This window comes from Amycolatopsis sp. NPDC049159 (genome assembly GCF_040648295.1).
GTDB lineage: Bacteria > Actinomycetota > Actinomycetes > Mycobacteriales > Pseudonocardiaceae > Amycolatopsis > Amycolatopsis pretoriensis_A.
Window position 1 is genome coordinate 1 of sequence record NZ_JBEZDL010000044.1, and the last position, 53,560, is coordinate 53,560.

The following is a 53,560-nucleotide window of genomic DNA, read 5'->3' on the forward strand; positions in this document are numbered from 1 at the left end:
GACCACGCGGGGTGTCTCTTCATGAATTCGATCTGAACCGTTACGGTTTGCTGATGGGACGTCCTATTCGCACCCGGAGGCAGGCGACGCTGGCGCCGGACCCCCGTGTGGTCGAGTTGGCGAAGTCGACGGCGAGGTTGGTGCGGTGTCCATTCCGGACGGTCACAACAGCTTGCGCTGCAGCACGTCCGCGAGCACCGTCTCGACCATCATCACCAGTTCGTGCTCGTCCGGCAGCGTTCCCCGGCGGCCCGCGAACAGCAGGTGACCGCCGCCGATCAACGACAGCGACAGCGAATCCACGTCGGCGTCCGCCGCGACGCGGCCCAGTTCGCGCTCGCCGGTCAGGTAGTCCGCGAGCATCGTGCGTGCCTCCGCCAGGATCGGCAGGCCGTCACCCGGACGGCGTAACCGCGCCCGCAGCTCGTCGCGGAAGAAGACCAGGCTGACGAGCGCCACCGAAACCGGGTCGAACAGTTCCGTCAGCGCGGCCGTGACGTTTTCCGCGACCGTCCGCGTCCCCGCGGCGGCGCGCAGCAGCACCGCCTGGTCCCGGAGCCGGGCGATGCGTTCGCGCACCAGCTCCGCCAGGAAGTCGTCGAAATCGGCGAAGTAGCGGTGCAGCACCCCTTTGGCGACATCGGCCTCGGCCGTCACCGCGCGGCTGGTCAGCGCGTTCGCGCCGGCGCGCAGCAGTACCCGTTCGGCGGCGGCGAACAGCTGCTGTCGAACGTCGCGCAGGTGGACCCCGGTCGGCATGACCCCATTCTCCGGTACGCCGCCGGCGAACGCTCGTGGCGCGAGTGGGCGGGTGCCCATTAGAGTGGGCGCATGCCCACTCAACCCCATCGCGAACGCCGGATGGCCGAGTCCTTCGGGACCGACGCCGAACGCTACGACCGCGCCCGCCCGCCCTACCCCGAAGAACTCGTGACGGCGGTCCGTGCCGCCGGCCCGGGGCCGGACATCCTCGACGTCGGCTGCGGCACCGGTATCGAGGCCCGGCAGTTCGCCGCCGCCGGGTGCCGGGTGCTCGGCGTCGACCCCGACGCCCGGATGGCCGCCTTCGCGCGAAGCAAGGGGACCGACGTCGAAGTCGCGACCTTCGAGGACTGGGACCCGGCCGGCCGCACCTTCGACGCCGTCGTCGCGGGACAGGCCTGGCACTGGGTCGACCCGGTTACCGGCCCAGCCAAGGCGGCGCGCGTGCTGCGTCCCGGCGGGCTGCTCGCCGTGTTCGCCCACGTCTTCCAGCCGCCCGCCGCGGTCGCGGACGCGCTCGCCGAGGCGTACCGGCGGGTGCTGCCGGACGCGCCGTTCGCGGGGGAGTCGCGCAGCGCCGCGCAGCTGTACGAAGTCATGTTCACCGGGTTCGCCGACGGCATCCGGGCCTCGGGTGCGTTCGGTGCTCCGGAGCTTCGGCGGTTCACCTGGGAAAAGCGCTACACGCGCGAGGAATGGCTCGATTTCCTCCCGACGACCGGTGGCCTGACGCGACTGGAGCCGGCCGCGCTCGCGGAGGTGCTGGGCATCGTCGGCGCGGCCATCGACCGCCCCTTCGTGCTGCCGTACACGACGCTGGCGGTGTTCGCGGCGAAGTCTTGACAAAAAAAGTTGTCGGTGAGAACTTGGTGGAGAGCACGACGACCCGCCACCGACCCACGGAGTCCCCATGTCCTTCCAGGCCTACCTCGACAACGCCGAGAAGCAGACCGGCATCACCCCGCGCGCCTTCCTCGGCCTGGCGGCGGGCAAGAACCTCACGAAGCACGCCGAAGTCATCGCCTGGCTGAAGGCAGACCATGGCCTGGGCCACGGCCACGCGACGGCGATCGCCCGGCTCGTCACCAAGGGGCCGGAGTTCGTGGCCGCGCACCACACCGACGGCGTGCTCCACCTCGACGGCTTGGCCGCCCGGGCGTGATCCCCGGGCGGCCGCCGCCGTTCACCCGATCGGGCCGAGGTAGGTGCCGCCGGAGACGTCGAGGGTGCGGCCGGTGACCCAGCGGCCGTCCGGCCCGGTCAGGAACCCGACCACGCCGGCGACGTCTTCGGGCTCGCCGATCCGGCCGAGCGCGGTCATCGCGGTGAGACCGGCCGCCGCCTCCGGGATCGCCAGCAGCGGCTCGGTCAGGTCGGTCCGGATCGGCCCGGGCGCGACCGTGTTGACCGTGATCCCGCGGTGGCCGAGCTCGTTCGCCAGCGTCGGGGCGAGCGCCTCGACGGCGGCTTTCGTGACGGTGTAGGCGATCTGGCTCCGCACCGCGATCCGCGACGCCATCGAACCGACGGTGACGACCCGCCCGCCGTCGTTGAGCAGCGGCAGCAGCCGCCGGATCAGCAGCATCGGCGTCTTGACGTTGACCGCGAGGAGCCGGTCCAGCTCCGCCTCGGTCAGCTCCTCGAGCGTGCTGTGCGAGCCGATGCCGGCGTTGTTCACCAGGATGTCCAGCCCGCCGAACGCCTCGGCGACCGCGTCCGCCAGCCGGTCCACGGCGCCGTCCTCGCCGAACCGGGCGAACACGGGGAAGGCGCGGCCGCCGGCTTCCTCGATCAGCGCGACGGTCTCCTCCGCCGCGACCTCGTTGCCGCCGTGGTGCACGGCGACGACGGCCCCGTCCGCGGCCAGCCGCCGGGCGATCGCGCGGCCGATCCCGCGCGAAGCCCCGGTCACCAAAGCGTTCTTCGTCATGTCCGGCTCCTCCGGTCGGTCCGGGCCGTGGGTGACCCGGTGCTGACCGGCAGGTTCGCGCCCGCCGCTGACCGGACGCGCACCGCGCGCGAACCGGACGGCGGGCGGCCGGTCAGCGGCTCACCGCGGCGGCGGGTTCGGGGCTCGCCGGGGCCGTGGCGGCGGGGGAGCGCTTGGGCAGGAACGCGGCGACGGCCAGCGCGATCAGCGCCGCGGCCGAGCCCATCGCCAGCACCAGCCGGAACCCGTTCTGCGACGGCAGGCTCACCGGCCCGAAGTCGATCGTCAGCCGCGCGAGCACCAGCCCGGCCGTCGCGCTCGACACCGACGTCCCGATCGAGCGCATCAGCGTGTTGAGGCTGTTCGCCGCCGCGGTCTCCGAAACCGGCACCGCGCCCATCACCAGCGCCGGCATGGCGCCGTAGGCCAGCCCGATGCCCGCGCCGATGGTGCTCGACACGACCACGAGCTGCCAGGTCGTGCTCATCAGCCCGATGCCCAGCGCGTACCCGGCCGCGACGACCACGGCACCGAGCATCAGCGTCGTCTTCGGGCCGCGCGTGCGGGAAATGCGCGCCGACACCGGAGCCAGCGCCATCATCACCAGCCCCGACGGCGCCATCACCAGGCCCACCACCAGCATCGACTTGCCGAGCCCGTAGCCGGTCGCCGCGGGCAGCTGCAGCAGCTGGGGCAGGACCAGGGACATCGCGAACATCGCGAAGCCGAACACCGCCGAGGCGATGTTGGTCAGCAGCACCTGGCGCCGCGCGGTCGTGCGCAGATCGACCAGCGGCTGCGCGGTCCGCAGTTCCCAGCGGCCCCACAGCAGCAGGACGACGACCGCCACCGCGAGCAGGCCCAGCGTCGCCGGGCTGTCCCAGCCCCAGTCGGCGCCCTTCGAAATCGCCAGCAGCAGGGAGATGAGCGCGATCGAGAGCCCGGCCGCGCCCGGCACGTCGAAGCGGCCGCCGGTGCGGACCGGGGACTCGGGCACCAGCGCGACGACCAGGCCGACCACCACGAGACCGAGCCCGGCCGAGGTCCAGAACAGCACGTGCCAGTCGGCGTTTTCGGCCAGCAGCGCCGCGGCGGGCAGGCCGAGCGCACCGCCGACGCCGAGCGACGCGCTCATCAGCGCCGTGGCGGAGCCGAGCCGTTCGGCGGGCAGTTCGTCGCGCATGATGCTGATCCCGAGCGGGATCACGCCGGCCGCGAGGCCCTGCAGCGCCCGCCCGGCGACCATCGGCGCGAGGCTGTCGGACAGCGCGCCGATCGTGGAGCCGGCCACGAGCGCGCCGAGGCTGAGCAGCAGCATCCGCCGCTTGCCGTACATGTCGCCGAGCCTGCCGACCGTCGGCGTCGCCACCGCGCCCGCGAGCAGCGTGGCGGTGATCGCCCAGGTGGCGTCGGCGGCGGACGCGTGCAGCAGCCCGGGCAGCGCCGGGATCAGCGGGATGACCAGCGTCTGCATCAGCGAGACGACGATGCCCGCGAAGGCGAGGACCCCGACGACGAGGTTCGCGCGTGACGGCGCCTCGGCGACAGGGGTGGATGGGTCGGGCACGGGTCCTCCGTCGGGATGTCCGAATTAAATCAGTCGCTTGACTTAGCGTAGCAGTCTTCGGTTGACTGATCACGAACTGACGGCGACCGCGAGGAACGATGACGAGCACCGCCGAAATCCCCGGGTTCCCGATGACCCGCGCCCCGGGCTGCCCCTTCGACCCGCCGCCGGCGGCCCGGGAGCTGCAGGCGGAAGCGCCGCTCGCGCGCGTCCGGCTGTGGGACGGCAGCACGCCGTGGCTGGTGACCCGTTACGCCGACCAGCGCGCGCTGCTGGCGGATCCCCGCGTCAGCGCCGACGTCACGCGGCCCGGCTACCCGAGCCCGGCACCGCTGCCGAAGGGCGGCACCGGCATCAGCTTCATCCTGATGGACAACCCCGAGCACGCGCGGCTGCGCAAGATGGTGACCGCGCCGTTCACGATCCGCCGCACCGCCGCCATGCGCCCGGCGGTGCAGAAGATCGTCGACGACCGGATCGACGCCCTGCTGGCCGGACCGAAGCCGGTCGACCTCGTCGAGGCGTTCGCGCTGCCGGTGCCGTCACTGGTGATCTGCGAGCTGCTCGGCGTTCCCTACGCCGACCACGATTTCTTCCAGGACAGCAGCAAGGTCATCATCCGGCGCGACGCCGAGCCGGAGGAGCGCGCGGCCGGGCACCAGGCGCTGGTGGGCTACCTCGACCGGCTGATGGGGGAGAAGCTCGAACGGCCCGCCGGCGACCTGCTCTCGGGGCTCGCGGCCCGCGTGCACGCCGGCGAGCTGTCCCGCGTCGAAGCGGCGCAGATGGGCGTGCTGCTGCTGATCGCCGGCCACGAGACGACGGCGAACATGATCGCGCTCGGGACGCTCGCCCTGCTGGAGCACCCGGACCAGCTGGCGCTGCTGCGTGAGAGCGACGACCCGGCGCTGGTGGCGTCGGCGGTCGAAGAACTGTTGCGGTACCTGAACATCACGCACAACGGCCGCCGCCGCGTCGCGCTGGAGGACATCGAGATCGCCGGGGTGACCGTCCGCGCGGGCGAGGGCCTGATCATGGCCAACGACATCGCCAACCGCGACCCGGCGGTGTTCCCGGACGGCGATCGCCTCGACCTGAGCCGCGACTCGCACCGGCACGTCGCGTTCGGCTTCGGCGTCCACCAGTGCCTCGGCCAGCCGCTGGCCCGGCTCGAGCTCCAGGTCGTCTACCGCACGCTGTACCGGCGGATCCCGACGCTCGCGCTGGCGACCGGCGTCGAGCGGATCCCGTTCAAGCACGACGGATCCGTGTACGGCGTGTACGAGCTGCCGGTCACCTGGTGAAGCGCGTCAGACGCTCCGCAGCACCGACACGACCACGCCCAGGATCGCCGCCCGGTCGCCGTCGATGACGTCGTAGGCGGGGTTGCGGGGCTCGAGGAAGACGTGCCCGTTGCGGCGGCGGTAGACCTTGACCGTCGCCTCCTCGTCGATCATCGCGGCGACGATCTGCCCCGAGTGGGCCTCGTTCTGCTGCTTGACCACGACGATGTCGCCGTCGCAGATGGCGGCGTCGATCATCGAGTCGCCCCGGACGCGCAGGCCGAAGACGGTGCCCCGCCCGGTGAGGTCGCGCGGCAGCTTGAGGACGTCGTCGACGTGCTCGACCGCGGAGATCGGCGTACCGGCGGCGATGTCGCCGACGACGGGCACGGGGACCGAGTCGCTGTCCTCGCGCGCTTCGCCGCCCTGCAGGAACGCGCGCACGTCCATCGGGCGTGACACGCCTGCGCCGCGGCGCAGGAAACCCTTGTCCTCCAGGCTCGCCAGGTGCTTCGACACCGACGACGTCGAGAGCAGGCCGACGGCCTCGCCGATCTCGCGGGTGCTGGGGGAGTAGCCGTACCGGACCACCCAGTCCCGGATCGCCACGAGGATCTTCTGCTGCCGGTCCGGCAGGGCCGAGGCGTCGAGGTGCTCGAAGGTGTCGTCGTAGGTGGTCACGGGCGTGATCCTAGAGGTTCGTGTCCCTCCGTCACCGACCGGTCCGCCCCGGCGGGTCCCGCTGACCGGAACAACGGGTGACAGTTGGCGCCTTACCAACATTAACCGGGACTTCGTCATCTGTTGACCCGCGCATCGAACCGACGTATGGTCTAGACCACAATTTTCCTTCGCTCGTAACCGTTCCCGACGCGGGCGGGTCCCCCACGGGACCCGGACCGCGACTTCGCCGTACGCGGCGGCCGGGAGGCGAGCCTGTCCCCGAAGGAGCTGGTATGAACCGCAAACTGACCGCGGCCGCGGCGGGAGCACTCCTGGCGCCGGTCCTGGTGGTGGTGAGCCCCGCCGGCATCGCGAGCGCGCACGGCTACGTGAACTCCCCGGCGAGCCGGCAGGCACAGTGCGCCCAGGGCACGGTGTCGTGCGGCGAAATCAAGTACGAGCCCCAGAGCGTGGAGGGCCCGAAGGGCCTGCGGTCCTGCAACGGCGGCAACGCGCAGTTCGCCGAGCTCAACGACAACAGCAAGGGCTGGCGCGCGTCCCCGGTCGGCACGACGGCGACGTTCACGTGGACGTTCACCGCCCGCCACCGCACGACGAACTACGAGTACTACATCGGCGGGCAAAAGGTCGCGGACATCAGCGGCAACAACCAGCAGCCGCCGGCAACCCTTTCGCACCAGGTGAACCTGTCCGGCCACACCGGACGCCAGACGGTGCTGGCGGTGTGGAACATCGCGGACACGTCGAACGCGTTCTACTCCTGCATCGACCTGCAGGTGGGCTGACCACCACCCGCCCGGGAGCGCGCGGCTCCCGGGCGGGTGGTTTTCCACGGGTGGCCGCTCGCGCGCTCAGGCGGTCGTTCGGCGGGACTGGGCGGTGGTGGACGTCCTTGACGCCGCACTGCTCGTGAGCGACCACCTGCGGGCCGTCGTCATCGCGGCCGACGTGGACTTCGATCGCCGGTTCCCGAGCGTCAGTTCTTCCCCGAGGTCCGGTACTCCAGGATCCCGTCGACCCCGCGCAGGAAGGTCTCGCAGATCGGGGCCGGGTCGGTCAGGCAGCCGGCCGCCATCGCGCCGTCGCGGAGCAGCACGAAATGGCGGGCCGCCGGCTCCGGGGCCGTCTCGCCCGTGGCCGCCAGCAACTCGGTCACCGTCTCCAGGAACCACGTGCGGTGGGTCAGGACCGCCTGGTGGACCGGGTGGGCCGGGTCGGGGTACTCCGCCGCCGCGTTGAGGAACGCGCAGCCGCGGAAGCCGGGGGAGCGGATGCCGTCCGCGATCGACGTCGCCACCGCGCGGACGATGGCCGCCGGAGGGCCGCCCGCTTCACGGGCGGCCGCCACCTGGGCGCGGATGGCCTGGTCGGCCTCGGTCAGGTAGGCGACCAGCAGGTCGTCCTTGCTGGGGAAGTGCCGGTACAGCGTGGCGCGCGTGACGCCCGCGTCGGCGATCACCCGGTCGATGCCGACCGAGTGGAGGCCCTCGGTGTAGAACAGCCGGCTCGCCGAGGAAAGCAGCCTGGCTCGGGCTTCGGACAACGGGACCTCCTGCCTCGCGGGTACTGCACCCAGATTAGCAGATAGAACGGTCGGTCTTGACGGAGGCGGCGAGCTGCTGCCATAGTCATGAGATAGAACGATCTGTCTACCTGACTTCTGGAGCTCCGCATGACCACTCGCACCGTTCCGGCCGCCGGCATCGCGCCGTCCCTGCGGCGGCTCTACTTCGCCCGGTTCGCGTTCGCCCTCGTCTGGGCCGGCCTGCTGTTCGCGACGGCGTCGAGCCTCGGCCCGGTCAGCGTCGCGCTGCTGGTGCTGTACCCGCTGTTCGACGTCGTCGCCGCCGTGGTCGACGCCCGCACGTCGGGGGCGGGCCAACCGGTGCCGGCGCTGTACGTCAACGTCGCGATCAGCCTGCTCGCCGCCGCCGGGCTGGCGTTCGCCGTCTCGTCCGGCATCCCGGGCGTCCTGCGCGTGTGGGGCAGCTGGGCGATCGTGGCCGGCGCCGTCCAGCTCGCCGTCGGCATCGCCCGCCGTGCAATGGGCGGGCAGTGGCCGATGATCCTCAGCGGCGGGATCTCCGTCCTGGCCGGGACTTCGTTCATCCTGCAGGCCACAAAGGACGGTGCCTCGCTGACGACGCTGGCCGGCTACGCGACGCTGGGCGGCGTCTTCTTCCTCGTCTCCGCTCTGCGGCTGGGTCGCGCGCCGAAGAACTAGCGCCGCGCGGCACTGCCTGAACCCGGCGGGGCCCGGCAGGCTAGTTTGCTCGGGTGAGTCTCCTCGATGACGTCGCCGAGCGCGACGGCTGGCGCTGCTGGGTGTGCGACGAGCCGGTCGATCCCGGCATGTCGGTGAACGATCCGCGGGGGCCCAGCGTCGACAGCCGGACCGCCGACCGGAAGGCCAAGGTGCCCGAGCGGCTCGCGCACCGGGGGTGCAACACGCGCAAGGGTGCGGTCAAGGTGGTCATCGCCTGGCCGGATCGCCTGCACGTGGCCGAACCCGCGCCGCTGATCACCGTGGCCGGGCGGCTGGAACGCAAGGGTGGCCGCGAGATGGTGGCCCGGTGCCCGACCGAGCAGGACGCCCGGGAGGCGGCCGGCTGGCTGGTGGACCGGTTCTCTCGCCTGGTGCCCGGGCTGCCGGTGACCGCCGACGTCCAGCCGGGCGGCGGCCAGTACCTCGTCATCCTGGTCGCCGGCCGCCGCTGATCCTCAGCCGTAGGCCTCGAAGCGGGCGAGCTGGGCGGCCGGCCACCCGGTGTTGCCGGTGCAGGTCACGCGCAGGAAGCGGCGGGTGCCGCCGGGAACGGCGATCGTGACGCTGTTGCCCCGCGCCGGGTCGAACACGTACGCCGTCGCGGGGACGAGCGTCTCGAACGCGGTGCCGTCGCCGGAGCCGGACACGGTCAGCGTCTGCGTCCGCGTGCCCCACGCGCTCGACGGCGGGACCGCCAGCACGATCCGCGTGACCGCCACCGCCGCGCCGAGGTCGGCCTGGAGCCACTGGGGGAACGCGTTGTTCGCGCTTTCCCAGTAGCTGTCCGGGTTCCCGTCGACGGCGTTGCCCGGGCCGTAGCTCTGGGTGTGGCTGCTTTCGCTCGTGGCGCGGCCGCGGGCGAGGTCGCCCGGGCCGCCGGTGGTGAGCGTGGGCCGGGTCGGGCGGACGGCGCTGAGCGGGAGCTGGCCCTTGAGCATGCGGCCGCCGTCGGCGGTCAGCCGCAAGTAGTAGTCCGACGAGCACGCCGTCCCGTCTTCGTCCAGGGCGAGCAGGCCGGCCGGGGACATCGACGCGTTTTCGGCGGTCTTCGCGATCTGGTTGCCTTCGCCGTACTCGTCGAACATCGAGATGTAGACGGCTTGCGCACCGGCGCGCACCACGTTGTAGAACTGGCGCCACATGAAATCGCCGTGGGCGCGCTGCCGCCCCGAAACGTCACCGGGCAGCACGCACGGCTGGTAGTCGATGCCGTGGGCGGCGCAGTCGGCCAGGTCCGGCACGGTCAGGTTCTCATACGCCCGGTCCGAGCCCGCCGCGTCGCCGATCGCGCCGACCATCCACGGCGAGAGCATGTCGAACGCGCGGTAAACGTCGCCGAAGCCGGGCCGCGACCCGCCGTCGCTCGTCCGCCACTCCCGCGGCACGCCGCCGATGACGTAACACCCCTGCGCCTTGAACCAGCGCACGACGTCGAGGCACGTGCTCGCGTCCCACGGGTGGTTGGCGTCGTCGTAGCCGAAACCCCAGACGCAGACGACCGGCTTCCCGTTCTGGCGCGCGTAGGCGGGTGACGCCGTGTGCGCGGACATCTTGGCGGTCCAGTCGGTTTTCAGCTCCGGCTGCATGTTCGCCCAGCCGGTGACGTCGTACATGACGTAGAACTTCCGGCCGTGCGCCTCGGCGGCGGCGCGGACTTTCGCGGCCATCGCGTCGCGTGTGGCGCCTTCGCTGCTGTTGGGGTTGAAGCGCTGCAACGCGGCGGTGTCGCAGCCGTTCTGCTGCATCCAGAGGAAGTGCGTGTCGACGGTCTGCTGGTCGTAGGACGAGAAGAGCGTGGCCGGCGCGCCGTTGCCGAGGTTGCCGTACGCGGTCGGGTACGTGCGCGTGTACTCGCGCACGTCCGGCCAGGCCTTGATGACGTTGTTGCCCGGCGACGGCGGCTGTCCCCAGTTCTGGCTCCAGTGCCACCAGGCGCCGATCGGGGCGCCGTCGCCGGCGCAGGCGAACCAGCCCTGGTACCCGACGGTGATCTTGCCGACGACGTCACCGGGCGCACTGGCCGCGGCGGCCCCGGGTGCGCCGGCGAGGGACAGCGCACCCCAAGCGGCCGCGGCCGAACCGAGGAAAGTCCTGCGCGAGATCGCCATGCCAGTTCCTCTCGCCACGCTGCTCGAGTACACCTGCCGGTGCCCGGACTGTAGGCGTTAGGACAGTAAGTGGCAAGACTGGAACTGATTTCAGAAAGTTTCGCACCAAAGTGTGCAAGAAGACGCTTTCACTGACTGCCGGCCGGCTGCCACGGCGTGCCGTACGAGGCGGGCGCGGCCGCGCGCTTGGCGGCGGTGAGCCGGACGATGCCGAGAACCGCGTTGACGACGAGCGTCACGAGCAGGAACGGAACGGCGGTCAGCTGGACCACGCGGAACCCCAATGATTCGGCGAGCAGTTGCCCGATGACCGGCCCGAGCACCAGGGCGAGCACGGCGAGCGCGCCGGTCACCCCGGCGAGAACCCCGCGCCGTTCGCGCAGCTTCCGGATCAGCGCGACCGTCGCGCCGACGGCCGCGCCGGTGCCGAGTCCCGAAAGAGCGCGGCCGGCCGCCAGGAGCCCGGAGCCGTCGGCGAAGGCGGCGCACAGGACGCCGAGGAGCAGGAAGCAGGTCGCGGGAACGGCGACGGCGATGGGGAAGCGGGCGCCGAGCAGGAGGCCGGCGACCGCCGCGAGCGCCGCCCCGGCCAGGTAGGCGACCAGCCCGATCAGGAGCAGGCTCGAGTCGGACAGGTCGAGGGCGACCTGGACCTCCGACCTGCCGTCGAACCGGTAGATCGCGGTCAGCACGAACAACCCGATCAGCGCGGTGAGCGCGGGGCCGCACACCTGCCACCAGGCGGGCTCGGCGACCGGGCGGGTGACAGGCAGCGGCGGTGGCGTCACGTACATGCGGGGACCGTATAACGCCGAAGTCCCGCGCGTACGGCGATGTCCGAAGCCGGACGCGCTAAAGTGGATCGCGCCGGTGCGGGGGGTGGTCGACGTCGGAACGAGCCGGGCGAGCGCGGCTCCCGGCCCCGCCGGCCGGGCCGTCGACCTCGTCGCCTTGACCCGGCTGTCCACCGGTCCCGGCGCGGTCGGCGCGATCCTCGACTGGCTGGCGACGCGCACGGGCGGAACGGCGGCCCTGGTCGACGTCGACGGCAAAACCCTTGCGGCGCCGTCGAAGCACTCCGCTCCCGCGCCGACGGTCCTGGCCGCGGCCGCCACCGAGGTGGCCCGCCTGCACCGCCGCGGCACGTCGTCGGCGGTCCTCGACGGCGAACCGGACACGATCGACGTCGTCCGCGCCGGCGACGCCGCCGCGCGCGTGCCGTACCTGGTCGTCGCGAACCGGCCGGAGCGCCGGCCCGGCGTGGTGCTCGCCGATGCCGCCCGTATCCTCGGCCTGTGCTGGCGGGTGGCGGAAGCCGAACGGACCAGCGACCGCGTGGCGTCGGCGATGTCGCAGAGCCGCGAAGCCGTGCTGCACCTGCTGATGATCGGCAGCCTGGCCGCCGCGCAGCGGATCGCCGCGACCCTGGGCCCCCGGCTGCCGGGTGTGGCGCGCGTGTTCGTCGTCGAATGCCCGGCCGGGCGGCGCCACCAGATCGGCGACCAGATCGAACGCTTCGCGCGGGGACGGGCGTGGATCGTGCCCTGTCCCGTCCGGCCCCACCACCTGATCGCGCTCGTCCCGCCGGAGCGGGAGCACCGCCTGGACCTGCTGATCGCCGAGGGCGTCCCGGAAGCGCGGGTCGGCGCGAGCCAGGAGGTGCCGCTGCGCGAGACCGCGCTCGGCTACGAACAGGCGTTCCACGCGCTGGCGGTGGCCCGCGGCGTACCCGGCCGGTACGCCCGGTTCGACCGGCACACCGACCTGACGCCGTTCCTCGGCGGCCGCGGACCCGCGTGGGCGGCCGGGTTCCTGCGGCCGTGCCTGACCTACGTCCCGGCGCGGCGGGCCGACCCCGGCGCCGAGGAACTGCTGGCCACGTTGAACTCCTGGCTCACCTTCGACGGCGGCGCCGGCCGCCACCTCAAGATCCACCGCAACACGCTTGCCGCGCGCCTGCGCCTGCTCGGCGACCTGCTCGGCCTGGACCTCACCCGGCTCGCCGACCAGTCGGCCGCGTGGCTCGCCCTGCGCTTGCACGCCGGGGCGTCGCCGGACTCGCCGGCCGGCCCGCTCGACAGCCTGCTGGCGACCCCGGCCGCCGTCGTCTGGGCCCGCTCCCGGCTGCTGCCCCTCGACGCCGGACCCCCGGCCGGCGTCGAGACGCTGCGGGTGTGGCTACGCGCCGATGCCCGGCTGCCCGCGACCGCTGCGGCCCTCGGCATCTCGGCACCGGCCACGCGCAAGCGGCTGGCCAGGATCGAACGGGCCCTCGGCCGTTCCCTGCTGCACGCACCCAGCGCGAAGCACGAGCTGTGGCTGGCGCTGCGCGCCCTCGGCTCACTGTGAGCGGTAGTCACTGGTCACCGCGAAACCGTTGAGACCGTTCACTGTGCAGTCCGTGCCTCGCCCCGGCGGGTGGAGGCTGGCTAGTTTCGGAGCAGCCTGACCGGACGACCGACGGGGGAGACCATGCGGAACCGGAACGCCTGCGCGTCGATCGGCACCGCTCGGCGGGAACCGGCCGGATCTGTCCATTGAGGACGAAACCGGGCGCGACGATGATCACTCCGGATCCCGCGGCCGTCGCCGGTCGCGCATGATGACCGGACATGGTCGAGAACTTCCGTCTGCGCTCGGTCGCCGCGGCGGCTTACGGGCCCGCGGCCCTGTTCGGGCTGTCCGAAGGCGCGTTGCTGCCGGTCATCGCGCTGAGCGCCATCGAGCGCGGTGCCAGCACCCCGACGGCCGCGTTGATCGCCGCGATGCTCGGGGTCGGGTCGCTGGTCGCGAACATCCCCGCCGGGGTGCTGGCGACGCGGGTCGGTGAGCGCCGGTCGATGCTCCTGGCCGCGGCCGTGCTGGTCGCCGGGGTCCTGATCTGCCTGGTCGACCTGGGCCGCGGGCCGTGGTCGCTGCTGCTCTACGGCGCCGGCGTCGTGCTGATCGGGGCGGCCGCCGCGGTCTACGGCCTGGCCCGGCAGTCGTACCTGACCGAGGTCGTGCCGCCGCACCTGCGGGCCAGGGCGTTGTCCACGCTGGGCGGGAGCATGCGGATCGGCGTGTTCCTCGGGCCGTTCGCCGGGGCCGCGGCGATGCGGTTCGCCGGCCTGCCGGGCGCGTACTACGTGAGCCTGGCCGCGATCGCCGCGGCGGCCGCGCTGGTGCTGCGGGTGCCCGACCTGCCGGTCACCGGCCGCGACCAGGCGGCCGAGGTCACCACGCGCGGGATGCTGAAGCAGCGGTGGCGGGTGTACGCGACCCTGGGCACGGGAATCCTGCTGCTGTCGGCGATCCGCCAGACCCGCCAGACGGTCGTCCCGCTGTGGGCGGCCCACATCGGCCTGTCGCCGACGACCGGTTCGATCATCTACGGCATCGCCGGCGCGGTCGACGCGCTGACGTTCTACCCGGCGGGCAAGGTCATGGACCGCCACGGCCGCCGCTGGGTGGCGGTGCCGGCGACCCTCGTGCTCGGCACCTCCTTCCTCCTGGTGCCCCTGACCGACGGCGCGGCCCTGCTGACGGTGGCGGCGATGGTGATGGGCTTCGGCAACGGGATCGGCTCGGGCATCGTGATGACCCTCGGCGCCGACGTCTCCCCGCCGGTGGGGCGCCCGACGCACCTGGGCATCTGGAACGAACTGGCCGACATCGGCACCGGCGTCGGCCCCCTGGTCCTGTCGGCGGCCACCGCACTGGCCGGCCTCGGCGCCGGCATCGCGACCAGCGACCTGGTCGGCTTCGCGGCGGCCGCGGCGTTGTGGCGGTGGATCCCGAGACGGTCGTGACGCCGGAGCCCGGCCACCCCGGCGAAGGGTAGGCACCGCCGGGGCTGGTTCACCGGTGCGGCCGGGCGCCAGCCTGGGGTCATGAACGCGATTCCCGAAGAGATCACGCTGGGGGACGTCACCGTCACCCGCGTCGTCGAGTTCTCCGGCCCGGTCGGCCTGACGCCGGCGGAGTTCTTCCCGCACAGCAACGAAACGGACTGGGAGGAGAACCGGTCCTGGCTGGCCCCCGGTTTCTGGGACCCCGGAACCGGCCAGGTCGTCGCGGCGGTCCAGACGTGGCTGCTGCGCAGCGAAGGCCGAACCATCCTCGTCGACACCGGCGTCGGCAACCACAAGGAACGGCCCTACGCCGCGTTCTGGGGACACCGCGACACGCCCTTCCTCGACACGCTCGCGGCCGCCGGGGTGCGCCCGGAGGACGTCGACCTCGTGGTCAACACCCACCTGCACACCGACCACGTCGGCTGGAACACCCGGCTCGAGGACCGTGCCTGGGTGCCGACGTTCCCCCGCGCCCGCTACCTCCTGCCCCGGCGCGACTTCGAGTTCTGGAACCCGCTCAACGAGAACGAGTCCGTGTTCGGGCGGGGGAACCAGAACGTCTTCGAGGACAGCGTCGCGCCGGTGCACGAGGCCGGGCTCGTGGATTTGTGGGACGGCTCGTACCGGATCGACGGCAACCTCCGGCTCGAGCTCGCGCCCGGCCACACGCCGGGATCGTCGGTGCTGCGCCTGGAATCCGGGAGCGACCGGGCGTTGTTCGTCGGCGATCTGGTGCACACCCCGCAGCAGATCGTGGCGCCCGACGTCAACTCGTGCTTCTGCGAGGACGAGGTCCAGGCGCGCGCCACTCGGCACCAGCTGCTCGGCTCGGCGGCCGAAACCGGCGCGCTCGTGTTCCCGGCGCACCTGCCCGGGCCCGGCGGCGTGCAGGTCCGCCGGGACGGCTCCCGGTTCGCCATCACGGACTGGGCCGGCTTCGCGTGAGCGGCACCCGGCACCCGATCGCGCACCCGCCTCCGGGCGCGGTGCGGGGGACCCGTGACCGGTTCGGCGAGCGCTACCGGGCCATTCCGTACGCGGCCGCTCCCGCCGGCGGGCTCCGCTTCGCCGAACCCGTGCCGCACCCGGGCTGGTCCGGCGTCCGGGACGGCACGCGGCCGTCGCCGACCGCGCCCCAGCCGGTGCGGGACTTCGGCCGCCTCGACCTGAGCCCGTACTTCGGCCCCGGCTGGGTGCGCGGCGACGAGTACCTCACCGTGGACGTCCGCACCCCGGCCGCCGACGACGGCAAGCGGCCGGTGATGGTCTTCGTGCACGGCGGCGGGTTCGTCACCGGCTCCACGGCGGCGGCGCTCTACGACGGCCGGGCGTTCGCGCGGGACGGCGTCGTCCTGGTGACGATCAACTACCGCCTCGGGATCCCCGGCTTCCTCGTCCTGGACGGCGCGCCGGACAACCGCGGCCTGCTGGACGTCCTCGCCGCGCTGCGGTGGGTGCGCGACGCCATCGGGTCGTTCGGGGGCGATCCCGGCAACGTCACGGTGTTCGGGCAGTCGGCAGGGGCGACGCTCACCGCGGGGCTGCTGGCAGCACCGGCCGCGAAGGGGCTGTTCCGGCGGGCGATCATGCAGAGCGGCAGCGGGACGGGCGCGTTCACCCCGGAGCAGGCGCGGCGAGTCACGTCGGCGGCGGCCGCCGCGCTCGGGACCGAGCCGACGGCAGCGGCGTTCGCGGAAATCCCGGACGCCCGCTTGGTGGCGGCGATGCCCGCACTGTCCGGTGTGGACCTCCGGACCGCCACCGCGACCGACCCGCTCGCCGGGCTGAGCCCGTTCAGCCTGGTGCTGCCCGTGCAACCGGCCGACGCGCCGCTCGGCGGGGACGTCGATCTGCTCATCGGCACCACCACCGAGGAAGGGAACCTTTACCTGGTGCCGCAAGGGAAGTTCGAGAACTCCACGGACGCCGACGTGCTCGCCGTCGCGGCGGCGACCCGGGCCGATCCCGAGGCCGCGGTCGCCGCGCTCCGGGCGTCCCGGCCGGACGCGAGCCCGGGAGAGCTGCGCTCGGCACTGCTCGGCGACGCGCTGTTCGGCGCGGGTTCGGCCCGGCTGATCGCGGCACGCACCGGCCGGACCCACGTGTACTCGTTCGCCCACCGCTCGACGGCACTGGACGGGCGGCTCGGCGCGGCGCACACGGTGGAGCTGCCGTTCGTGTTCGACCTGGCCGGCGAACCGTGGCTGCACGGGGAAACCGGCCTGCTGGGCCCGGACCCGGCCCCGCCGGCCCTCGCGACGCGCATGCACGCCGCTTGGGTCGGCTTCGCCACCAGCGGGGACCCGGGCTGGGCACCTCGCACCCCGGAGCGGCCGGCGGTGGAGGTTTTCGGGGGCTGAGGGTGGGGCGTCGGGGCAGCGGATGGGCGCGATCAGGGTGGTTTCCGTGCTGGCCGCCACGCTATCTCGCAGCCCGGGCGCCCCTGGGAGCTGAGCGTCGTGGTCAGGGTTTCGTGGCGCGCTCGTGCAGCCAGCGGGTGAGCGCGATCAGGGTGGCTTGTGCGCTCGTCACCACGTCATCTCGCAGCCCGGGCGCCCCGCCCCTGGGAACTGAGCGCCGTGGTCAGGGTTTCGTGGCGTGCTCGTGCAGCCAGCGGCCGAGTGCGATCAGGGTGGTTTCCGCGCTGGCCGCCATGTCGTCCCGGAGTGCGGCCAGCTCGCCCGCGGTCGAGCCGAGCACGGGGTCCAGGCGCAGCAGCTGCCACTCCTGGGTCACGATCGAACCGGGGCCGTCGGCGGCGATGAGCCAGCGCCAGCGGACGATGCCGTCGTCGAGGCCGCCCACGACGAACGTGAACTCGGCCGGTGCGTCGGCCGTGCTGACCTGGGAGCGGGTGTCCCATTCGCGCTCGCCGCGGCGGTTGTGGCCGCCGAACCACGCGCCCGGGACCGGGCCGGCGCCGTCGTCGTAGCGGACCCGGGACGCGGTCGGGCTCCACAGCTCGATCTTGGCGACGTCGCTGACCAGGTCGTAGACGACCGGCGGCGGGGCGGGGACCCAGGCCCGTCTGGTGAAGGTGAACGTCGCCGGGTCGAGGGCGGGAACGGTGTCGGTGGTCATGGGCGGGGTCCTCCTGGACTCGGTGAGCTTGGCGCCAGGTTGTCCCGCGCCCCGCCACCGCGGCCAGCCCGGCCGTTTCCTACCCCCGGCAGGGTCAGGCTGGGCCGCGGCCGCCCCGGGCATACTCGGGGTCATGGTCGATCAGGGGCAGCTCGCCGAATACCTGCAGGCGTGCCGGGCGCGGCTGCACCCGGCGGATGTCGGCCTGCGCACCTACGGCGAGCGGCGCCGGGTGCCCGGCCTGCGCCGCGAAGAGGTCGCGAGCCTCGCCGGGGTGAGCGCGTCGTACTACGTGCGGCTCGAGCAGGGCCAGTCGGTGAACGCGTCCGACGAGGTGGTCGACGCGATCGCCCGGGCGCTGCGGCTGGACACCGACGAGCACGAGCACCTGCGCGTCCTGGCCCGGCCGCCGAGGCGCAGTGCGGCGAAGCGGCCGCCGGCCGAGCGCGTCGACGAGGTGACCACGCAGCTGCTGGCCGGGCTGGGCGACGTGCCGGCGATCCTGCTGGGCCGCCGCACCGACGTGCTGGCCTGGAACCGGCTCGGGCACGCCTTCTTCGCGGGCCACCTCGACTTCACGGCCCCCGGCCGCCCCGCCGACCGACCGAACATGGCCCGCCTGGTCTTCCTCGACGCGCACACCCGCGACCTCTATCCACAATGGACCGACAAGGCCCGCGCGGTGGTCGGCAACCTGCGCCTGACCGCGGGACGGCACCCCGACGACCGCCTGCTGAGCACCCTGATCGGCGAGCTGGTCACGGGCAGCGCCGGCTTCGCCTCGATGTGGGCCGACCACCGGGTCGTCTCCTGCGCCGCGACGAAGTACGCAATGCGCCACCCCCTCGTCGGCGACCTGACGGTGCACCAGCAGACCCTCGCGCTCGCCCACGCCCCCGAACAAACCCTCGTCGTGGTCACCGCCGAGCCGGGCTCGCCTTCCCAGGCCGCCCTGACCCTGCTGACGGCGGCGACCAGTTGAGCCCCGCTCAGCGCCAGGGCATGTGCTGCAGGCACCAGCTGTTGCCGTCCGGGTCGGCGAAGTAGGCGTAGAAAACGCCGCCCATGTCCTCGACCGGGCCGATCTCGACCCCCCGCCCGAGGAGCTCGGAACGGGCCTGCTCGATGTCGGCGACCACGAGGTGCAGCCCGCGCAGTGCGCCGGGGTCCATGGCGAGGGCCGCCACGCCTTCGGTGAGGGAGATCGAGCACGCCGAGCCGGGCGGGGTGAGCTGGACGATGCGGACGCCGTCGGCCGGGCGGACGTCGACGTCGAGGGTGAAGCCGAGCTGGTCGCGGTAGAAGGCGATGGCGCGGTCGGTGTCGCGGACCGGTACCGGGACGAGTTCGAGCAGGAACGCACCGGGCGGCACGGGCGGGTTCGACGCGGCCGGGGTGAGCGCGGCCGGGTCGGCGGGGACTTCGGTGACCGGGTCGTTCATCGGGGTTCTCATTTCTCTTGGGCGAGCAGGGTTTCGAGGCGGTCGTACGCTTCACCGGCGCCGCGCCGCATCGGGCTGCGCAGGGCCTGCTCGCGGACTTCCGGTGAGGAGTACTCCACGGTGACGGTCATGGCGGTGCGGCCGCCGGTCTCCGCCAGCTCGGTGGTGACGAGCGCGGCACCGTCGGTCCAGCCGCGGTGGACTTCGGTCTGCACGATGCGCACGGGCGGCACGACTTCGCGGAACACACCGGACATCGCCATCTCCGCGCCGTCCGGGCCGAGGGAGACGAACCGCCACGCTCCGCCGGCCCGCAGGTCCACTTCGCACTCGGTCAGCCGCCAGCCGTGGGCGCCGTGCCAGCGGCGCAGCAGGTCGGGCTGGGTGAGGGCGGCGAAGACCAGGGCCGGGGGAGCGGCGAAGGTCCGGGTCAGGACGAGGCCGGTCGCACCGGACCGGGCGACCGCCAAGCCGGGGGACGTCACGGTTCCCGCTGCTGCAGGTCGGTCAGCAGGTCGTCGAGCTGCCGGTAGCTCGCTTCCCAGTGGTCCCGGTAGGCGGCGAGCCAGTCCGTGGCCGTCTTGAGGGGAGCGGCCAGCAGGTGGCACGGCCGGCGCTGCGCGTCGCGGCCCCGCGTGACCAGCCCGGCCCGCTCGAGCACCCGCAGGTGTTTCGACACGGCGGGCTGCGACATCGCGAAGGGCACGGCCAGCTCGGTGACGGTGGCGTCCCCGGCCGCGAGCCGGGCGAGGATGGCCCGCCGGGTCGGGTCCGCGAGGGCCGCGAACGTTCGGTCGAGCGTGTCGCTGGGGGTCATTCCATAACCTTCCGGTTTTGTAACCAGATGGTTTTTATAGGCTGGTGGGAGGGTTGTCAAGCCCGCCGTGCGAGGATCTGCGGGGAACCCGGACCGGACGAAGGAGACCCTGACCTTGCCCTCGGTGCACGCTCTGTGGTCGCCGGGCCGCGGCCTGCTGCTCTGGGCGGAGCGGGACCGGGTCCCCGCCGGCACGTCGAGCCGGTCGGCGCGGATCGCCCTGGCCCACCCCTTCGCCGTCTCCAGCGCGAACCTGACCGCGTTGCACCCCGGCAAGCCCACCTCGGTGACGCTGCTGCTGCCGTCGCGGGCGAACCGGCCCCTGGCCTCCTCCGAAGCGGTTCCCCGGCGGGCACCCTCGTTGCGGCCCTGGTCGGTGCCCGCGCTGGTCGTCGACCCCGCCGAGCTGGACGACCTCGACGACGCGGCCTCGTACGGCGCTTCGGTCACCTACCTGCGGGCGGTCGCTCGCCTGGCCGCGGACCTGGTGGGGCGCGGGCGCGTGCTGCCGACGCTGGTCCGCCAGGGCGACGCGGCGGAGGCCCGGTGGCGCCCGGTGCTCCAGGGCGTGGACTCCGTCGCGTTCGACGCGCTGGTCGCGGCCATGCCGCCGGTCGGGCGCGCCGAGGAGATCGCGCCGCTCACCGGGGCCTCGCCCCGCGCGCTCGTCACCGACGCCCTCCACACGCTGGTCGACACGGCGGTCCGGGACCGGCTCGCGCGGGCGGAGCCGCCCGTCGACCTGCGCGGGGGTCGGGACGCGGCCGGGGTGTGGCTGGCCGCTCTGCAGGGCGGCGCCGCCCGCGTCGAGCTGCCGCTGGGCGAACTGGGGGTCCTGGCCGACGCCGTCGCGAAGTGGGACCAGGTCGCCGACACCGACGTCGTCGACGGCCGCGCGTGCTTCCGGCTGGCCGAAGTCGGCACCCTGCGGCGGCCGGCCGAGGACGATCCCGACGACCAGACCGGCGACAGCACCAAGTGGCAGCTGCAGTTCCTCCTGCGGGCGACGGCCGATCCGAGCCTGCTGCTGTCGGCGGGGCAGATCTGGTCGGGCGAGGCGCACGGGCTGGTCCGGGACCCGAAGGGGCTGTTCACCGCCGAGCTGGGCCGGGCCGCGCTGGTGGAACCGATGCTGGCGCCGGCGTTGCGCCGGACCCGCCCGGCCGAATACGACCTGACCGTCGAGGAAGCCGAGCGGTTCCTCACCTCGGGCGCGAACCGGCTGATCGAGGCCGGCTTCGAAGTGCAGCTCCCGGCCACCTGGGACGGCCGGCGCCGGCTCGGGCTTCGGCTGTCGGTCCGCAGCACGCCGTCCGAGCAGGTCGTCACGCGCAGCCGGGTGGGCCGCGACGAGCTGGCCGCGTTCCGCTGGACGATCGCGGTGGGCGACGACGAAATCGGCGAGGAAGAGCTGGCCCGGCTGGTCGCGGCGAAGACGCAGCTGGTGCGGTTGCGGGGCCGGTGGATCAGCGTCGACGCCGACCGGCTCCGCGCCGGGCTCGAGTTCCTGCGCCGCGACCGGCACCGCCTCGCCGCGCGCCCCACCGCGGCCGAGCTGCTGGAACTCGTCCACCTCGGGACCGAGACGCCGCTCCCGGTCACCGGCGTCAGCGCCGGCGGCTGGGTCGGGGACGTCCTGGCCGAGCGGGTCGACCAGCGCCTGCGGCCGGTCGGGCTGCCGCCGTCGTTCCGCGCCACCCTGCGCCCCTACCAGCAGCGGGGCGTCGCCTGGCTGGCGTTCATGGCGGCGCTGGGGCTCGGTGCGTGCCTGGCCGACGACATGGGCCTGGGCAAGACCGTCCAGACGCTGGCACTGGAAGCCGTCGAGCGGGCGGACGGCGAGCGCCGTCCGACGCTGGTGCTGTGCCCGATGTCGCTGGTCGGCATGTGGCAGCGGGAGGCGGAGAACTTCGCCCCCGGCCTGCGCGTCCTCGCCCACCACGGCAGCGCCCGCGCGCACGGGGACGATCTCGCCGGGCGGGTCGCCGCGGCCGACCTCGTCGTCACGACCTACGCAACGGCCGCCCGTGACGCCGGCGAGCTCGAGCAGTTCGCCTGGCGGCGGCTGGTGCTCGACGAAGCGCACGCCATCAAGAACGCCGACACCGCGACGGCCAAGGCGGTGCGGCGGTTCACCGCGGAGCACCGGCTCGCGCTGACCGGCACCCCGGTCGAGAACCGGCTGGCGGACCTGTGGTCGGTGCTGGACCTGCTCAACCCCGGGCTGCTCGGCACCAGGTTCGAGTTCCGCCGTCGGTTCGCGGCCCCGATCGAGCGCGGCGGGGACACCGCCGTGGCCGCCGAACTGCGCCGGCTCACGCAGCCGTACCTGCTGCGCCGGGTGAAGACGGACCCCGCGATCGTCCCCGAGCTCCCGGAAAAGCTCGAAATCCGGCAGGAATACCGGCTCACCCGCGAACAGGGCACGCTGTACCGCGCGATCGTCGACGAGATGATGACGAAGATCGCGAACAGCCAGGGCATCAAGCGCCGCGGCAACATCCTCGCCGCGATCACGAAGCTCAAGCAGGTCTGCAACCACCCCGCGCACCTGCTGCACGACGGTTCCCCGATCGGCCACCGCTCCGGCAAGGTCAGCCGCCTCGAAGAGATCCTGGGCGAAATCCTGGCGTCGGGCGACCGGGCGCTGTGCTTCACGCAGTACACCGAATTCGGCCACCTGCTCGTGCCCCACCTGTCGGACCGGCTCGGCACCGAAGTCGAGTTCCTGCACGGTGGCCTGGCCAAGGGGGCACGAGACGCGATCGTCGACCGCTTCCAGTCCGACGACGGCCCGCGGATTCTGCTGCTGTCGCTCAAAGCGGGTGGTTCGGGGCTCACGCTGACCGCCGCCAGCCAGGTCCTGCACCTGGACCGCTGGTGGAACCCGGCGGTGGAGAACCAGGCCACCGACCGGGCGTTCCGGATCGGGCAGGGACGCAACGTCCAGGTCCGGAAGTTCGTCTGCCCGGGCACCATCGAGGACCGCATCGACACCCTGATCACGAGGAAGCGCGCGCTCGCGGGAATGGTGGTGGGCGAAGGCGAAAGCTGGCTCACCGAGCTGTCCACCGACGCGCTGCGCGGCGTGCTCACGCTGGGGGAGGAGGCGATGGATGACTGACCCGCTCCCGTGGTGGCCGACCCGCTTCATCCGGGCGCTGACGGCGATCGGCGTCCTCATGCCCGCACCCGGCCAGGGTCGCGTCGTGTCCTTGTCGGTCGGCGCCGGGCGAGTCGACGCCGAGGTCGAAGACAGCGGTGCTCACCAGGTGCGGATCAGCCTGACGGCGTTCGGAAAATCGGACTGGGCGGCGATCACGCACGCCCTGGCGGCGAAGGCGTCGACCACGGTCCAACTCCTCAGCGGCGAGCTGCCCCGCGACGTCGAGCAGATCTGCAAAGCGCTCCGGCTGCCGTTGTTCCCGTCCTCGGCGCGGGAGGTGTCCCTGGACTGCACGTGCCCGGCCGCCGAAGTTCCGTGCGGCCACCTGAACGCCGTGTTCTCGGCGCTGGTGGCACGGGTCGCCGAGGACCCGTTCACCGTTCTCGCTTTGCGGGGCCGGAATCGCGAGAACCTGCTGGAGGAGCTGAAGAACCGGCTCATTTCCGCCGAGCCGCTCGATCCGGACGACGGTTCTCCGCCGCTGACGGAAGTGATGGACACGTTCTTCGACAGCGGTCAGGCTCCAGGGCTCGCCGGCGCAACTCCGTTGCCCGGCCCGCAAACGTCGTCCGACGCGCTGCTGAACCAGGCCCCGTCCTTCCCGATCACAGCGGGCGGCGAGGACGTGGCCGAGCTGCTCCGGCCGGTGTACCGGGCCCTCACCGGAGAGCCCGGCCCCCCGCCGTGAGCACTTCCACCGCGTCGAACACGCGGATGTGCCCGGGCGGCCGGGCGGCGCAGGTCAACGGCCGGTCGACGGTCACGAGCCGTTCGCGGAGCAGGACCGTGCACTCGGGCCGGGTCAGCGTCACGCGCCAGACGCCGTCGTCCTCACTGGCATACGCCACCGGGTTCAGGTCGTCCACGCCCGTCGCGCCGGTGGCTTTGCGCGCGTGGTGCTGGGCTGCTTGGACGACCGGGGGTACCGACGACCGCCCGCGCAGGGTGTCCGGGGCGAGCGTTCCCCGCGCGTAGCCGCGCACGAGGGAAACCGCTTCGGCCGGTCCGACGCCCCCGAACGTGAACCCGTGGGGCAGCAGCACGACGGCCGGGGCGAACCGGCACCCGCCGATGTGGCTGCACTCCCAGGTGCCTTCGGGGTCGGCCGCGGCCAGCGCCGCCGCGAGCGGGCGGCCGCGGACCGCGCAGCAGGTGTCGTGCTTGCCGTGCGCGCAGACCAGCGTCAGCGGCCGGGCCGACCGGTGCCCGGTCAGGTCTCCCACGGCGGCGAGGTCGGCGTCGCCGCGGTATTCGCCGGTCCGGATCTCCTCGTGGCCGGGGCGGGCGTCGACGCGGAACCACCGGCGCGGGTCGTCCCCGCGCGGGGTGCGGCGTCCCGGCCGCCGGATCAGCACGATCCGGCCGCGGGTCCGGCCCGCCCAGCGGGTGAGCGCCGCGAGCACGTCCGCGTCGAACACGGCGAGGGCGTTGCGTTCCCACGGCCCCGCGTGCTCGATCAGCAGCCACCGGTCCGCCGGGGGCGCCGTCCCTTCGCGGGCGTCGCCGTCGGCGTCGGCGAGGTCCGCGCAGCGCGGCGGTCCGGTGAGCGGGGCGCGGGTCATGGCGTGCAGGCTACGAGCACGCCTTCCCGCAGCAGCCGCCGGACGAGCACGAGCTGGTCCGCTTCGGACAGCTCCGGGAGCGCGCCGACGCGCCGGGGCTGCCCGTCGAGGACCGCGCGCAGGGCCGCGGCGGTGGTCGCCGGGAGCGTGATCCGGCGGTCGGCCAGCTCCAGCGCGACCCGCCCGTCCTCGGTGTCCTGCACGCGGTGGCGCAGGCCGTGCCGGCGGCGCACGGTGTCGCCGGGGGTGAGCTCGTGGGCGAACCGCGCGGCGGCGATCGGGCCGACGGGCTCCGGCCGCCCGCCCGGCCACACGCGGGCGCGGACGTGGCGGGCGACGTCGTCGGGCGTGACGCGGGTCAGCGCCTCGGCCAGCGCCGTCCGCACCGCGTCGAGGTCGGCGGTGAGATCGGCGGGCTCGGCGACGTCGACCCCCAGCGGCAGGGAGGTGCGCAGCCGCTCGTCGGAGGCGACGAGGGCGGCGAGCGCCTCGACCAGGGCGTACCGGGTGACCACGTGGACGCCGATGGTCAGGTGGGCGGAGACGTCGCCGAGGGCGGTGGCCGAGTGCAGCCAGCCGCGCGGGAGGTACAGGACGTCGCCGGGCTCGAGCACCCGGTCGATCGCCGGGGCGTCGTCGCGCGCGCGGGCGGCGACGGCTTCCGCCCGCTCCGCCCACGGCTGGCTGCGCAGCGGGGCTTCGTGGACGGGGGCGTGCACCCGCCAGTGCTTGCGGCCGGCCAGCTGCAGGACGAACACGTCGTGCACGTCGTAGTGCGCGGAAAAGCCCTGCGAGGACGGGGGAGTGATGTAGGCGTTGGCCTGGACCGGGTGGCCGAGTTCGCCGGTCAGGGAGACCGCGAGGTCCGCGACGGCCGGCCAGGTGCGGTGCAGGCCCTGCAGCACGATCGTGCTGCCGTCGCCGAAGAGGGCGGCCACCTGGTCGTCGCGGACCTGGTCACCGATCTCCGCGCCGACGCCGCCGCCACCGGTGAACGACCCGGAGTCGAGCACCGCGCCGTCGCGGGCGAGGCGCAGGAACGGCGTGCGCAGGCCGCGGCGCGAGAGCAGTTCGTCGACGCCGTCGAGGTCGAGCAGGTCGGGGAAACCGGTCGCCCCGGCTCCGGCCCGTACGAGCGGCTCGCGGCCCCAGTGCCGCGCCGCGAAGCCCTCGACGTCCGGCCCGACCAGCCGCCGCAGCGTGGGGCGAGCACCCGCCGGCACCGAGAACGCGGGGTCCCCGGTGCCGGCGACGGGCTCGCCGAGATCAGCGTGCGCCACTGTCCGCGCCGCCGTCGGCTCCGCCGTCGTGCTGGCCGGGCGTGCCTTCGCCCGCGCCGGAGTCGGCCGGGCCCTCGGCGCCGCCGTCGGCCCCGCCGTCGTGCTGGCCCGGGGTGCCTTCACCGGCACCGGAGTCGGCCGGGCCCTCGGGCCCGCCACCGGAAGTCGTGGAGATGTCGTCGTCGTTCAAGCTCACGTCGGTTCCTCTCGCTCGTCCCGGCCGGACGCCGGGGTGACCGGATACCCCGCCGGGCCGCCGGTCATGCACGCGACGTCCGATGTGGACTTCACCGGTGCCGTGGGCGTGAGCCGCGGATTAGCGGGTACCCGCGAGGATGACCTCCGTTTCGCGCACCTTCACCGTCGACCCCGCTCCGGACGTCGTCGTCCCGTACCTGGCCGACTTCGGCCACGCCGAGGCGTGGGACCCCGGCACGGAAAGCTGCACCCGCGAGGACACCGGCCCGGTCGGGGTGGGTTCCTCGTGGCACAACACCTCGAAGATCGCGGGGATCAGCACCGAGCTGACCTACACGCTGGAGCAGCTCACGGCCGACCGCGTCGTGCTGGTGGGGCGCAACGACACCGCGACGTCCACCGAGACGATCGAGGTCCGTCCCAGCGGGTCGGGCTCGAGCATCACCTACACCAACGAGCTGCAGTTCAAGGGAGCGGCCAAGCTGGCGGCACCGCTGGGCAAGGTGGTGTTCGAGAAGCTCGGCAACGACACCGAGCGCCGGCTCACCGAGGTCCTCAACGGCCTGGGACGCTAGCCGCCGAGAGCCCGGTCCAGGTTGATCGCCGAGCTGATCAGGGACAGGTGGGTGAACGCCTGCGGGAAGTTGCCCAGCTGGTCTCCGGTCAGGCCGATCTGCTCCGCGTAGAGGCCGACGTGGTTGGCGTAGGTGAACACCTTCTCCAGCGCCAGCCGCGCCTCCTCGACGCGGCCGCTGCGCGCGAGGGCCTCGACGTACCAGAAGGAGCAGATCGAGAACGTCCCTTCGTCGCCGTCCACGCCGTCGGGCGCCTGCTCCGGGTCGTAGCGGAACACCAGGCTGTCGACCACCAGCGTGCGCTCGATCGCCCGCAGCGTCGAAGTGAACCGCGGGTCCGTCGGCACGCAGAACTTCACCAGCGGCATCAGCAGCAGTGACGCGTCCGGCACGAACTCGCCGTACTGGCGCGAAAAGCTTTCGTCGGACGCGCTCCAGCCGCGCGTCTGGATCTGCTCGTGGATTTCGTCGCGGACGCTCGTCCAGCGCGCGAGGTCGGCGGGCAGGCCGCGGCGGCGGGCCACGCGGACCATGCGCTCGATCGCCACCCAGCACATCAGCCGGGAGAACGTGTGGTCCTGGCGGCCCGCGCGGGTCTCCCAGATGCCCTGGTCGGGCTGGTCCCAGTGGTCGAGCAGCCAGTCGAGCACCCGGGTCAGGTCGCGCCACGCCTCGTACGAGATCCCGGCGCCGTGCTTGTCGAACAGGTAGACCGAGTCGATCAGCTCGCCGTAGATGTCCAGCTGGAGCTGGGTGCCCGCCGCGTTGCCGATCCGGACCGGCGCCGAGCCGCGGTAGCCCTCCCAGTGGCCGAGCACCTCCTCCTCGCGCGCCGGTTCGCCGTCGATCGTGTACATCACCCGCAGCGGGCCGAGGTCGCCGTCGCCGCCGCCCTCGATGCGGCCGGTGAGCCAGCCGAAGAAGTCCTCGGCCTCGGTGGTGAAACCCAGGCGCAGCAACGCGTACAGCGAGAACGCGGCGTCCCGGATCCACACGTGCCGGTAGTCCCAGTTGCGCTCGCCACCCACCTGCTCCGGCAGCCCGCACGTCGGCGCGGCGATGATCGCGCCGGACGGCTCGTGCGTCAGCAGCTTCAGCAGCAGCGCCGACCGGTGCACCATCTCGCGCCAGCGGCCGGTGTAGGTGGACCGGCCGAGCCAGGACCGCCAGAACGCCGCGGTCGCGCGGAACAGCTCCTCGACCTCGTCGCCGAGCTCACCGTGTGGGCCAGCGGGCGCTTCGCCGTCCAGCACCTCCAGCACGAACAGCGCGGTCTCGCCGGGTCCGAGCTCGAACTCGCCGGTGACGCCGCCGTCGTCCGCGTTCAGCGGCACCGGCGTCCGCAGCCCGAGCCGCAGGCCGGCGCCCTCGAACAGCACGCCGTCGTCGGTGGATTCCGTCCGGTGCGCCGCCCGCGCGTAGTCGAACCGCGGCCGGACGTCGGTGGCGAGCCGGATGCGGCCGCGGACGTTGACGACCCGCCGCACCAGCCGCTGCCGGTGCCCGGGGTCGCGCGGGCGCAGGACCGGCATGAAGTCCTGCACCTCGACGATGCCGTCCTCGGTCAGGAAGCGGGTGATGAGGATGTTGGAGTCGGGGATGTAGAACTGGTGGCGGTTGGTCACCTCGCACACCGGGTGCAGGCCCCAGTGGCCGCCGTCGTCGGCGTCGAGCAGCGCGCCGAACACGCTCGGCGAATCGAACCGGGGCGCGCAGAACCAGTCGATCCGGCCGTCGGTGCCGACGACGGCGGCGGTGCGCAGGTCGCCGATCAGCCCGTGCTCGGCGATCGGCGGGTACCGCTCGCTCATCCGCCCGGCTTCCCGCCGAGCAGGCGGTCCGCGTCCGCCGGTCCCCACGAGCCCCGCGCGTACCGCTGGGTCGCGGGCGGCGCGTCGAGCAGGGGCGCGCACACCTCCCACAGCCGTTCGACCTCGTCGGCACCGGTGAACCACGACCGGTCGCCCTGCATGGCTTCGAGCAGCAGGCGCGCGTACGGCTCGCCTTCGTCCTCGTCGGTGAGGTCGACGTGCAGCGAGCCCGCGGCGACTTCGGCGCGGGTCTCCGCCATGGCCTTGCCGGTGCGCAGGAAGAACGGCACGCCACGCCAGCGGTCGTCGTCCACGAAGGCTTCCAGCGCGACGAACGTTTCGCGGTCGGAACCGGGGTCGACGTCGTCTTCTTCGCGGTAGCCCTCGTACTGGCCGAACACCGCCCGCCCGGGATCGAAGGGGCGCAGCGCGCGGAAGACGTCCAGCTTCTCCTGGCCCGGCGCCGCCGCGAGCACGCCCAGGACCTGGCAGAGGTGCGTGGGCACCATGTCCCGGAAGGTGCCGGTGGCCTCCATGAACGACCCGCGGCCCTCGATGCCGATCTCCTCGGGCACGTCGATCCGCACCGAGGAGGCGTCCGGGACGACGCCGGCCAGTTCACGCACGGCCGTCTTGCCCAGGAAGTGGTCGATCCGGAACACGCGGTCCTCGGGGAACACCCCGCGTACGGTCTCGTTCAGCTCCTTCGCCGACGCGAGGTCGTGGCCGAACGGCTTCTCCAGGATCAGCCGCGCGTCCTCGGCCAGGCCGGTGTCGCCGAACATCCGCACCATCGGGCCCATCGCGGCGGGCGGGACCGAGAGGTAGAGCAGCGTCCGGCTGCCGTCGCCGAGCTCAGCGCGGGCTTCCCGGACGGCCGCCGCGAGCTCGGCGCCGTCGTCGCTGTCGGAGACCACGAACGAAACGCGGTCTTCGAACCCGCTGATGGCGTCGCCGAGGCTCTCGCGGAACTCGTCGTCGCCGGGGGAGTGCCGCCCGGACCCGAGCACGCGGAAGCCGTCGGGCAGCAGGCCTTCCCGGTGCAGCCGGCCGAGGCCGGGGAACAGCATGCGCCGGGCCAGGTCCCCGGTGGCCCCGAAGACCACCAGGACGTGCGGCGGGACGGCGGACATGGCGCACCTCCGATCGAAGGGGTGGGCGACGTCGGCCGCCGCGGCGAAGACGATCTCGACCCTAGGCGCCGGGAAAACCGGCCGCACGCCGAGCGTCATGCGCCCGGGTGCTCCAGGTCGGAGACGGTGCAGCCGGCCAGCCGGTCGCCGGCGTCCCGGGCGTGCGCCGCGCACAGCCGGCCGGTGACGCCGTCTTCGTCGGTGACGACCGCGGTGGCCGGCTCCGTGCAGGGGGTGCGGAGCCGGTCGTAGTCCCATTCGCCGGCGCAGCCGGGGTGGGTGCACCAGGCGCGGTCCCCGCTCGCGCGCAGCGTGACGCCGTGGGCCGGGCAGACGCCCCACGGGACGTCGCACAGGCCGGGGTCGCGCGACACCCGGACCCGGGCCAGGTTTTCGGCCGTCCGGACGACTTCGTCGGTGTAGTCGCTCAGGTCGTGGGTCGCCTTCGCGATGGGCCGGGCGAGCCGCTGCAGGCTGCCGTCGGGCGCGGTCTCCAGCCGGGCGGCCACTTCCGCGGTCCGGGCCGCGAGCGCTTCCGCGTCGGCGGCCAGCGCCCGCAGCTCGGCCGGCAGGGGCTCGGGCGTGATCGGCTCAGGCATGCTCGTCCTCGGTCGTGCTGGTCGGTGAGCGGACTGCGCTGGTACCCCGTACCCGCTGTCCCCAACCATGGGTGCTCCGGCGGCGCACCGGGCGTCAGCGCCGGTCGTCCAGCCGAGGGGGCAGTGCCTGGCCGAACCCGGCGAACACCGGTTCCGGACCCGAGAGCGGCGGCCGGCCGCCGATGGTGGCGACCAGCTGCCAGTACCGCGTCACGCGCGGATCGTGGTGCAGGCCGGTCGTGTCGCCGTCGGCGCGCTGGGCCGCCTGTCAGGTCCATTTCCCGCGGGGGCGATTTCCGGTTCGCGCACCCGGATGTGCACCTCGAGGGCTGAGTCTCCTCTCGGCGGAGACTCAACCCGGGGGCAGCGCGTCAGTACCGGGGGAACCAGTACTGGTCCAGGTTTCCGGTGGCGTCCCACTGGATGATCGGCACATCGGGGTCGGGCAGCCCGCCCGAGACGGCGGCGTACTTGCCCGTGCCGAAGTTGTGCAGCAACCACCGCACGCCGGAACCCAGCTGGACGGGCACCGGGTCCCAGAACTGCCCCAGCTGACCGCCGCACGGCCAGATGATCAGCTGAACACCGCGTTGCGTGGTGTCGTGGGGGACCGCGAGACAGAACCGAGGATCTTTGGCGCTCCGGAATTCGGAGTAGATCTCGGCCCCGGAGTAGTCGACTTCCAGCCAGTACTGGTCGATGTTGCCGTTGCAGCCCCACTGGATGACGGGTGTCCCACCGGTCATGACGCCGCCGGACACGGCCATGCACTTGCCGGTCTTGGCGTTGACCCAGGTGAAGGCACCCGGAACAGCGGCGGATGCCGTCGCCGCGCCCCCGAGCACGGCGGAGGCCGCGAGGCCGGCGACCGCGACGATCGACGCGATCCGTCGCCGGGTGCTCGGCATTCTTCCCACGCGGGAAAGACGTCTTCCGTGGTTGTCCATGAATTGACTCCCCTTCGGTGCGGCGGTGCCGGTCCGGATGTGGTCATCCGCGGACACGCCCACTGCGGGGATGCGGTTGAACCCCGGACGACCGGTTCACTCGATTGGCCCCGGCCCGATCACGCCTTGACGGCGTCCGTCTGCAGGGTGAGGTAGACGGCGCGCACGGCGAGGGTGCGCTCGATTTCGTCGATGATCGGGGCGAAGAACTGCTTGCGGTGCTCGGTGTCGCTCATCGACGTGACGGCGAAGTACATGCTGCCGAACCCGGCGAGCAGGGTGGCGTTGCGCAGCAGGGCGACCGGGACGCCGGGCAGCAGCGGTGAGATCGCCGGTGTGGTGCCGATCCACTGCTCGGCCGCGGCGGGGGTCACGATGATCACGCCGAGGAGCACGAAGAAGGCGAACAGGGCGAGGCCGATGACCGCGGCCTGGACGAGCTGGCGGGTGGCGAGCATCAGCAGCAGGTTGCGCTTCTGACGTCCGTTGAGACTGACCGCGCGGACGGGGGCGTCGAGGGTGACGGCGGCGAGCGGGGTCCCGGCGCAGGCGGCGGTGAGCATGGGCGGGCTGAAGTCCTGTTCGACGCGGCCGATTTCCTCGCGGAGACGGGCGGCCGCGGCGAGGACGGTGACCGCGCCGAAGAGGGCGACGACCAGCGCGAGGCGCCACCAGGCGAGCTGGTTCATCAGCTGCCAGAGCTCGCCGGTGAAGAAGAGGAACAGGGTGACGAACAGCAGCACCGGCAGGGCCCGGCCGAGGACCTGGACGCTGTTGCGGAGATCGGTGACCGCCTGCTTGATGCCCTGGCGCAGGAGGGTGCCGAAGCCGTAGGTGGTGGCGACGTAGGTGGCCGCGAAGACGGCGGCGAAGAACACGAGGAACGCCAGAACGCCCAGCGCGCGGGCGCCGGGGAGGGTGATGGCGCCGTCGAAGGCGAGCTGCAGCAGCGGGACGGCGATCGGCATCGCGGCGTAGCCGATCAGGATGGCGATGGTCGTGGCGCGGGAGAAGCGGGGGAGGCGCCGGACGAACAGGGAGATCGTCACCCAGGCCGCGACGGTCACCGCGACGACGACACCGAGCAGAACCCACCGGCCGGAGCCCGCGGTCTTGAGCGGGACGAGCCAGGCGAGGCTGGCGAGGGTGACGAAGACGAGCGCGGGCAGCATCCGGGGCAGCACGTGCTCGGTGAAGCCGTACCCGGCGATCATCGTCGGGGTTCCGCGCCGGAGGAACCAGCGTTCGGTCCGCTGGACCCGTGCCTGGGGCGATGACGTCGGCATGGACAGATGATCCCCGGTGGCCCCGCCCGTCGCCCCGGTGCCCCGGCCCGCTAGCTCGAGAACACTTCCAGCTCTTCCGCCGTGAAGTAGTTTTGAAGGACGTCGCTGATCCGCACGAGGTACTTCCCGCGCTTTTCATCCAGGTGAACAACGGTGCCGACACTGCCGGTCATGGTGCGGCCGGTGATGCGGACCGTCTCGCCGATCTTGAAGTCATCCACAACAGGCGACCCTAGCCGGGCGGGCCGACCACGGCATTTTCTCGCCGTGGCGGAGAACGGGTGGAACACCTGCCGACCACCATCGGCACGGGGAAATCGCGGGCTCGGCATGCGCGTCCGGCATCGCGGGCGGCACCGGCGACCCCGTCGTCCCCGACGGCCTGCTTCCGTCGTACCGCTGCTTCCCCTCGGTCAAGAAGGAAGGCAGCTGGCCGCTCGGCATCGTCCCGCCCACCGAAGGAAGCCTGGACCGCGAGACCTGGACGCTGCCGACTTCGAGAACCTCCACGTGCGGGCGGGAAGCTCGGTGACGCCGTGACCTTGTACGACGACCCCGAGATCGCGCCTGGTCGAAGCACTGCTGAGCGACGTCGAGATCGAGGCGGTCCGGCTGCCCTGAGGACGGCTCGCGCCGGCCGCGGCCGGGTCGGTCCTGCGGACCCGGCCGCGGCGGCACGGTGGTGGATGACTATTTCTCCCGCAGCAGGTAGACGTTGCCGTCGCCGTCCGCGTCGCTGTTGAAGATCAGGTCCGTGTCGTTGATGAAGGCGCCGTGCGGGTGCACCGATTCCGAGGACGATGAGCTTCGGTGCTTGAACATCTTCACGGTGTCGACCTTGTCGGTGCCCGGCTTGATGTAATAGTAGTAGATGTACCGCGAATCGTCGGTCCCGCCGTCCCCTTCGATGATCGTCTGGGACGGGTTCATGGCGAAGTGGTTGCTGTAGTCCCGGATGTCGTAGCTGAAGAATCGCTCCTTGCGGATGTTGTAGGTCACCACCTGCTCCGGTGTGTCACCCTGCTTCCGCTGCGCGAAAGCGGCGTCCTTGCCGGTGGACTCCCAGAACGGGTGCACGCCGTGGTCTTCCGGCCCGGTCAGGAGTGTCCGCTTCTTCGTTCCGATGTCGACGAGCCCGATCTCGTTCTTGTCGAGCACGTGGTAGAGGAGGGTGTCCCCGTACACCGGGTTGATCAGCACGTGGTCGACGGTCCCGTCGATCTTCTTGATCGTTTCGAGTTGCCCCGTTTTCACGTCGATGGTGACGAGCGAGGAGCGTTTTTCGTCCTCGTCGTACAGGGACGACACGATCGTCTTCCCGTCCGACGTCAGTGCGACGATCCCCTTGACGTCGTACTTGTCCGGCACGGTGCGGATCTTCTTCTCCTGGTACGGGGCGCGCAGGCCGACGCTGGTGAACGTCCGGTCTTCGACGAAGAACGCCTGCTCGGTCGCGGGTGAGACGTTCGCGTGGTCGCCGTCGATGTGATCGGAATCGGTCAGCTGCACGAACTTGCCGTTGTCGAGCGACATGAGGTACAGGTTCTCGTGCCCGCCGTCCCGCTCCGACATGAACATGACGGAATTGAGCGAGGGTACGTACGGGTTCACGTCGAGGTACATCTTGTTGTCGAGCGATCTGGAAGTGGTGAGCTGGATCACCTCGTAATCGCTGTCAAGGGCCGAAAGGGTCTTCCATTCGGCTTCGAACCGCGTCCCCTTTCCGGCATCGGGCGCGCGTTCGTCTCCGAGAGCGACGCAGGGAAATCCGACCATGATCACCGACATGACAAACGCCAAAGACTTTTTCATTGGGAATAAACCCTTCCTGGGTCGGGTGCGAGAGGAGCACCGTTATCGACTATAGAAATCGTCGTCCCGCTTCACAATGGATCCAACCTCATCCTTTCGGGTGGAGCGGAAGGCCGGCGAACACGGCTGGACTAACGGAGCTCTTGGTAGAAAATTAAACGTGATGGGGTCATAACGGATTCCGATGGCCTCTTGCCGCACACCTTTGGTGGCTATAACGTCCGGTTATCCGGGCATTCACGGTGGTCTCCTGCCGACGTGTTCGGTTTTGCGCGGGGCCGGGGAAACCGGGTTCCGGCGCTGTCAGGAGTGGTCACGGGGAGCAGCACCGCGCCGTTCGAAGCCATCACCCGCCACCGGGAGGTCAGCCATGCATGACGTCGACGCGCTGCTGCGCGAATACGACCGCGCCCGCGCCTACACCGACCAGCTGTGGAAGGACCTCAGTCCGGACGAGATCACCTGGCGCCCGCACGAGAACTCCAGCGCGATCGGCTGGCACCTCGGGCACCAGGCGCACGTCGCGCACTTCATGGTCCGCAACCTCACCGCGGCCGAACCCAGCCCCGACCCCGAGCTGGACGGCCTCATGGACTCGGCGAACCCGGAGGAGTTCCGCGGCGCCCTGCCCACGGTCGAGCGGCTCACCGCGTTCCGCGAAACCGTCGCCGAGCGGGTGCACGCCCGCATGTCCGCCATCGCCGGCGGCCGGGTCGCCGCCCCGGGCCAGCTGGCGATCGTCGCGACGCACCTGCTGACCGCCTTGGTCAACCACGAGTACCAGCACGACCAGTGGATCGGCGAAGTCCGCGCGCAGGCCCTCGGGCACGCGCTGCCACCCGACCCCGACACCGGCCAGGTGTGCCGCCTGGACGGCTACCTGGTCCTCGCACCCCTCGGCTGACCGAGCCGGCATGACTGCACCACCGCGGAGTCCCGCTGACCCGGCGGCGCGGGCCGCGGTCGCTCGCCGAAGCGACACCGGCCGAGCTGCGGTCCGGCGTACCGGGCAAGTCGCAAGAGTCTGCGCAGTTCAACAAGGCAATGGAGGCGCCGGTGACAGGGCCCGATCGTGGCTGAGCGGTTGAGCGTCGAGGCGCTGCGGTACGCGCGGGCGGTCGCCGAGACCCAGTCGTTCAGCGCCGCGGCGCGTGCCTACGGTGTCAGCCAGCCGGCGTTGTCGAACGGGATCGCCAAGCTCGAGGAGCGGCTGGGCGGCAAGCTGTTCGACCGGTCCCCGCGCGGGGTGACGCGCACGGAGTTCGGGGCGCGGCTGCTGCCGCTCATCGACCAGGCGCTGGCCGGCCTGGACGCGGTGGCCGCCGAAGCGCGGCGGCTGACCGAGCCGGCCGCCGGGAAGATCCGCATGGGCGTCTCGCCGCTCATCGGCGGGCACCTCGTCGCCCGTGCCTTCAGCGCCGTGCGCGCGCTCCCCACGCCCCGGGATCTCGTGCTGCGCGAGGCCGGCATGGAGAACCTGCGCACCGGGCTGCTCACCGGTGACCTCGACATCATCCTGGTCCCGGCCGTCGCGCCGCTGCCGCGGTTCGAGCACCGCGTCGTCGAGGCCGAGCCGATCGTGGTGGTCGGCTCCGACGTCGACGACCGGCCGCTGGAACTGGGGGAGGCGGGCCGCGAAGAGTTCATCCTGGTCCCGGATTCGTGCGGCCTGACCACGTTCACCACGCAGCTGTTCCAGGAGCACGAACTGCCGTTGCGGGCCTACCCGGACGAAGCCGCGAGTTACCGGGTGCTGGAGGAATGGGCCGGACTCGGCCTGGGAGCGGCGATGCTGCCGCGATCGAAACTCACCTCGGCCGGGGTCCGGCACCGTCCGTTGCTCGCGGCCGGCCGTGCGGTCCGGATCTCCTACGAAGCCGTCTGGAGCGCCGGGACGTCGATGGGCGCGGACCTCGAGCTGCTCGCGGAACGGCTGTCCGTCGCCTGAGGCCTGCCTCGGCCGAAAGTACGAGGCGGGCTCGGCTCAACCGGTGCCGGGGCGCGGCGAGTCCTAACTTCCCGGTATGACTACCGAAACGGTGCGGGAGAACCCGCCGAGCACGATCATCGCCGCCTTCTTCGGCTTCCTGGTGTCCACGGTGTCCGCGATCGCCGGTGGGCTGCTCGTCCTGAGCGCGCGCGACGAAATCGCGGCGGCCTTGCGCCGGGCGAACCCGGCGATGCCGCAAGACCAGCTCGACCGGCTCACCCTGGTCGGGCAGGGCGTCCCGGTCGCGATCGCCGTGGTCATCGCGCTGGTCTACCTGTGGCTGTCGTTCAAGCTCAAGGCCGGCCGCAACTGGGCCCGCGTCACGCTGACCGTCTTCACCTTGCTGCAGGCCGCTTCGCTGCTCACCACCGAACCGTCGTGGGCGGGCTACCTGAGCTGCGGGGTGGCCGTCGTCGCGACCGTGCTCAGCTACCTGGCGCCGTCCAACCGCTACATCGCCGGGATCCGGCGCGCGGGCTGAACCGGATCGCGGGATCATGACGGCCATGCGCAGAGCGGGGGTCCGGGCCCGGCGCGGCATGCTCGGCACCGAGCTCGCGGCGCTGGCCGCGGCGCTCGTCGCCGACGTCGTGCTGGTGCTGCGCGTGCCCGGCGGAAGCAGTGGCTGGGCCGCGCCGCTGACCGGGGTCCTGGCTTCGACCGGGACGGCGATCCCGGTGCTGGCCGTGCTGCGGCGGCGCTTCCCCCGCCACGTCGGCGTGCTGGGGAGCATCGTCGCCGCGCTGTCGGCGATCAGCACGGTCGTGTCGCTCACCGCGCACACCCGGAGCCAGCCGCCGATCGCGGAGATCGTCGCCGCCGGGCTGCTCACGGCGTCGGCCGGCCGCACGCTCGAGCCGAGGCACGCGGCCGCGCTGGCGCCGGCACTCGGTGCGGTGATGATCGCCGCGCCGCTGCTGCGCTACGGCGCCGGCGAGCCGGAGACGCTGCTGGCGGTGGCCGCCGCCGCGTACTGGGGAGCGTGCGTCGGCGTCGGGCTGATCCTGCGGGCGGCGGACGCCAGGCAGCGGGACGCGCTGGACCGGGTGCGCGGCCAGGAACGCCTGCAACTGGCCAGGGAACTGCACGACCTGGTGTCCCACCACGTCAGCGGGATCGTCGTCCGCACGCAGGCCGCCCGCGCGATCGCCGAAGCGAACGCGGACGTCGGCGGGCACGCGGCGGTCTACCGCGAGATCGAGGAGGCCGGCGGTGCGGCGCTGGCCGCCGCGCGCCGGCTGGTCGGGATGTTGCGGGACACCCGGGACGTGACACCGCTTTCCGGCGCCGTGCTCGGCGACGCGGTGCGCGCGGCCGCCGGCTCCACGGCCCGCGTGGCCGTCGCCGAGGAACTGGACCAGCTGCCGGTGCCGTCCCAGGTGGCCACGACCGTCCACCGCGTCGTGACCGAAGCGCTGACCAACGCCCGCCGGCACGCGCCGGCCGCGACCGAGGTGGTCGTCTCCGTTCGCGTCGAGGCCGACGACCTCGTGCTCGAGGTGGTCAACGACGGGGTCCCCGCGACGCCCCGTTCCGCGCCCGGCGGGTTCGGCATCACCGGCATGACCGAGCGGCTGGCCATGCTCGGCGGCAGCCTGACCGCGGGGCCGTCAGCCGGTGGCCGGTGGCGCGTCGCGGCGCGGTTCCCGCTCGCCGGCGAGGATTCGCCGTTCGACGCCTTGCCGAGGGGCCTCTGATGACGATCCGCGTGCTCGTCGCCGACGACCAGGTGCTGGTGCGCACCGGCTTCCGGCTGGTGCTGGACGCCGCGCCGGACATCGAAGTGATCGCCGAAGCCGCCGACGGGGAAAGCGCGGTCCGGCTGGCGCGGCAACTGCGGCCGGACGTCACGCTGATGGACATCCGGATGCCCAAGGTGGACGGTCTGCGGGCCACCGAGCTGCTGGCCGGGCCGGCCGTCGCGCACCCGCTCCGCGTGGTGGTGGTGACGACCTACGACGCGGACGAGAACGTCTACGCCGCCCTGCTCGGCGGGGCCAGCGGGTTCCTGCTCAAGGACGCCGGTCCGCGGCTGCTGGTGGACGCGGTCCGCGCGGCGGCCCACGGCGAGGCGATGGTGTCGCCTTCGGTGACCGTGCGCCTGCTCGCCCGGTTCACCGAGCAGGCGCGGCAGCGCGCGCAGGGGACACCGGGCCTGCTGACCGACCGCGAGTCCGATGTGGTGCTCGCGGTCGCCCGCGGCCGGACCAACGCGGAGATCGCCGACGACCTCCGCGTCTCCCTCTCGACGGTCAAGACGCACCTGGCGAGCGTGCAGCGCAAGCTCGAACTCCGGAACCGCACGGAGATCGCCGTCTGGGCGTGGCAGCGCGGGTTGCTGGGGTGATCCACCACTTGACCGGTGTGCGAAACTCGCCGAGTGTGCGGTCAGCGCGGTGACCATCCCGGCCGGACGGCGAGAAGTGCCGGAGGGGCTGAGGATGGCGGGCCGCAGGGTGGTGCAGGTGGTGCTGGACCAAGCGCTCGCCATGGGCTTGGGGATGCTCGCCGCGCTCGCGGCCGGCCTCGTCGTCATTCCCTTGCTGCGGTGGGGGTTGGTACCGCCGAAAACGATCCTGTGGGCCCCGGCGATCACGTTCTTCGCCGTCGATTACGCGTGTGACGCCGCGATCCACATCTGGGTCCCGCTGCGCCGCGGCGGCGTCACCCCGGGCATGCTGGTGATGGGGCTGCGGGTCGAAACCCTGCGCGGCGGGCGGCCGAAGGCGCGCGCGTACCTGTTCCGGTGGCTCCTGATGACCGTCGACGGGCTGCTGTTCGGACTGGTGGCCGTCGTCAGCATCGTGGTGACCGCGCGGCGGCAGCGGCTCGGCGACCTGGTGGCGCGGACCGTCGTGGTGCGCGCCGGCGTCGAGCACAGCTCCGGATCTCCTCGTACTTTCGGTTGATCCCGGCGCCGGGATCCCGCGCCATACTCCGGGTGATGATTCACCCGGACGAGGGGCGTCATGTGAAAAAGAAAACAGCGACCCGGCTCTTGGCCACCGCCGTCCTGCTCGCGGTTCCGGCGGTCCCCGCGGCCACCGCCGCCGCGGCCACCCCGGACCGCTACACCGGCCAGCAGGTGACGTGGGGAGCGTGCCCGTTCCCGGTCGCCGAAGGGGCGAAGCCGGCCGAATGCGCGGTGATCACCGTGCCGCGGGACTGGGCGAACCCGGATTCCGGGGTGGACCTGAGCGTGTCGATCAGCCGGGTCGCGGCGACGGGGGAGCGGACCGGCGCGCTCTTGGTGAACCCGGGCGGTCCCGGCGGCCAGGGCAGTTCCCTCGCGGGTGCGCTGGCGGGCCTCGAACCGAGCGTGAACGAGCGCTACGACTTCATCGGCATGGATCCCCGCGGCACCGGGCACGAAGGCACCCCGGACACCGGCTTCGTCTGCGAGGTACCGACGGGACGGCTGCCGCAGGGGCCGCTCGACGCGCGTGACCGTTCGGCGACCAGCATCGCCGAGCACCGCAAGACGCCGCGGGCGATCGCGGAAGCGTGCCAGAGCGACGCGATCGCGCCGTTCGTCACCACCTGGCAGACCGCGCACGACATGGACCTGATCCGCTCCCTGCTCGGCGACGAGAAGCTCAACTACCTCGGGTACTCCTACGGCACCTGGCTCGGCGCCAAGTACGCGTCGTTGTTCCCGGCCCGCGCGGGCAAGGTCGTGCTCGACTCCAGCGTCGACTTCGAAGGCCGGCTGCAGGCGGACTTCGAGGCGTTCCCGCAGATCGGCCAGCGGCAGACCGACGACGTCTTCGTGCCGTGGCTGGCCCGCCAGTTCCCCGCCCAGCTGGGCGCCACCCCGGCCGAGGTGAAGCAGAAGATCGAGCGGCTGCGCGGGTTCTACGCCGGGCTCGGCGTGGCGCCGGACCAGTTCGACGCCCTGTTCGTGGGCAACGGCAACGAGATCCGGTGGATCCTCGACGCCGCCGTCCTGATCGCCGGCGCCGGCGAGCTCGACGGCAAGCCCGCCCAGGCCCCGGCGGCGCTCGCGCAGCAGCTGGACACCTGGTCCGCGGCCGTGTTCGGCAAGCGGCTGGCGCAGCTGAGCGGCGCCGACGTCGTCGCCGGGCTGGCCGCGGCGGAACCGGACTACCGCAAGGTTTCCGGCACGCGGTACGCGGTGGCGTGCGGCGACCAGCCGACCAGGACCGCCGGCTGGTACAAGAGCTTGTCCGACCGCCAGGGCCCGCGCTACCCGATCTTCGGCTGGGCCTACGGACTGACCGAGCCGTGCGGCTTCTGGTCCGACCGGCCCCGGCAGCTCCTGGCCGGGCTCCCGGCCGAAGCCGCGGCCAACGTCCTGGTGGTCCAAGGCGAGTTCGACCCGCAAACCGGCTACGAGCAAGCACGTTCGGCGGTCCGCACCGCCGGCGTCCCGCTGGTTTCGGTCGACGACGCGGCGTTCCACGGCCAGTACGCGCTGGGCGGCAACCCCTGCGTCGACGGCATGGTCAACGTGTTCCTGACGGCGAACTCCCGGCCGGGTTCGGTCACCTGCCCCGGAGTGCCGCTGCCCGGCGAGGATCGCGTCTTCCCGGTGGCGGGCCCGGTCACCGGCGCGCACGTGGCGACGGCCGCCGCGGCCGAAGCCGGTGATCCCACGTTGCGCGCCGCGGTGCGCCGCAGCATCGGCGAGCTCAACGACGGGCGTTGACGGCCGCCGGACACGGTCGAGAGCGCTGACCTCGGCCGTGTCCGGCCCGGCGATCCCCCGGGTGTCAGACGGTGAAGCGGTCGGGATCGGCCGCGGCCCAGTCCTGGGCCCAGTCCGGCGGGGGTTCGGCCGGCAGCTGCCCGGGGCCGAGCCAGTCGTAGAGGTCGGCGTAGGAGCGCACCCGGTGCGGGTCGACGCGGCGGCGCAGCATGTGCGGCCGCAGCTCGGCCGGGAACCGGACACCCATCGACGCCATGATCTGCTGGGCGCCCGCGACGGTGGCGCGCTGAAACCGTTCCACGCGCAGGGATTTGTCCGCGACGTCCAGCGCGCGGGCACGCCGGGCGTCCTGGGTGGTGACCCCGACCGGGCAGGTGTTGGTGTGGCAGCGCTGGGCCTGGATGCACCCGACGGCGAACATCATCGCCCGCGCGGCGTTGGTGTAGTCCGCGCCCTGCACCAGGCGTTTGACGATGTCGGCGCCGGTGGCGACCTTCCCGCTGGCGCCGAGCTTGATCCGGTCGCGCAGGCCGGTGCCGACCAGTGCGTTGTGGACGGTGACGAGACCTTCGGTCAGCGGCGTGCCGATGTGGTCGGCGAATTCCAGCGGCGCGGCGCCGGTCCCGCCTTCGGCGCCGTCGACGATGATGAAGTCGGGCGTGACACCCTCGTCGAGCATGGCCTTGCAGACGGCGAGGAACTGGCGCCGCGACCCGACGCAGAGCTTGAAGCCGGTGGGCTTCCCGCCGGCGAGCTCCCGCATGGCGGCGACGAACCGGACCAGTTCGCGCGGGGTGGCGAAGACCCGGTGGTACGGCGGGGAGATGACGGTCTTGCCTTGCGGGACGTCGCGGACGCGGGCGATCTCGGCGTTGACCTTGCTGCCGGGCAGCACGCCGCCGATGCCGGGTTTGGCGCCTGGGACAGTTTCAGCGAGACGCACTTCACCGCGTCGTGAGCGGCCTTGTCGGCGAACTCGGCCCGGTCGAAGCCGCCGTCGCCGGTCCGGCAGCCGAAGTAGCCGGTGCCGATCTCCCAGGCGAGGTCACCGCCGTGGCGCAGGTGGTATTCCGACAGGCCGCCTTCGCCGGTGTCGTGGGCGAAGCCGCCGAGCGCGGCGCCTTTGTTGAGGGCCAGGATCGCGTTGGCGGACAGCGAGCCGAAGCTCATCGCGGACACGTTGAGCAAGGCCATGTCGTAGGGGGCTTCGCGCAGTCGGGCCCGCCGATCCGGATCCTCGGCGGCTCGTCCGGCGGCGCCACCGGGGCCATCGAGTGCACGAGGGACTCGTAGCCGTCGGCGTAGACGTCGCGTTCGGTGCCGAAGGGCTCCTCGGCATCGGTGCCCTTGGCGCGTTCGTAGACGATGCTGCGGACGTCCCGGTCGAAGGGCCGGCCGTCGAAGTTGCGCTCGACGAAGTACTGCTGCAGCTCGGGCCGCAGGTCTTCGAGGAAGTACCGAAGGTGCCCGAGCACGGGGTAGTTCCGCAGGACCGAATGCTTGCGCTGGAGCAGATCCCAGACCCCTAGCCCGGCCACGGCGAGCAGCGGCCCGGCGAGGAGCCACCACCAGGGACCGAAAACCCAGGCGACCGCGGCGGCGCCCAGGGCGAGCAGCGACAGGACGGCTACCGCACCGAATCCGACCACGGATCGAAGCTATCCGCGTCGCCGGTCGAGCGCAGGTCGAGAACGGCGATAACGGGGAATACGTACGCAGATGGGGGATTCGTCCGGAGCCGGTCCTTCGCCGTCGCCGGCCGCCCTTCCCCGCGGCGGCCCGCTCCGCTCGTGCGGGGACGCTCGCCGCTCGTCCGGGATCCGGTACCGGTCGTTCGTGCTCGGTTGCCAGGTGTAGCGCCGGGCGAGAAGGTTGCCGTCATGTCTGCCGAAGAGTTCGAAGCGCGGCTGCGGTCGATCGGTGAGAAGCGGTACCACCACCTGCACCCGTTCAACGAACGGATGCACGCGGGCTCGCTGACCGAAACCGAATTCCGGGGATGGGTGCGGAACCGCTTCTACTACCAGGTGAACCTGCCGGTGAAGGACGCGTTCATCCTGACCAAGCTCCCCGGCCGGGACGACCGGCGCCGGTGGATCCAGCGCATCATCGACCACGACGGGCGCACGGGGGACGAAGGCGGCCTCGAGAAGTGGGTCCGCCTGGGCGAAGCCGTCGGGCTGACCCGCGAAGAGCTGTTCGACGACGACACGGTGCTGCCGGGCGTGCGCTTCGCCGTGGACGCCTACGTGGACTTCTGCCGCCGGCAGCCGTGGCTGGAGTCCGTGGCGTCGGCGCTGACCGAGCTGTTCGCGCCGGATCTGCTCAGCCGCCGGATCGCCGACGTCCGGCAGCACTACCCGTGGATCGCGACGGAAGGCCTGGACTACTTCCGGGCCCGGCTCACCCAGCAGCCGAAGGACATCGCGCACCTGCTCGAGCTGGTGCTCACCCACGCGAACTCCCCGGAGCAGCAGGACGCGTGCGCCCGGGCGCTGGAGTTCAAGTGCGACGTGCTCTGGAACCTGCTCGACGCCGTGCAGCTCGCGTACAGCAGGAGTGCGTGATGGACGTCGACGACCTGACGGCCACTCCCCGGCTGGCCACCAAGGCGATGCTCAAGCACGACAGCGTCCGGGACGTGGAGCTGCTCCTGCTGCCGGAACGGGTCGTGCTCCTGAACAAGTCCGGCGCCGCGATCCTGGGACTCTGCGACGGTAGCCGGACCGTGCGGCAGCTGGTCGAGCGGCTCGAGCACGACTTCGAGGCGACCGACCTCACCAGCGACGTCCTGGCGTTCCTCCAGGACGCCGGCGGACGCGGCTGGGTGGTGGTCACGTGACGCCCCCGCCCTACGGCCTGCTGGCCGAAGTCACCCACCGGTGCCCGTTGCACTGCGTCTACTGCTCGAACCCCCTCGACCTGCTCGACCGGCGGGACGAGCTGACCACGGAGCACTGGGTGCGGGTGCTCGGCGAAGCGGCCGAGCTCGGTGTCCTGCAGGTCCACTTCTCAGGCGGGGAACCCCTCGTCCGCGCCGACCTGGAGACGCTGGTCGCCCAGTGCCGTCACCTCGGCCTGTACACGAACCTGATCACCAGCGGCCTCGGCCTCACCGAGCGCCGGGCGGAATCGCTCGTCGCGGCGGGGCTCAACAGCGTTCAGCTGAGCATCCAGGGCGACGCCGCCGAGGCGACGGACCTGATCGCCGCGAGCAAGCGCTTCGACCGGAAAGAAGCGGCGGCACGCATCATCCGCGACGCCGGGCTGCCCCTGAACATGAACGTCGTCCTGCACCGGCTGAACCTGGGCCGGCTGGACGCGATCATCGACGTCTGCGTGAAGTGGGGCGCCGAACGGCTGGAGCTCGCCAACGCCCAGTACTACGGCTGGGCGCTGCGCAACCGCGAACAGCTGATGCCGAGCCGGGCTCAGCTGGCCGAGGCGGTCGGCGTCTACGCACGCCGGAAGGCCGAATTGGCCGGGCAGCTGGAGCTGCTCTGGATCCTCCCGGACTACCACGAGACCTACCCCAAACCGTGCATGGGCGGCTGGGCGCGGACGGCGCTGACCGTCGCACCGGACGGCGTCGTCCACCCCTGCCCGGTGGCCGCGGAGATCACGACGATGGAGTTCGCTTCGGTGCGCGACCACGAACTCGCGTGGATCTGGACGAAGTCCGCCGCGTTCGAGGCGTTCCGGGGCACGGAGTGGATGCCCGACCCGTGCCGGAGCTGCCCGCGCAAGGAGCTGGACTTCGGCGGCTGCCGGTGCCAGGCCTTCGCGTTGACCGGCGACGCGGGACGCACCGACCCGGTGTGCCGGCACTCGCCGGACCACCACCTGGTGGCGGATGCGGTGGCCCGGGCCGATCGAGGGAATGGCGTCGGACAGCTCGTCCACCGCAGGCCGACGGTCCCGGCAGGCGAGCGGTGGTCCCGTTCGTAGGCGGCGGAGCGCCGTTCGGCACCGGTTGCCGGCCACTGGTTCGAGATCGGTTGTAGCGGCTCCGCCGGATCCCGGATGCTCTCTCGTGCCCGCGTTCGACAGGAGGAGGAAGACATGCAGTGGGAAACTCCGGAGTACACGATCGTCGAGGTCTGCGCCGAGGTCACCGGCTACTTCTACCGGGGCTGACGGCCGGGACCCCGCGTCGGCGCAGGACCCCGGCTCCGGAACCCGACCGGGGCCTTGCGCCACCCCGATCACTGTCTCGAGGTGGTTCGAGTGACGCTGGAATTCCTGCCGCTGATCGCCCTCGCCTTCGGCCTCAGCCTCGACAACTTCCGTTCGTCGATCGCCATCGGGACCATCCCGTTCGGCTGGCGGCGCGCCGTGCAGGTGGCCCTCGTCTTCGGGCTGTGGGACGCGGTCGGGCCGCTGCTGGGCGGCTTCCTCGGTCGCTACCTCGGTGACTTCCTCGGCGACTCGGCCGAGTACGTCGGGGCGGCCGCGCTCGGGTTGTACGGGGTGTACTTCATCGTCGGGGCGATCCGGCACCCGGAACCGGAAGACATGGACCACCCCTGGGTGACGCTGTTCGGGATGCCGCTTTCGCTGACCGTCGACAACTTCATCGCCGGCGCCGGCCTGGGCATCGCGGGGTTCTCCCTCGTGGTCCCGATGCTGGCCTTCGGCGCCATGACCGTGGTCATGTCGTTGGCCGGGCTGTACGTGGGGCGGCTGGCCGCCACGGTCGTGCGGGTCCGGTCCGACCTGTTCAGCGGGATCTCGCTGCTCGGCGCGGCGATCCTGCTGCCCCTGGTCTTCGGCTGAGCCGCGACGAGGACACCGGATGCCCGAGAACCCCGATACCCACGTCTACCGCACCTACGACCAGGTCCTGGGCGAGCGCCGGCCGCGGAACCGGCCCGGCGACCGGTGGCCGCACCGGGTCGACCTGAAACCGCTGCACCGGAACCGGCCCGCGGACTCCGGCTACGCCGCGCAGTTCGCGACGCTGGACCTCGACGCACTGGCGCGTGACGTCGACGAGGTGCTGACGACGTCGCAGGACTGGTGGCCCGCCGACTTCGGGCACTACGGTCCCCTCGTGCTGCGCATGGCCTGGCACGCCGCGGGCACCTACCGCGTCAGTGACGGCCGGGGCGGCGCCGGTGCCGGGATGCAGCGCTTCGCCCCGGTGAACAGCTGGCCGGACAACCGCAACCTGGACAAGGCGCGCCGGTTGCTCTGGCCGGTGAAGAAGAAGTACGGGCGCCGGATTTCCTGGGCGGACCTGATGGTCTTCGCCGGCAACCGGGCGCTGGAGTCCATGGGTTTCAGGACTTTCGGGTTCGGCGGCGGTCGCACCGAGGTGTGGGAGCCCGACGAGACGTACTGGGGCCCGGAACGCAAGTGGCTGGCCGAAGAGCGCTACAGCGGTCTGCGCGACCTCGACGAGCCGCTGGCGGCCACCGAGATGGGGCTGATCTACGTCGATCCGCAGGGTCCGGCCACCAATCCCGACCCGGTGCTCGCGGCCCGCGACATCCGGGAGACCTTCAAGCGGATGGGGCTGGGCGACGAGGAAACGGTGGCGCTCATCGCGGGCGGGCACACCTTCGGCAAGACCCACGGCCCGGCGGAGCCGTACGCGGTCTGCGGGCCCGAACCCGAGGCCGCGCCGCTCACCGAGCAGGGCCTGGGCTGGCACAGCGGGTACGGCAGCGGCGTCGCGGCGGACACGGTCACCAGCGGACTGGAGGGGATGTGGACGCGCACGCCGGTCGCGTGGGACCACACGTTCTTCGAAACGCTCTTCCGGTACAAGTGGGACGTCGAGCTCAGCCCGGCGGGCCTGTGGCAGTGGATCCCGGCCGGCGGCCAGGGCGAGGGCACGGTGCCGGACCCCTTCGACCCGGACGTGAAACACCACCCGGTCATGCTCACCACGGACCTCTCGTTGCAGGAAGACCGGGTCTACGCGGCGATTTCGCGGCGGTTCCTGGCGCACCCGGACCAGTTCGAGGACGCGTTCGCCCGGGCCTGGTTCAAGCTGACCCACCTCGACATGGGGCCGATCGAGCGGTACCTGGGGCCGCTCGTCCCGGCCGAACGGCTGATCTGGCAGGACCCGGTGCCGCCGGTCGGCCACGAACTGGTGGACGACGGCGACATCGCCGCCCTCGGCCGCGAGATCCTCGGCTCCGGCCTGACGATCACGCAGCTCGTGGCCACGGCGTGGGCGTCGGCTTCGACGTACCGCGACACCGACAAGCGCGGCGGCGCGAACGGCGCGCGGATCCGGCTCGAACCGCAGCGCGGCTGGCCGGTCAACGAGCCGGAGCAGCTCAGCGTCGTCCTGTCCGCGCTGGAAGAGATCCAGGCGCGGTTCAACGCCGCCCAGCCGGGGGACAAGCGGATCTCGCTGGCCGACCTGATCGTGCTCGGCGGATGTGCCGCGGTGGCGGCGGCCGCCGCGGCCGGTGGCCACGAGGTCGACGTCCCGTTCCGCCCCGGGCGCACCGACGCGACCCAGGAGTGGACCGACGTCGAGTCGTTCGGCGCGTTGCGGCCCCGGGCGGACGGCTTCCGCAACTACGTGGGCGACGGCACCCGGCTGCCACCGGAGCACCTGCTGGTCGACCGGGCGAGCCTGCTGGGCCTGACCGCGCCCGAGACGACCGTGCTGCTCGGCGGGCTGCGGGTGCTCGGGGTGACCCACCGGCGTTCCCCGGTGGGGGTGCTGACCCCGGCGCCGGGGACGTTGACGAACGACTTCTTCGTCAATCTGCTGGACACGGCGACGGAATGGGCGCGCAAGCGCGACGGGGACTACGAGGGCCGCGACCGGACCACCGGCGAGGTGAGGTGGACCGCGAGCCGGGTCGACCTCCTCTTCGGCTCGCACTCCGAACTGAGAGCGCTTTCGGAGGTCTACGCGAGTGCGGACGCGGGCGGGAAGTTCGTCCGGGACTTCGCCGGGGCGTGGGTGAAGGTCATGGAACTCGACCGGTTCGACCTGCGCTGAACGGTACCTCTCGCCGGGCGAACGGTGTACCCCCGCTGTTGTGTGGCAACGGATATCGGCCCGGCGTCCCCGGCGGTACAGTCCGGACGCGTTGCGGGACAACAAAAGTGCCCAGCACCTGTAGGAGGTGAGGTCCGATGACGACTGCCCAGGAACGAGAAGACCTCCTGGCCGAACTCCGCGGACAGAACAAGGCGACCATCGGTGCCGTGCTCGGGTCCGGCACGATCGCCAAGGCGACCGAGCGCGCCGACGGGACGATGGAAGCGACCATCCGGATCCGCGAGGACGCGATGGCGTGGGATCCGGGGGTGCTGATCATGCCGCACTCCGGCGTCCTCGAACTGACGATCATCAACGACGACAAGAACACCCACGCCTGCCTGCTGCCCAGCAACGGCGACAAGCAGTTCCTCGGCCTGCTGAACCACTCGAAGGGCAGCGCGACCATCGAACTGGACGGTCCCGGCTGCTACTGGTACGGCTCGCCGGCCGGCAACGACGAGGGCCGCGGCCTGACCGCCGCCATCGTCGTCACCGGCGAGGTGCCGCCGGAAGCCAAGCTCGACCGACCCGCCCAGCCGCGTCCGTAGAAAGGCAGGAACCACCATGACGATCGAGTACCTGGACGCGGGCAAGGCGTTCGACCACGGCAAGCTGTCCAACCTGCCGCACAGCGCGCCGGACGTGACGCGCGGCCTCGGCTACGAGCGGATCCTGCAGGCTCGCAGCGAATCCCACAACTGGATCACCTACTACGGCGACTACGACGGCAAGCGGCACAGCCTGCTCGACCAGATCAACGCCGGGAACGCCAAGGACCTCAAGGTCGCCTGGATCTTCCAGGCGGGGGCAAGCGGGATGATCGCCTCCACCTCGACCTACGCGTTCGAGGCCTGCCCGCTGGTCGTCGACGGCGTCATGTTCGTCACCGGCTGGGACGGCTGGCTCTGGGCGCTCGACGCGAAGAGCGGGCAGCAGCTGTGGCGCTACAAGCACGCGATCCCGATCGACGTGACCCTGTGCTGCGCCAACGTCAACCGCGGCTGCGCGGTGGCCGGCGGCAAGGTCTACATGGTGACCCAGAACGCCCAGCTGGTCGCGCTCGACGCCACCACCGGGCGGAAGGTCTGGCAGAAGGCCATCGGCGACGTGCGGGCGGGGGAGAGCGCCACGATCGCGCCGCTGGTCATCAAGGACACCCTCATCACCGGGTCTTCCGGAGGCGAGTACGGCGTCCGCGGCCACATCGACTGCTGGGACCTCGAGACCGGCGAACAGCGCTGGCGCACCTACACCGTGCCGAAGCCGGGGGAGCCCGGATCCGAGACCTGGCCCGCCGACGGCGAAGCCTGGCAGCGCGGCGGCGCGAACCACTGGGTCACCGGAAGCTTCGACCCGGAGCTGAACCTCTACTACGCGGGCACCGGGAACCCGGCGCCCGACTTCGACGGCGAGGTCCGCGAGGGGGACAACCTCTACACCGACAGCGTGGTCGCGGTGGACGTCGACACGGGCGAGATCAAGTGGCACTACCAGTTCACCCCGCACGACCTGTGGGACTACGACTCCACGATGGAGATGACCCTGTTCGAGCGGGACGGCAAGAAGCTGCTGGCCCACTTCGACAAGAACGGGTACATGTTCGTCCTCGACCGCACCAACGGCGAGCTGCAGCACGTCACGCCGTTCGTCGACCGGATCGACTGGGGTGTCATCACCCGCGACGGCAAGGTGACCGCGCGGAAGTACCCGGACAAGGAAGGCGAACCCTGCCACTTCTTCCCCGGCCCCGCCGGCGCGAAGGAATGGACGCACGTGTCGTACAACCCGGAGCACGACCTGTTCTACGTTCCGGTGGCCGACGTGGGTGCCACCGCCACCCGGCGCCGTCGCGAGTTCAAGGAGGGCATGCCCTACTGGGGTGCCGCCGTCGAGGTCGACATCGACAACATGGCCGGCTCGGTCAGCGCGTTCGACTCCCACGGTGAAGAGAAGTGGCGCCACCGCCTCGACGGCCTGCCGATGGCCGCCTCGACCCTCAGCACCGCGGGGAACGTCGTGTTCGCCGGCACCCCCGCCGGCGAATTCCTGGCGCTGCACGCGGAAACGGGGGAGAAGCTCTGGAGCTTCCAGTGCGGCAGCGGCCACCACAGCAGCCCGAGCACCTACACCGTCGACGGCAAGCAGTACATCGCGGTGCCGGTCGGCTGGGGTGGCTGGCTCGAGGGCATCGTCCCCGGTATGTCCGGTCAGGGGCACGGTGCCGCGCTGATCGTCTTCACCCTGTAACGGAAAATCGCCGCCGACCGGCGCCGGGGTCAGAGCTCCAGTGCCCGGCGCACGGTCGGGGCGTTCCGCCGGGAAACCGGGACCATGGTCTTGGCGTCGTCGTCCATGACCAGGAACAGCTCGCCCTTGTGCCGGCGCTCGACCTCCCGGATCCGGCTGAGGTTCACCACGTACTGGCGGTGCACCCGGAGGAACCCCGCATCGGTCAGCTCGGCTTCGAGCCGGTCGAGGCCCGGCGAGGCGGAGCGCAGCAGTCCCTGGTCGGTGGACAGCCAGACGTCGTTGCCGTCGGACTGCGCGAAGGAGACTTCGGGCAGCCACAACAGGACCATGCGGTTGTCGCGCGTCGCGACCATCCGGTGCGGCGGCACGTGCGGCGGCGGGTCCTCCTTCTTGCCGGGCAACGGATCCCCTTCGGCCACGCCGAACGAAACGACGTTGCCGACCAGGTGCCCGGACAGGAACACCGGCTGGAAGCTGATCGACGTCGGTTCGCTGGCGAGCCGGGTGAAGATCTGCGTCGAACCGGCCCAGCCGGGATCGCGCGCCGCCCGCTCGGCGGCGTGCCGGGCGGCCCGGATGAACTCCGGCAGTTCCGGTTTCCACCGCACCGCGGGATCGGGGGCCGGCGTCGAGCCCGGGATGCCGAGGAGCACCCCCGCCGTGTCGTCGGCGAGCACGACCCGGCCCGCGGCGTCCACGGCCGCGAGCGCCGCGCTCGAGCCCGACCGGACGTGGCTGAAGGCGGCCATCAGCTCGACGCCGTCGTCCTTGGCGCGCCGGCGCAGGATGCGCTGGGTCATCGTCGCGGCGTTGCCGAGCCAGGACCCGACCGTGCCGGGGAGATCGCCGCGCCAGCACGAGATGTTGAGCACCGCCACCGGTTTCCTGGTCACGACGTCCCGCACCGCCACCCCGGCGCACGTCCAGTCGTGGAACGCCCGGCACCAGTGCTCGGCCCCGCGGATCAGCACCGGGGCGTAGGACATCAGCGCGGTACCCATGCCGTTCGTCCCGGTCGCGCCCTCGGACCAGCAGAACCACCGGGCCAGGTTGGCTTCCGCGGCGACGTCCTGCGTGGCCTGGTCGCCCCATTGGGTCAGCACCCGGCCGGTGCTGTCGGTGATGGTCACCATGCCGCCGAGGGTGCCGATCTCGTGGGCCAGCGAGGCGGCGCGGAAACCGAGCTCGGCGAACACGACGTCGTGCTCGAGCGCGTGGCCGGCGTCCGCGACGGCCGCCGGGGCTTCGGTCAGGCCCGGGTCGACCCGGTGCTGGTCCCGGCACCGCTGCCAGGAAATCGCTATCTCGGGCCGCACCCCGCTGAGGTCGTCCCCGCCCCGCGCGAACCGTTCCCACGCCTGGTACACCGTCGCGCCACCACGGCCGCGGGAAGTCGGGTCGGGCGGGCGTACCTGTGCCATGGGGAGACCGCCTTTGGTCTGTCGGGCCCGGGCGCGGCGAATGGCCTTGGTAGCAAGCTAAACCGGGCGTCGGATCAAGGGCAAGCAGCGCGTGCCGACCGCGGGCGAACGTCCCACGAACGGTGGCGCCGCGATGACGGGCGGCGGCCGTTCACCCACCAGCGGTCGGGACGGCGTTTCGCCACCGGCCGGGCCTATGCTCGAAACCGGCCCGGATGCGCCCGGCGACGAGGAGGTCGCGATGAGCGGGAAAGTGCCGCCACTGGTGATCGCCTCGAGCCGGTCCGGCGGATCTCTGGCCGCCACCTCGTCGGCGAAGGAAGTGGCCCGCGCGTGGGAGGACTTCGCCGCGGGCGAAATCGTCGAAACGGGCGTGCGGCCCGAGATCCTCGCTTCGTGGTACCGGTGCCGGGATCGCTACGACGTGGACCGGGCGCTGGACGTCGCGCCGGGCGCACGGGACGACGAGGGCCGGCGGAGCGACACCGGCGTGATCTTCACCGCGCTCGGTGGTCTCGGTGCGCTGGCCGGCCGGGAAGTGGAGCGCGACGGCGCCGTCGTGACCGTGACGGACGGGTCCGGGCGCGTCCTCGGCGCGTGGGGCGACCCCACCGCGCAGCGGCGCGCCGAACTGCACAACCTCGCGCCGTGGTCGTCGTGGTCGGAGGAGTGCACCGGCACGAACGGGATGGGCACGTCGCTCGAGGTCTCCGGCCCGGTGACCGTGACGGGGCCGGAACACTGGTGCGAAGCGTTCCACCAGTGGGCGTGCGCGGGCACCTCCGTCCGCGACGTGGTGACCGGCGCGCCGGTCGCGTCGATCAACATCTCGAGGTGGAACGCGCCGCTGTCCGAGCGCGTGCCGCCGTGGTTGACGCGCGCGGCCGCGTTCGTGGAACAGGAGATCTACCGGCGCGCCATCCACGAAGCCGACCAGGTCGTCGCGGAGTTCACCAGGAAGTGCGCGCCGGCCGGCGGTGCGTTCCTGGCGATGGATCGCGGGGGAAACGTGCTCGCCGCGAACGAACCGGCCGCCGCGATGCTCGGGCTGACCGGCGAAGCCCGCATCGCCGGGGGCGTGACCGAACCGGCGCGGCGGTGGACCCCGGACATCCCGGGCCTGCCGGAAGTGCTGCGGTGGGCGGTCGAACGGGCGCAGGGGAGCGCCGGGTGGAGTGGCCACGCGCGGCTGCCGGTGCGCCCCGGTGAAGAGCCCGTGCCGGTGACCCTGCGATCCGTCGTCGACGCGAACCACGTGCTGGGCATGCTGTGCGCGTTCGGGGTGCAGGAGGGCGAGGCCTACGAGGGCGGCGCCGACGACGTGCCCGGGCCACTGCCCCGGTGCGTCGTCGGGACGCGCAACGACCGGCTGGTCCTGCTGGCCCCGTCGGAGATCCGCTACGCCGAGGCCGAGCGGAACATCGTCTGGCTGGTCACCGAACGCGGCCGGATCCAGGCCGCGACCCGCGGTCTGGACAACGTCGAGCGATCCCTGACGCCCTACGGGTTCCGCCGGGCGCACCGGCGCTTCCTGGTCAACCTGCGCCGGGTGGCGGAGGTCGAGCGGGGCATCAAGGGAGAACTGTTCCTGGTCATGGACTCCCGGGCGCACGAGTTCGTGCCCGTTTCCCGGCGCCACGCCCCGGATCTGCGGCGCGTGCTCGGCGTGTGATCAGCGGCAGCACCGACGAGACGACGAGGTGCCGGACCCATGGTCGCTCGATTTCCGCACGACGCTTCGGCGTTGCCCGGCCTCCGGCGGCTGACCGCCCTCGAATGGCTGCGCGGCCGGCTGACGGACCGCCGGCGTGCGACCGCCGCCTGCACCGCGCTGTGCGAGCACGACGAGAAGACGGCGCCCTGCTGGATCTGTTCCGTGCGGTACTGGTGAACCTTCCGGTGCCGGGTTGCCGATCGGCCTCGGTGGACGAATCAGCGGTGAAGCCCGGCTGCGGCACCACGTTCACCGAAAACACGGTTGCGGGCGGGGCCGGTCCTGATGGCCCGGTTCCACCGGCGATCCGACGACCCGACGCCGGGGTACGAGGACAACGCGGCGCTCCGCGG

General features: G+C 72.2%; 54 protein-coding genes and 1 pseudogene. 31 read left to right on the plus strand and 24 right to left on the minus strand.

What is annotated here, in order from left to right:
• Nucleotides 1–162: 162 nt before the first annotated feature.
• Nucleotides 163–759: a helix-turn-helix domain-containing protein gene (locus AB0B33_RS45525; protein WP_360784117.1), complete on the minus strand. Its 597-nt coding sequence runs from the start codon at nt 757–759 to the stop codon at nt 163–165.
• A 102-nt stretch (nt 760–861) separates the two neighbouring features.
• On the opposite strand from AB0B33_RS45525, the gene AB0B33_RS45530 reads away from it, so the two are divergent.
• Nucleotides 862–1,605 carry a class I SAM-dependent methyltransferase gene (locus AB0B33_RS45530; RefSeq protein WP_360784247.1) on the plus strand — a complete coding sequence of 248 codons (744 nt, stop codon included), beginning with the start codon at nt 862–864 and terminating at the stop codon, nt 1,603–1,605.
• 67 nt (nt 1,606–1,672) lie between these two features.
• Nucleotides 1,673–1,924, plus strand: a complete 252-nt coding sequence (locus AB0B33_RS45535; protein ID WP_360784119.1) for a DUF4287 domain-containing protein — start codon at nt 1,673–1,675, stop codon at nt 1,922–1,924.
• A gap of 21 nt (nt 1,925–1,945) precedes the next feature.
• Here AB0B33_RS45535 and AB0B33_RS45540 read toward each other — a convergent pair whose 3' ends face one another.
• The gene (locus AB0B33_RS45540; RefSeq protein ID WP_360784122.1) at nt 1,946–2,692 is read right to left on the minus strand and encodes an SDR family oxidoreductase; all 747 of its coding nucleotides are present in this window, start codon (nt 2,690–2,692) and stop codon (nt 1,946–1,948) included.
• A gap of 112 nt (nt 2,693–2,804) precedes the next feature.
• Nucleotides 2,805–4,259: an MFS transporter gene (locus AB0B33_RS45545; protein WP_360784125.1), complete on the minus strand. Its 1,455-nt coding sequence runs from the start codon at nt 4,257–4,259 to the stop codon at nt 2,805–2,807.
• A gap of 98 nt (nt 4,260–4,357) precedes the next feature.
• On the opposite strand from AB0B33_RS45545, the gene AB0B33_RS45550 reads away from it, so the two are divergent.
• The gene (locus AB0B33_RS45550; RefSeq protein ID WP_360784127.1) at nt 4,358–5,563 is read left to right on the plus strand and encodes a cytochrome P450; all 1,206 of its coding nucleotides are present in this window, start codon (nt 4,358–4,360) and stop codon (nt 5,561–5,563) included.
• Nucleotides 5,564–5,569: 6 nt separating this feature from the next.
• Here the strand turns inward: AB0B33_RS45550 and lexA are convergent, their stop codons facing one another.
• Nucleotides 5,570–6,223: a transcriptional repressor LexA gene (lexA, locus tag AB0B33_RS45555; protein WP_360784129.1), complete on the minus strand. Its 654-nt coding sequence runs from the start codon at nt 6,221–6,223 to the stop codon at nt 5,570–5,572.
• 275 nt (nt 6,224–6,498) lie between these two features.
• Here lexA and AB0B33_RS45560 point away from each other — a divergent pair, with 275 nt between their 5' ends.
• Nucleotides 6,499–7,011, plus strand: a complete 513-nt coding sequence (locus AB0B33_RS45560; protein ID WP_247024000.1) for a lytic polysaccharide monooxygenase auxiliary activity family 9 protein — start codon at nt 6,499–6,501, stop codon at nt 7,009–7,011.
• A gap of 191 nt (nt 7,012–7,202) precedes the next feature.
• Here AB0B33_RS45560 and AB0B33_RS45565 read toward each other — a convergent pair whose 3' ends face one another.
• Complete coding sequence (locus AB0B33_RS45565) at nt 7,203–7,769, minus strand: TetR/AcrR family transcriptional regulator (RefSeq protein ID WP_360784132.1); 567 nt, start codon at nt 7,767–7,769, stop codon at nt 7,203–7,205.
• A gap of 129 nt (nt 7,770–7,898) precedes the next feature.
• Between AB0B33_RS45565 and AB0B33_RS45570 the strand changes: the two genes are divergently transcribed.
• Entirely contained in the window at nt 7,899–8,450 is a 552-nt protein-coding gene (locus AB0B33_RS45570) for a hypothetical protein (protein WP_360784135.1), read from the plus strand.
• 53 nt (nt 8,451–8,503) lie between these two features.
• Nucleotides 8,504–8,944, plus strand: coding sequence for a hypothetical protein (locus tag AB0B33_RS45575; protein WP_247023997.1), 441 nt, complete (start codon nt 8,504–8,506; stop codon nt 8,942–8,944).
• A 3-nt stretch (nt 8,945–8,947) separates the two neighbouring features.
• On the opposite strand, the gene AB0B33_RS45580 is transcribed toward AB0B33_RS45575, so the two are convergent.
• Together AB0B33_RS45580 and AB0B33_RS45585 are read right to left on the minus strand one after the other, a co-directional pair.
• On the minus strand, nt 8,948–10,600 hold the full coding sequence (locus tag AB0B33_RS45580; RefSeq protein WP_360784139.1) for a discoidin domain-containing protein: 1,653 nt from the start codon (nt 10,598–10,600) through the stop codon (nt 8,948–8,950).
• Nucleotides 10,601–10,728: 128 nt separating this feature from the next.
• Nucleotides 10,729–11,394 carry an MFS transporter gene (locus AB0B33_RS45585; protein ID WP_360784141.1) on the minus strand — a complete coding sequence of 222 codons (666 nt, stop codon included), beginning with the start codon at nt 11,392–11,394 and terminating at the stop codon, nt 10,729–10,731.
• An 85-nt stretch (nt 11,395–11,479) separates the two neighbouring features.
• Between AB0B33_RS45585 and AB0B33_RS45590 the strand changes: the two genes are divergently transcribed.
• The 4 genes from AB0B33_RS45590 (at nt 11,480) to AB0B33_RS45605 (ending at nt 16,796) form a co-directional block, all read left to right on the plus strand.
• A complete protein-coding gene (locus tag AB0B33_RS45590; protein ID WP_360784143.1) occupies nt 11,480–12,949 on the plus strand; it encodes a helix-turn-helix domain-containing protein in 1,470 nt (489 codons plus the stop codon).
• A 263-nt stretch (nt 12,950–13,212) separates the two neighbouring features.
• A complete protein-coding gene (locus tag AB0B33_RS45595) occupies nt 13,213–14,391 on the plus strand; it encodes an MFS transporter (RefSeq protein ID WP_360784146.1) in 1,179 nt (392 codons plus the stop codon).
• A gap of 81 nt (nt 14,392–14,472) precedes the next feature.
• Entirely contained in the window at nt 14,473–15,381 is a 909-nt protein-coding gene (locus tag AB0B33_RS45600; RefSeq protein WP_360784149.1) for an MBL fold metallo-hydrolase, read from the plus strand.
• Complete coding sequence (locus AB0B33_RS45605; protein ID WP_360784152.1) at nt 15,378–16,796, plus strand: carboxylesterase family protein; 1,419 nt, start codon at nt 15,378–15,380, stop codon at nt 16,794–16,796. The genes AB0B33_RS45600 and AB0B33_RS45605 overlap by 4 nt, the downstream gene beginning before the upstream one ends.
• 223 nt (nt 16,797–17,019) lie before the next feature.
• On the opposite strand, the gene AB0B33_RS45610 is transcribed toward AB0B33_RS45605, so the two are convergent.
• A complete protein-coding gene (locus AB0B33_RS45610) occupies nt 17,020–17,517 on the minus strand; it encodes an SRPBCC family protein (protein WP_360784155.1) in 498 nt (165 codons plus the stop codon).
• A 133-nt stretch (nt 17,518–17,650) separates the two neighbouring features.
• On the opposite strand from AB0B33_RS45610, the gene AB0B33_RS45615 reads away from it, so the two are divergent.
• A complete protein-coding gene (locus tag AB0B33_RS45615) occupies nt 17,651–18,499 on the plus strand; it encodes a helix-turn-helix transcriptional regulator (RefSeq protein WP_360784158.1) in 849 nt (282 codons plus the stop codon).
• A gap of 7 nt (nt 18,500–18,506) precedes the next feature.
• Here the strand turns inward: AB0B33_RS45615 and AB0B33_RS45620 are convergent, their stop codons facing one another.
• Genes AB0B33_RS45620 through AB0B33_RS45630 form a run of 3 tightly spaced genes read right to left on the minus strand, consistent with a single transcriptional unit; the run spans nt 18,507 to nt 19,776 of the window.
• Complete coding sequence (locus AB0B33_RS45620) at nt 18,507–18,959, minus strand: VOC family protein (protein ID WP_360784161.1); 453 nt, start codon at nt 18,957–18,959, stop codon at nt 18,507–18,509.
• Nucleotides 18,960–18,967: 8 nt separating this feature from the next.
• Nucleotides 18,968–19,444, minus strand: coding sequence for an SRPBCC family protein (locus AB0B33_RS45625; RefSeq protein ID WP_247023986.1), 477 nt, complete (start codon nt 19,442–19,444; stop codon nt 18,968–18,970).
• A complete protein-coding gene (locus AB0B33_RS45630) occupies nt 19,441–19,776 on the minus strand; it encodes a metalloregulator ArsR/SmtB family transcription factor (RefSeq protein WP_360784164.1) in 336 nt (111 codons plus the stop codon). Before AB0B33_RS45630 ends, AB0B33_RS45625 begins: the two co-directional genes overlap by 4 nt.
• 115 nt (nt 19,777–19,891) lie before the next feature.
• Between AB0B33_RS45630 and AB0B33_RS45635 the strand changes: the two genes are divergently transcribed.
• Together AB0B33_RS45635 and AB0B33_RS45640 are read left to right on the plus strand one after the other, a co-directional pair.
• The gene (locus AB0B33_RS45635) at nt 19,892–22,900 is read left to right on the plus strand and encodes a DEAD/DEAH box helicase (RefSeq protein WP_360784167.1); all 3,009 of its coding nucleotides are present in this window, start codon (nt 19,892–19,894) and stop codon (nt 22,898–22,900) included.
• A complete protein-coding gene (locus tag AB0B33_RS45640; protein ID WP_360784170.1) occupies nt 22,893–23,630 on the plus strand; it encodes a hypothetical protein in 738 nt (245 codons plus the stop codon). Before AB0B33_RS45635 ends, AB0B33_RS45640 begins: the two co-directional genes overlap by 8 nt.
• Here AB0B33_RS45640 and AB0B33_RS45645 read toward each other — a convergent pair.
• The 3 genes from AB0B33_RS45645 to AB0B33_RS45655 are packed head-to-tail and all read right to left on the minus strand — an operon-like array spanning nt 23,602 to nt 25,980.
• The gene (locus AB0B33_RS45645) at nt 23,602–24,504 is read right to left on the minus strand and encodes a sucrase ferredoxin (RefSeq protein ID WP_360784173.1); all 903 of its coding nucleotides are present in this window, start codon (nt 24,502–24,504) and stop codon (nt 23,602–23,604) included. The two genes, AB0B33_RS45640 and AB0B33_RS45645, sit on opposite strands and share 29 nt — an antisense overlap.
• Nucleotides 24,501–25,784 carry a cupin domain-containing protein gene (locus AB0B33_RS45650; RefSeq protein WP_360784175.1) on the minus strand — a complete coding sequence of 428 codons (1,284 nt, stop codon included), beginning with the start codon at nt 25,782–25,784 and terminating at the stop codon, nt 24,501–24,503. The genes AB0B33_RS45645 and AB0B33_RS45650 overlap by 4 nt, the downstream gene beginning before the upstream one ends.
• Nucleotides 25,771–25,980, minus strand: coding sequence for a hypothetical protein (locus AB0B33_RS45655; protein WP_360784178.1), 210 nt, complete (start codon nt 25,978–25,980; stop codon nt 25,771–25,773). The genes AB0B33_RS45650 and AB0B33_RS45655 overlap by 14 nt, the downstream gene beginning before the upstream one ends.
• Nucleotides 25,981–26,119: 139 nt before the next feature.
• Between AB0B33_RS45655 and AB0B33_RS45660 the strand changes: the two genes are divergently transcribed.
• Nucleotides 26,120–26,557: an SRPBCC family protein gene (locus AB0B33_RS45660; protein ID WP_360784181.1), complete on the plus strand. Its 438-nt coding sequence runs from the start codon at nt 26,120–26,122 to the stop codon at nt 26,555–26,557.
• Here the strand turns inward: AB0B33_RS45660 and AB0B33_RS45665 are convergent.
• From AB0B33_RS45665 to AB0B33_RS45695, 7 genes are all read right to left on the minus strand, one after another.
• Nucleotides 26,554–28,368 carry a glycoside hydrolase family 15 protein gene (locus AB0B33_RS45665; RefSeq protein WP_360784184.1) on the minus strand — a complete coding sequence of 605 codons (1,815 nt, stop codon included), beginning with the start codon at nt 28,366–28,368 and terminating at the stop codon, nt 26,554–26,556. The genes AB0B33_RS45660 and AB0B33_RS45665 overlap by 4 nt on opposite strands.
• A complete protein-coding gene (locus tag AB0B33_RS45670) occupies nt 28,365–29,600 on the minus strand; it encodes a glucose-6-phosphate dehydrogenase (RefSeq protein WP_360784186.1) in 1,236 nt (411 codons plus the stop codon). The genes AB0B33_RS45665 and AB0B33_RS45670 overlap by 4 nt, the downstream gene beginning before the upstream one ends.
• Complete coding sequence (locus tag AB0B33_RS45675; protein ID WP_360784189.1) at nt 29,597–30,100, minus strand: hypothetical protein; 504 nt, start codon at nt 30,098–30,100, stop codon at nt 29,597–29,599. The genes AB0B33_RS45670 and AB0B33_RS45675 overlap by 4 nt, the downstream gene beginning before the upstream one ends.
• 371 nt (nt 30,101–30,471) lie before the next feature.
• Entirely contained in the window at nt 30,472–31,008 is a 537-nt protein-coding gene (locus AB0B33_RS45680) for an RICIN domain-containing protein (protein WP_360784192.1), read from the minus strand.
• Between the two features lie 158 nt (nt 31,009–31,166).
• Nucleotides 31,167–32,333 (minus strand): hypothetical protein, encoded by a 1,167-nt coding sequence (locus AB0B33_RS45685; protein WP_360784195.1) that lies wholly within the window; start codon nt 32,331–32,333, stop codon nt 31,167–31,169.
• Nucleotides 32,334–32,383: 50 nt separating this feature from the next.
• The gene (locus AB0B33_RS45690) at nt 32,384–32,554 is read right to left on the minus strand and encodes a hypothetical protein (protein WP_360784198.1); all 171 of its coding nucleotides are present in this window, start codon (nt 32,552–32,554) and stop codon (nt 32,384–32,386) included.
• Nucleotides 32,555–33,023: 469 nt separating this feature from the next.
• Nucleotides 33,024–33,995, minus strand: coding sequence for an oligogalacturonate lyase family protein (locus AB0B33_RS45695; RefSeq protein ID WP_247023974.1), 972 nt, complete (start codon nt 33,993–33,995; stop codon nt 33,024–33,026).
• A 520-nt stretch (nt 33,996–34,515) separates the two neighbouring features.
• Here AB0B33_RS45695 and AB0B33_RS45700 point away from each other — a divergent pair.
• From AB0B33_RS45700 to AB0B33_RS45730, 7 genes are all read left to right on the plus strand, one after another.
• Complete coding sequence (locus AB0B33_RS45700; RefSeq protein ID WP_247023973.1) at nt 34,516–35,049, plus strand: DinB family protein; 534 nt, start codon at nt 34,516–34,518, stop codon at nt 35,047–35,049.
• A 168-nt stretch (nt 35,050–35,217) separates the two neighbouring features.
• Nucleotides 35,218–36,093, plus strand: coding sequence for a LysR family transcriptional regulator (locus AB0B33_RS45705; protein ID WP_360784202.1), 876 nt, complete (start codon nt 35,218–35,220; stop codon nt 36,091–36,093).
• 76 nt (nt 36,094–36,169) lie between these two features.
• Nucleotides 36,170–36,616, plus strand: coding sequence for a hypothetical protein (locus tag AB0B33_RS45710; protein WP_360784204.1), 447 nt, complete (start codon nt 36,170–36,172; stop codon nt 36,614–36,616).
• 25 nt (nt 36,617–36,641) lie between these two features.
• Nucleotides 36,642–37,832: a histidine kinase gene (locus AB0B33_RS45715; protein ID WP_360784207.1), complete on the plus strand. Its 1,191-nt coding sequence runs from the start codon at nt 36,642–36,644 to the stop codon at nt 37,830–37,832.
• On the plus strand, nt 37,832–38,482 hold the full coding sequence (locus AB0B33_RS45720; protein ID WP_247023969.1) for a response regulator transcription factor: 651 nt from the start codon (nt 37,832–37,834) through the stop codon (nt 38,480–38,482). Before AB0B33_RS45715 ends, AB0B33_RS45720 begins: the two co-directional genes overlap by 1 nt.
• A 94-nt stretch (nt 38,483–38,576) precedes the next feature.
• A complete protein-coding gene (locus AB0B33_RS45725; RefSeq protein WP_247023968.1) occupies nt 38,577–39,044 on the plus strand; it encodes an RDD family protein in 468 nt (155 codons plus the stop codon).
• A 62-nt stretch (nt 39,045–39,106) separates the two neighbouring features.
• The gene (locus AB0B33_RS45730) at nt 39,107–40,804 is read left to right on the plus strand and encodes an alpha/beta fold hydrolase (protein WP_360784211.1); all 1,698 of its coding nucleotides are present in this window, start codon (nt 39,107–39,109) and stop codon (nt 40,802–40,804) included.
• A 64-nt stretch (nt 40,805–40,868) separates the two neighbouring features.
• Here AB0B33_RS45730 and AB0B33_RS45735 read toward each other — a convergent pair.
• Together AB0B33_RS45735 and AB0B33_RS45740 are read right to left on the minus strand one after the other, a co-directional pair.
• Nucleotides 40,869–41,998, minus strand: a pseudogene (locus tag AB0B33_RS45735) (FMN-binding glutamate synthase family protein).
• Nucleotides 41,971–42,453 carry a hypothetical protein gene (locus AB0B33_RS45740; RefSeq protein WP_360784214.1) on the minus strand — a complete coding sequence of 161 codons (483 nt, stop codon included), beginning with the start codon at nt 42,451–42,453 and terminating at the stop codon, nt 41,971–41,973. The pseudogene AB0B33_RS45735 and the gene AB0B33_RS45740 overlap by 28 nt, the downstream one beginning before the upstream one ends.
• A 231-nt stretch (nt 42,454–42,684) precedes the next feature.
• Between AB0B33_RS45740 and pqqC the strand changes: the two genes are divergently transcribed.
• The 8 genes from pqqC (at nt 42,685) to AB0B33_RS45780 (ending at nt 50,069) form a co-directional block, all read left to right on the plus strand.
• Complete coding sequence (gene pqqC / locus AB0B33_RS45745) at nt 42,685–43,371, plus strand: pyrroloquinoline-quinone synthase PqqC (protein ID WP_360784216.1); 687 nt, start codon at nt 42,685–42,687, stop codon at nt 43,369–43,371.
• Nucleotides 43,371–43,646 carry a pyrroloquinoline quinone biosynthesis peptide chaperone PqqD gene (gene pqqD, locus AB0B33_RS45750; protein ID WP_360784219.1) on the plus strand — a complete coding sequence of 92 codons (276 nt, stop codon included), beginning with the start codon at nt 43,371–43,373 and terminating at the stop codon, nt 43,644–43,646. Before pqqC ends, pqqD begins: the two co-directional genes overlap by 1 nt.
• Nucleotides 43,643–44,752: a pyrroloquinoline quinone biosynthesis protein PqqE gene (gene pqqE / locus AB0B33_RS45755; protein ID WP_360784222.1), complete on the plus strand. Its 1,110-nt coding sequence runs from the start codon at nt 43,643–43,645 to the stop codon at nt 44,750–44,752. Before pqqD ends, pqqE begins: the two co-directional genes overlap by 4 nt.
• A 75-nt stretch (nt 44,753–44,827) precedes the next feature.
• Nucleotides 44,828–44,941 carry a pyrroloquinoline quinone precursor peptide PqqA gene (gene pqqA, locus AB0B33_RS45760; RefSeq protein WP_360784225.1) on the plus strand — a complete coding sequence of 38 codons (114 nt, stop codon included), beginning with the start codon at nt 44,828–44,830 and terminating at the stop codon, nt 44,939–44,941.
• Nucleotides 44,942–45,031: 90 nt separating this feature from the next.
• The gene (locus AB0B33_RS45765; RefSeq protein ID WP_360784227.1) at nt 45,032–45,580 is read left to right on the plus strand and encodes a manganese efflux pump; all 549 of its coding nucleotides are present in this window, start codon (nt 45,032–45,034) and stop codon (nt 45,578–45,580) included.
• Between the two features lie 19 nt (nt 45,581–45,599).
• Nucleotides 45,600–47,777: a catalase/peroxidase HPI gene (gene katG, locus AB0B33_RS45770; RefSeq protein ID WP_360784230.1), complete on the plus strand. Its 2,178-nt coding sequence runs from the start codon at nt 45,600–45,602 to the stop codon at nt 47,775–47,777.
• Nucleotides 47,778–47,914: 137 nt separating this feature from the next.
• On the plus strand, nt 47,915–48,370 hold the full coding sequence (locus AB0B33_RS45775; protein WP_360784233.1) for an MSMEG_3727 family PQQ-associated protein: 456 nt from the start codon (nt 47,915–47,917) through the stop codon (nt 48,368–48,370).
• Between the two features lie 16 nt (nt 48,371–48,386).
• Nucleotides 48,387–50,069 (plus strand): PQQ-dependent dehydrogenase, methanol/ethanol family, encoded by a 1,683-nt coding sequence (locus tag AB0B33_RS45780; protein ID WP_360784236.1) that lies wholly within the window; start codon nt 48,387–48,389, stop codon nt 50,067–50,069.
• Nucleotides 50,070–50,098: 29 nt separating this feature from the next.
• Here AB0B33_RS45780 and AB0B33_RS45785 read toward each other — a convergent pair whose 3' ends face one another.
• The gene (locus tag AB0B33_RS45785; protein WP_360784238.1) at nt 50,099–51,493 is read right to left on the minus strand and encodes a LytTR family transcriptional regulator DNA-binding domain-containing protein; all 1,395 of its coding nucleotides are present in this window, start codon (nt 51,491–51,493) and stop codon (nt 50,099–50,101) included.
• Between the two features lie 241 nt (nt 51,494–51,734).
• Here AB0B33_RS45785 and AB0B33_RS45790 point away from each other — a divergent pair, with 241 nt between their 5' ends.
• Together AB0B33_RS45790 and AB0B33_RS45795 are read left to right on the plus strand one after the other, a co-directional pair.
• Entirely contained in the window at nt 51,735–53,165 is a 1,431-nt protein-coding gene (locus AB0B33_RS45790; protein WP_360784241.1) for a LytTR family transcriptional regulator DNA-binding domain-containing protein, read from the plus strand.
• Nucleotides 53,166–53,204: 39 nt separating this feature from the next.
• Entirely contained in the window at nt 53,205–53,384 is a 180-nt protein-coding gene (locus AB0B33_RS45795) for a hypothetical protein (protein ID WP_360784244.1), read from the plus strand.
• Nucleotides 53,385–53,560: the final 176 nt, after the last annotated feature.

What these genes read in the sequence shown, in the direction of transcription:
- AB0B33_RS45580 (WP_360784139.1), bottom strand. Translation starts at nt 10,600, where the DNA reads ATGGCGATCTCGCGCAGGACTTTCCTCGGTTCGGCCGCGGCCGCTTGG.
- AB0B33_RS45610 (WP_360784155.1), bottom strand. Translation starts at nt 17,517, where the DNA reads ATGACCACCGACACCGTTCCCGCCCTCGACCCGGCGACGTTCACCTTC.
- AB0B33_RS45700 (WP_247023973.1), top strand. Translation starts at nt 34,516, where the DNA reads ATGCATGACGTCGACGCGCTGCTGCGCGAATACGACCGCGCCCGCGCC.
- AB0B33_RS45585 (WP_360784141.1), bottom strand. Translation starts at nt 11,394, where the DNA reads ATGTACGTGACGCCACCGCCGCTGCCTGTCACCCGCCCGGTCGCCGAG.
- AB0B33_RS45645 (WP_360784173.1), bottom strand. Translation starts at nt 24,504, where the DNA reads ATGACCCGCGCCCCGCTCACCGGACCGCCGCGCTGCGCGGACCTCGCC.
- AB0B33_RS45600 (WP_360784149.1), top strand. Translation starts at nt 14,473, where the DNA reads ATGAACGCGATTCCCGAAGAGATCACGCTGGGGGACGTCACCGTCACC.
- AB0B33_RS45715 (WP_360784207.1), top strand. Translation starts at nt 36,642, where the DNA reads ATGCGCAGAGCGGGGGTCCGGGCCCGGCGCGGCATGCTCGGCACCGAG.
- AB0B33_RS45530 (WP_360784247.1), top strand. Translation starts at nt 862, where the DNA reads ATGGCCGAGTCCTTCGGGACCGACGCCGAACGCTACGACCGCGCCCGC.
- pqqC (WP_360784216.1), top strand. Translation starts at nt 42,685, where the DNA reads ATGTCTGCCGAAGAGTTCGAAGCGCGGCTGCGGTCGATCGGTGAGAAG.
- AB0B33_RS45685 (WP_360784195.1), bottom strand. Translation starts at nt 32,333, where the DNA reads ATGCCGACGTCATCGCCCCAGGCACGGGTCCAGCGGACCGAACGCTGG.
- AB0B33_RS45540 (WP_360784122.1), bottom strand. Translation starts at nt 2,692, where the DNA reads ATGACGAAGAACGCTTTGGTGACCGGGGCTTCGCGCGGGATCGGCCGC.
- AB0B33_RS45725 (WP_247023968.1), top strand. Translation starts at nt 38,577, where the DNA reads ATGGCGGGCCGCAGGGTGGTGCAGGTGGTGCTGGACCAAGCGCTCGCC.
- AB0B33_RS45775 (WP_360784233.1), top strand. Translation starts at nt 47,915, where the DNA reads ATGACGACTGCCCAGGAACGAGAAGACCTCCTGGCCGAACTCCGCGGA.
- AB0B33_RS45630 (WP_360784164.1), bottom strand. Translation starts at nt 19,776, where the DNA reads ATGACCCCCAGCGACACGCTCGACCGAACGTTCGCGGCCCTCGCGGAC.
- AB0B33_RS45785 (WP_360784238.1), bottom strand. Translation starts at nt 51,493, where the DNA reads ATGGCACAGGTACGCCCGCCCGACCCGACTTCCCGCGGCCGTGGTGGC.
- AB0B33_RS45560 (WP_247024000.1), top strand. Translation starts at nt 6,499, where the DNA reads ATGAACCGCAAACTGACCGCGGCCGCGGCGGGAGCACTCCTGGCGCCG.
- AB0B33_RS45665 (WP_360784184.1), bottom strand. Translation starts at nt 28,368, where the DNA reads ATGAGCGAGCGGTACCCGCCGATCGCCGAGCACGGGCTGATCGGCGAC.
- AB0B33_RS45780 (WP_360784236.1), top strand. Translation starts at nt 48,387, where the DNA reads ATGACGATCGAGTACCTGGACGCGGGCAAGGCGTTCGACCACGGCAAG.
- AB0B33_RS45620 (WP_360784161.1), bottom strand. Translation starts at nt 18,959, where the DNA reads ATGAACGACCCGGTCACCGAAGTCCCCGCCGACCCGGCCGCGCTCACC.
- AB0B33_RS45710 (WP_360784204.1), top strand. Translation starts at nt 36,170, where the DNA reads ATGACTACCGAAACGGTGCGGGAGAACCCGCCGAGCACGATCATCGCC.
- AB0B33_RS45595 (WP_360784146.1), top strand. Translation starts at nt 13,213, where the DNA reads ATGGTCGAGAACTTCCGTCTGCGCTCGGTCGCCGCGGCGGCTTACGGG.
- AB0B33_RS45615 (WP_360784158.1), top strand. Translation starts at nt 17,651, where the DNA reads ATGGTCGATCAGGGGCAGCTCGCCGAATACCTGCAGGCGTGCCGGGCG.
- AB0B33_RS45525 (WP_360784117.1), bottom strand. Translation starts at nt 759, where the DNA reads ATGCCGACCGGGGTCCACCTGCGCGACGTTCGACAGCAGCTGTTCGCC.
- AB0B33_RS45680 (WP_360784192.1), bottom strand. Translation starts at nt 31,008, where the DNA reads ATGCCGAGCACCCGGCGACGGATCGCGTCGATCGTCGCGGTCGCCGGC.
- AB0B33_RS45660 (WP_360784181.1), top strand. Translation starts at nt 26,120, where the DNA reads ATGACCTCCGTTTCGCGCACCTTCACCGTCGACCCCGCTCCGGACGTC.
- AB0B33_RS45550 (WP_360784127.1), top strand. Translation starts at nt 4,358, where the DNA reads ATGACGAGCACCGCCGAAATCCCCGGGTTCCCGATGACCCGCGCCCCG.
- AB0B33_RS45795 (WP_360784244.1), top strand. Translation starts at nt 53,205, where the DNA reads ATGGTCGCTCGATTTCCGCACGACGCTTCGGCGTTGCCCGGCCTCCGG.
- AB0B33_RS45670 (WP_360784186.1), bottom strand. Translation starts at nt 29,600, where the DNA reads ATGACGCTCGGCGTGCGGCCGGTTTTCCCGGCGCCTAGGGTCGAGATC.
- pqqA (WP_360784225.1), top strand. Translation starts at nt 44,828, where the DNA reads ATGCTCTCTCGTGCCCGCGTTCGACAGGAGGAGGAAGACATGCAGTGG.
- katG (WP_360784230.1), top strand. Translation starts at nt 45,600, where the DNA reads ATGCCCGAGAACCCCGATACCCACGTCTACCGCACCTACGACCAGGTC.
- AB0B33_RS45720 (WP_247023969.1), top strand. Translation starts at nt 37,832, where the DNA reads ATGACGATCCGCGTGCTCGTCGCCGACGACCAGGTGCTGGTGCGCACC.
- AB0B33_RS45535 (WP_360784119.1), top strand. Translation starts at nt 1,673, where the DNA reads ATGTCCTTCCAGGCCTACCTCGACAACGCCGAGAAGCAGACCGGCATC.
- AB0B33_RS45675 (WP_360784189.1), bottom strand. Translation starts at nt 30,100, where the DNA reads ATGCCTGAGCCGATCACGCCCGAGCCCCTGCCGGCCGAGCTGCGGGCG.
- AB0B33_RS45640 (WP_360784170.1), top strand. Translation starts at nt 22,893, where the DNA reads ATGACTGACCCGCTCCCGTGGTGGCCGACCCGCTTCATCCGGGCGCTG.
- pqqD (WP_360784219.1), top strand. Translation starts at nt 43,371, where the DNA reads ATGGACGTCGACGACCTGACGGCCACTCCCCGGCTGGCCACCAAGGCG.
- AB0B33_RS45570 (WP_360784135.1), top strand. Translation starts at nt 7,899, where the DNA reads ATGACCACTCGCACCGTTCCGGCCGCCGGCATCGCGCCGTCCCTGCGG.
- AB0B33_RS45790 (WP_360784241.1), top strand. Translation starts at nt 51,735, where the DNA reads ATGAGCGGGAAAGTGCCGCCACTGGTGATCGCCTCGAGCCGGTCCGGC.